44 protein-coding genes (2 of these 44 running past the window's edge) are annotated in these 57,671 nt (G+C 70.8%); 17 read left to right on the top strand and 27 right to left on the bottom strand.

The window, feature by feature from the left end; translation table 11 throughout:
• From AT699_RS21085 to AT699_RS21075, 3 genes are all read right to left on the bottom strand, one after another.
• On the bottom strand, nt 1–312 hold the beginning of the coding sequence (locus tag AT699_RS21085; protein ID WP_024069771.1) for an AAA family ATPase. The gene continues 825 nt to the left of window position 1, outside the view; the window shows 312 of its 1,137 coding nt (coding positions 1–312); it begins with the start codon at nt 310–312; the stop codon falls past the left edge of the window.
• Complete coding sequence (locus tag AT699_RS21080) at nt 309–1,178, bottom strand: RNA ligase family protein (RefSeq protein WP_024069770.1); 870 nt, start codon at nt 1,176–1,178, stop codon at nt 309–311. The genes AT699_RS21085 and AT699_RS21080 overlap by 4 nt, the downstream gene beginning before the upstream one ends.
• 426 nt (nt 1,179–1,604) lie before the next feature.
• On the bottom strand, nt 1,605–2,651 hold the full coding sequence (locus AT699_RS21075; RefSeq protein WP_024069769.1) for an alpha/beta fold hydrolase: 1,047 nt from the start codon (nt 2,649–2,651) through the stop codon (nt 1,605–1,607).
• Nucleotides 2,652–2,856: 205 nt separating this feature from the next.
• Between AT699_RS21075 and AT699_RS21070 the strand changes: the two genes are divergently transcribed.
• Nucleotides 2,857–4,044, top strand: coding sequence for a serine hydrolase domain-containing protein (locus tag AT699_RS21070; protein WP_232254274.1), 1,188 nt, complete (start codon nt 2,857–2,859; stop codon nt 4,042–4,044).
• A 39-nt stretch (nt 4,045–4,083) separates the two neighbouring features.
• Here the strand turns inward: AT699_RS21070 and AT699_RS21065 are convergent, their stop codons facing one another.
• On the bottom strand, nt 4,084–5,529 hold the full coding sequence (locus tag AT699_RS21065; protein WP_058207624.1) for an HD domain-containing phosphohydrolase: 1,446 nt from the start codon (nt 5,527–5,529) through the stop codon (nt 4,084–4,086).
• Nucleotides 5,530–5,679: 150 nt separating this feature from the next.
• Between AT699_RS21065 and AT699_RS21060 the strand changes: the two genes are divergently transcribed.
• Nucleotides 5,680–6,453: an alpha/beta fold hydrolase gene (locus AT699_RS21060; protein ID WP_024069766.1), complete on the top strand. Its 774-nt coding sequence runs from the start codon at nt 5,680–5,682 to the stop codon at nt 6,451–6,453.
• 78 nt (nt 6,454–6,531) lie between these two features.
• Here the strand turns inward: AT699_RS21060 and AT699_RS21055 are convergent, their stop codons facing one another.
• Nucleotides 6,532–7,230, bottom strand: coding sequence for a Crp/Fnr family transcriptional regulator (locus AT699_RS21055; protein WP_054448462.1), 699 nt, complete (start codon nt 7,228–7,230; stop codon nt 6,532–6,534).
• 99 nt (nt 7,231–7,329) lie between these two features.
• Here AT699_RS21055 and AT699_RS21050 point away from each other — a divergent pair, with 99 nt between their 5' ends.
• The 8 genes from AT699_RS21050 to AT699_RS31690 all read left to right on the top strand — a co-directional run bounded on the left by AT699_RS21050 (nt 7,330) and on the right by AT699_RS31690 (nt 14,512).
• Nucleotides 7,330–8,400: an ABC transporter substrate-binding protein gene (locus tag AT699_RS21050; RefSeq protein ID WP_024069764.1), complete on the top strand. Its 1,071-nt coding sequence runs from the start codon at nt 7,330–7,332 to the stop codon at nt 8,398–8,400.
• Nucleotides 8,384–9,460 (top strand): FecCD family ABC transporter permease, encoded by a 1,077-nt coding sequence (locus tag AT699_RS21045; protein WP_024069763.1) that lies wholly within the window; start codon nt 8,384–8,386, stop codon nt 9,458–9,460. Before AT699_RS21050 ends, AT699_RS21045 begins: the two co-directional genes overlap by 17 nt.
• A complete protein-coding gene (locus tag AT699_RS21040) occupies nt 9,453–10,190 on the top strand; it encodes an ABC transporter ATP-binding protein (RefSeq protein WP_024069762.1) in 738 nt (245 codons plus the stop codon). Before AT699_RS21045 ends, AT699_RS21040 begins: the two co-directional genes overlap by 8 nt.
• 6 nt (nt 10,191–10,196) lie before the next feature.
• Nucleotides 10,197–10,799: a hypothetical protein gene (locus tag AT699_RS21035; RefSeq protein ID WP_024069761.1), complete on the top strand. Its 603-nt coding sequence runs from the start codon at nt 10,197–10,199 to the stop codon at nt 10,797–10,799.
• Complete coding sequence (locus AT699_RS21030; protein WP_024069760.1) at nt 10,796–11,434, top strand: hypothetical protein; 639 nt, start codon at nt 10,796–10,798, stop codon at nt 11,432–11,434. The genes AT699_RS21035 and AT699_RS21030 overlap by 4 nt, the downstream gene beginning before the upstream one ends.
• Nucleotides 11,435–11,478: 44 nt before the next feature.
• Nucleotides 11,479–13,641, top strand: coding sequence for a TonB-dependent receptor (locus tag AT699_RS21025; RefSeq protein WP_024069759.1), 2,163 nt, complete (start codon nt 11,479–11,481; stop codon nt 13,639–13,641).
• Between the two features lie 56 nt (nt 13,642–13,697).
• The gene (locus AT699_RS21020; RefSeq protein ID WP_024069758.1) at nt 13,698–14,249 is read left to right on the top strand and encodes a hypothetical protein; all 552 of its coding nucleotides are present in this window, start codon (nt 13,698–13,700) and stop codon (nt 14,247–14,249) included.
• Between the two features lie 107 nt (nt 14,250–14,356).
• The gene (locus AT699_RS31690; protein ID WP_024069757.1) at nt 14,357–14,512 is read left to right on the top strand and encodes a hypothetical protein; all 156 of its coding nucleotides are present in this window, start codon (nt 14,357–14,359) and stop codon (nt 14,510–14,512) included.
• Between the two features lie 39 nt (nt 14,513–14,551).
• On the opposite strand, the gene AT699_RS21015 is transcribed toward AT699_RS31690, so the two are convergent.
• A complete protein-coding gene (locus tag AT699_RS21015) occupies nt 14,552–15,883 on the bottom strand; it encodes an MFS transporter (protein ID WP_024069756.1) in 1,332 nt (443 codons plus the stop codon).
• A gap of 120 nt (nt 15,884–16,003) precedes the next feature.
• Here AT699_RS21015 and pdxR point away from each other — a divergent pair, with 120 nt between their 5' ends.
• Entirely contained in the window at nt 16,004–17,506 is a 1,503-nt protein-coding gene (pdxR, locus tag AT699_RS21010) for a MocR-like pyridoxine biosynthesis transcription factor PdxR (RefSeq protein ID WP_024069755.1), read from the top strand.
• A 107-nt stretch (nt 17,507–17,613) separates the two neighbouring features.
• Here the strand turns inward: pdxR and AT699_RS21005 are convergent, their stop codons facing one another.
• The 7 genes from AT699_RS21005 to AT699_RS31685 form a co-directional block, all read right to left on the bottom strand.
• Entirely contained in the window at nt 17,614–18,942 is a 1,329-nt protein-coding gene (locus tag AT699_RS21005) for an aspartate aminotransferase family protein (RefSeq protein ID WP_024069754.1), read from the bottom strand.
• Nucleotides 18,939–20,018 carry a phosphotransferase gene (locus AT699_RS21000; protein WP_020928748.1) on the bottom strand — a complete coding sequence of 360 codons (1,080 nt, stop codon included), beginning with the start codon at nt 20,016–20,018 and terminating at the stop codon, nt 18,939–18,941. The genes AT699_RS21005 and AT699_RS21000 overlap by 4 nt, the downstream gene beginning before the upstream one ends.
• Nucleotides 20,015–21,313: an ArgE/DapE family deacylase gene (locus AT699_RS20995; RefSeq protein WP_024069753.1), complete on the bottom strand. Its 1,299-nt coding sequence runs from the start codon at nt 21,311–21,313 to the stop codon at nt 20,015–20,017. The genes AT699_RS21000 and AT699_RS20995 overlap by 4 nt, the downstream gene beginning before the upstream one ends.
• Nucleotides 21,314–21,406: 93 nt before the next feature.
• On the bottom strand, nt 21,407–21,886 hold the full coding sequence (locus AT699_RS20990) for a hypothetical protein (protein WP_024069752.1): 480 nt from the start codon (nt 21,884–21,886) through the stop codon (nt 21,407–21,409).
• A 59-nt stretch (nt 21,887–21,945) separates the two neighbouring features.
• On the bottom strand, nt 21,946–23,460 hold the full coding sequence (locus AT699_RS20985; RefSeq protein ID WP_020928745.1) for a tripartite tricarboxylate transporter permease: 1,515 nt from the start codon (nt 23,458–23,460) through the stop codon (nt 21,946–21,948).
• A 3-nt stretch (nt 23,461–23,463) separates the two neighbouring features.
• Nucleotides 23,464–23,949, bottom strand: coding sequence for a tripartite tricarboxylate transporter TctB family protein (locus AT699_RS20980; RefSeq protein ID WP_020928744.1), 486 nt, complete (start codon nt 23,947–23,949; stop codon nt 23,464–23,466).
• A 193-nt stretch (nt 23,950–24,142) separates the two neighbouring features.
• Nucleotides 24,143–24,295 (bottom strand): hypothetical protein, encoded by a 153-nt coding sequence (locus AT699_RS31685; RefSeq protein WP_155257637.1) that lies wholly within the window; start codon nt 24,293–24,295, stop codon nt 24,143–24,145.
• On the opposite strand from AT699_RS31685, the gene AT699_RS20975 reads away from it, so the two are divergent.
• Entirely contained in the window at nt 24,294–25,679 is a 1,386-nt protein-coding gene (locus tag AT699_RS20975) for a sensor histidine kinase (protein WP_024069750.1), read from the top strand. The two genes, AT699_RS31685 and AT699_RS20975, sit on opposite strands and share 2 nt — an antisense overlap.
• The gene (locus tag AT699_RS20970; RefSeq protein WP_024069749.1) at nt 25,676–26,971 is read left to right on the top strand and encodes a sigma-54-dependent transcriptional regulator; all 1,296 of its coding nucleotides are present in this window, start codon (nt 25,676–25,678) and stop codon (nt 26,969–26,971) included. The genes AT699_RS20975 and AT699_RS20970 overlap by 4 nt, the downstream gene beginning before the upstream one ends.
• 27 nt (nt 26,972–26,998) lie before the next feature.
• Here the strand turns inward: AT699_RS20970 and AT699_RS20965 are convergent, their stop codons facing one another.
• Nucleotides 26,999–27,517, bottom strand: a complete 519-nt coding sequence (locus tag AT699_RS20965) for a CinA family protein (RefSeq protein ID WP_024069748.1) — start codon at nt 27,515–27,517, stop codon at nt 26,999–27,001.
• Between the two features lie 210 nt (nt 27,518–27,727).
• Here AT699_RS20965 and ku point away from each other — a divergent pair, with 210 nt between their 5' ends.
• Entirely contained in the window at nt 27,728–28,681 is a 954-nt protein-coding gene (gene ku, locus AT699_RS20960; RefSeq protein ID WP_006384468.1) for a non-homologous end joining protein Ku, read from the top strand.
• A 2-nt stretch (nt 28,682–28,683) separates the two neighbouring features.
• The gene (gene ligD / locus AT699_RS20955; RefSeq protein WP_024069746.1) at nt 28,684–31,308 is read left to right on the top strand and encodes a DNA ligase D; all 2,625 of its coding nucleotides are present in this window, start codon (nt 28,684–28,686) and stop codon (nt 31,306–31,308) included.
• 75 nt (nt 31,309–31,383) lie between these two features.
• Here ligD and AT699_RS20950 read toward each other — a convergent pair whose 3' ends face one another.
• The 13 genes from AT699_RS20950 to AT699_RS20890 form a co-directional block, all read right to left on the bottom strand.
• A complete protein-coding gene (locus tag AT699_RS20950) occupies nt 31,384–32,829 on the bottom strand; it encodes an amino acid permease (RefSeq protein WP_049055625.1) in 1,446 nt (481 codons plus the stop codon).
• Between the two features lie 181 nt (nt 32,830–33,010).
• Nucleotides 33,011–35,707, bottom strand: a complete 2,697-nt coding sequence (treY, locus tag AT699_RS20945) for a malto-oligosyltrehalose synthase (protein WP_024069744.1) — start codon at nt 35,705–35,707, stop codon at nt 33,011–33,013.
• Nucleotides 35,704–37,821, bottom strand: coding sequence for a 4-alpha-glucanotransferase (gene malQ, locus AT699_RS20940; RefSeq protein WP_024069743.1), 2,118 nt, complete (start codon nt 37,819–37,821; stop codon nt 35,704–35,706). The genes treY and malQ overlap by 4 nt, the downstream gene beginning before the upstream one ends.
• Nucleotides 37,818–39,611: a malto-oligosyltrehalose trehalohydrolase gene (treZ, locus tag AT699_RS20935; RefSeq protein WP_024069742.1), complete on the bottom strand. Its 1,794-nt coding sequence runs from the start codon at nt 39,609–39,611 to the stop codon at nt 37,818–37,820. The genes malQ and treZ overlap by 4 nt, the downstream gene beginning before the upstream one ends.
• Nucleotides 39,608–41,719: a glycogen debranching protein GlgX gene (glgX, locus tag AT699_RS20930; RefSeq protein ID WP_053499551.1), complete on the bottom strand. Its 2,112-nt coding sequence runs from the start codon at nt 41,717–41,719 to the stop codon at nt 39,608–39,610. The genes treZ and glgX overlap by 4 nt, the downstream gene beginning before the upstream one ends.
• Before the next feature lie 2 nt (nt 41,720–41,721).
• Nucleotides 41,722–43,938 (bottom strand): 1,4-alpha-glucan branching protein GlgB, encoded by a 2,217-nt coding sequence (gene glgB, locus AT699_RS20925; RefSeq protein ID WP_024069740.1) that lies wholly within the window; start codon nt 43,936–43,938, stop codon nt 41,722–41,724.
• On the bottom strand, nt 43,935–47,300 hold the full coding sequence (treS, locus tag AT699_RS20920) for a maltose alpha-D-glucosyltransferase (RefSeq protein WP_024069739.1): 3,366 nt from the start codon (nt 47,298–47,300) through the stop codon (nt 43,935–43,937). The genes glgB and treS overlap by 4 nt, the downstream gene beginning before the upstream one ends.
• Before the next feature lie 22 nt (nt 47,301–47,322).
• Nucleotides 47,323–50,520 carry an alpha-1,4-glucan--maltose-1-phosphate maltosyltransferase gene (locus tag AT699_RS20915; protein ID WP_024069738.1) on the bottom strand — a complete coding sequence of 1,066 codons (3,198 nt, stop codon included), beginning with the start codon at nt 50,518–50,520 and terminating at the stop codon, nt 47,323–47,325.
• A gap of 9 nt (nt 50,521–50,529) precedes the next feature.
• On the bottom strand, nt 50,530–52,101 hold the full coding sequence (glgA, locus tag AT699_RS20910) for a glycogen synthase GlgA (protein WP_024069737.1): 1,572 nt from the start codon (nt 52,099–52,101) through the stop codon (nt 50,530–50,532).
• 189 nt (nt 52,102–52,290) lie between these two features.
• The gene (locus tag AT699_RS20905) at nt 52,291–53,274 is read right to left on the bottom strand and encodes a lysylphosphatidylglycerol synthase domain-containing protein (RefSeq protein WP_006384476.1); all 984 of its coding nucleotides are present in this window, start codon (nt 53,272–53,274) and stop codon (nt 52,291–52,293) included.
• Complete coding sequence (gene clsB / locus AT699_RS20900) at nt 53,271–54,473, bottom strand: cardiolipin synthase ClsB (RefSeq protein WP_024069736.1); 1,203 nt, start codon at nt 54,471–54,473, stop codon at nt 53,271–53,273. The genes AT699_RS20905 and clsB overlap by 4 nt, the downstream gene beginning before the upstream one ends.
• On the bottom strand, nt 54,470–55,225 hold the full coding sequence (locus tag AT699_RS20895; RefSeq protein ID WP_006384478.1) for an endonuclease/exonuclease/phosphatase family protein: 756 nt from the start codon (nt 55,223–55,225) through the stop codon (nt 54,470–54,472). Before AT699_RS20895 ends, clsB begins: the two co-directional genes overlap by 4 nt.
• Nucleotides 55,226–55,286: 61 nt before the next feature.
• Nucleotides 55,287–56,372, bottom strand: a complete 1,086-nt coding sequence (locus tag AT699_RS20890; protein WP_006384479.1) for a calcium:cation antiporter — start codon at nt 56,370–56,372, stop codon at nt 55,287–55,289.
• A gap of 105 nt (nt 56,373–56,477) precedes the next feature.
• Here AT699_RS20890 and AT699_RS20885 point away from each other — a divergent pair, with 105 nt between their 5' ends.
• Both AT699_RS20885 and AT699_RS20880 read left to right on the top strand, forming a co-directional pair.
• Entirely contained in the window at nt 56,478–56,948 is a 471-nt protein-coding gene (locus AT699_RS20885) for a low affinity iron permease family protein (RefSeq protein ID WP_024069735.1), read from the top strand.
• Nucleotides 56,945–57,671, top strand: partial view of a flavodoxin family protein gene (locus AT699_RS20880; RefSeq protein ID WP_024069734.1) — the 5' portion only. 356 nt of this gene lie beyond the right edge of the window; 727 of the gene's 1,083 nt are visible here — the first part of the coding sequence; its start codon is at nt 56,945–56,947; its stop codon lies off the right edge, out of view. Before AT699_RS20885 ends, AT699_RS20880 begins: the two co-directional genes overlap by 4 nt.

Raw genomic sequence — 57,671 nt, 5'->3', positions numbered from 1 at the left:
ATGGCCGGGTTGCGAAATTGCGCCGCTGGCCGAGTCGATCACCGTGGTGGCGTGTTTGGCGACGTCGTGCAGCAGCGCCGCCAGGAACACGATCTCCTGGTCGGCGCGGCTGGCGGCCTGGTAATCGGGCAGCGCCAGCAGCGCTTCGACCACCATGCGCGTGTGGGTCCAGACGTCGCCTTCGCCGTGGTAGCGCGGGTCCTGCGGCGTGGCCTTGGCCAGCTCCAGCGCCGGAAAGGCCGCCAGACAGGCGGCGAAGTCCGGCGCCTGGCCGGCGGCGGGCGCCAGGGCCCGCAATTGTTCGTAGTTCATGATGCCTCCTTGTCGCCGCGCAGCGTGTCCCAATCCACCCGCGGACGCGGGGCGTACAGGTCGACGCCGGGCGCGAGCTGGTTGGGGACGTAGGGCTGCTCGGAATGGTGCTTGTCGGCGGCCAGGATGGCCTGGACGAAGTCGGCGCGCACCCATTTGTATCGGCCCAGCGTCCTGCCGTCGGCCTCCACCTTGATGTACAGGCCTTCCGACAGGTCCGACTTGTCGCATTGCCGCCAGGCCAGCGCCAGGTCCAGGCCCTCGCGCCGCACGGTGGCCTCGAACGCGTCGCGCCACCGCGCCGTCTTGGCCAGCGACGGCCGCAGCAGGGCCTTCAGGTCGGCCAGGCGCGCGGGCGCCAGGCCGTCGTACAGGACAGGCACCGACAGCACCGGGCCGCCGGCCAGCAGTTCGCGCCGCGCCTCGGTGGACAGGAAGGCGCCGGTGCGGCGGTCGAGCACGTCGAACTCGAAGAAGTGGTGCGGCAGCGCGTCGTAGAACACGGAGTGCTTTTTCGACAGCGTTTCGCCGTACATCACGTAGCGGTCTTCCAGCCGTTGCAGCAGCCAGCCGGCGTGGGCCTGGGCCCAGGCCTTGATGAAGTTGAATTGGCGTTCGCGTCCGCCGCCCACCAGGTAGTGGCCGCGCGATTGCAGCAGCAGGTCGCCCGCGGGGCTGAAACTGATGCCGGTGTTGGCGCCATCGAGTTTCTCCTCCACCACCAGGCGCAGGCCGCGCAGGTCGCGGTAAGGCACGTGGTCGTGGCCGTGGTCGCCTTCCTGCAGCCGCGAGCCTTCCAGGTGCGGGGTGCGGGGGTAGCGGAACAGTTCAAGGGATTGCGCACAGGCGCGGAAATCCGGCGTCATGGGTCTTCTCCAGGAAAAGTGGGGAAGCCGACGACACGGTCTTGCGGGGAAGGGAAGCGAGGGGGGGGATGTGTTGCGCGTTCCGGAACCGCGCCTGCCGCGGGTCGCGCTCAAGACCGGGAAGGTCGAGCCGCGTGAATGGACAGGCTGACCGCGATTACCGGAAGGTAGTCGTCGGCGTTTAGGCGAATTGACGAATGGCAGACACGTTGGCACCCGGGAAAAAAGGGGTTGTTGAAAGGCAAGGGCGCATCCTAAGGCAACGGGGATGACGCTGTCAACGCCGTGTCCGCCGGTTGTTGTCCGGCGGACACGCGGCGCTGCGGCCAGCTTCGCGCCGGCATGGCGTGGCGCCGGGCGCCATCGCCGTATCGCGGTGCTATCACTTTGCTATCACGTTTATATCACAATCGTGTTTTCCTGACGTCACAGCCGCGTCACCTGCAGCACCGCGTCGGCAAAGGCCCGTGGCGCTTCCTGCGGCAGGTTGTGGCCGATGCCGCCGGTCACGTCGACGTGACGGTACTTGCCGCTGAACTGGCCGGCGTAGGCGGCGGGCGCGGGGTGCGGCGCGCCGTTGGCGTCGCTTTCCAGCGTGATGGTGGGCACCGCGATCTTCGGCGCCACCGCCAGGCGCCGCTCCAGGTCGTCGTAGCGCGCTTCGCCATCAGCCAGCCCGAGGCGCCAGCGGTAGTTGTGGATGACGATGGCGACGTGGTCGGGGTTGGCGAAGGCGCGGGCGCTGCGCGCGTAGGTGGCGTCGTCGAAGCGCCATTGCGGCGAGGCCAGTTGCCAGATCAGCTTGTTGAAGGCGTCGACGTTGGCGGCGTAGCCGGCCGCGCCGCGCTCGGTGGCGAAGTAGAACTGGTACCACCACTGGAATTCGGCCTGCGGCGGCAGCGGCTTGCGGTTGCCTTCCTGGCTGCCGATCAGGTAGCCGCTGACCGACACCAGCGCCTGGCAGCGTTCGGGCCAGAGCGCGGCCATGATGTTGGCGGTGCGCGCGCCCCAGTCGAAGCCGGCGATGACGGCCTTGCCGATCTTCAGCGCGTCCATCAAGGCGATGATGTCGACCGCCACCACCGCCTGCTCGCCGTTGCGCGCGGTATCGGCCGACAGGAAGCGGGTCGAGCCGTAGCCGCGCAGGTACGGCACGACGACGCGGTAGCCGGCGGCGGTCAGGCGCGGCACGACGTCGATGAAGCTGTGGATGTCGTAGGGCCAGCCGTGCAGCAGGATGGCGACCGGGCCGTTGGCCGGGCCGGCGTCGACGTAGCCGATGTCCAGGTCGCCGGCGCGGATCTGGCGGATGCCGGCAAAGGGAGCGGCGCTGGGAGGGGGCGTGCTTGGGGCGGCGGGGGTGACCTGCGCCATGGCGCGGGCATTCAGGCCCAGGCTCAGCAGGCTGGCGCCGACCAGGGCCGAGGTGGTGCCGAGCAGGCGGCGGCGTTGGGTGTCGATGGGATCGGGCATGGCGGGGGACTCCGGTCAAGGTGAGTGAAAGGGCGTGGAGCCGTTGTAGCCAGGCGCGCGGGGTCTGAGGTGTCGCAATGTACGGAGCGGGCGGGTTGATACATTGGGACTTGAATCTCCCGGCCGTTGCGGCCGGCGCCATGCGCGGGCGGCGATTGCGCGGCGCCTGTTGTGCAATCGGCGCGGACTTGGCATGATCCGCGCCATGGCAACGGACCCGACCTCCCGCATGACGCCCGCGCGCGCCCGCCGCCCGGGCCGGACCGCTTGGCGGCTGGCCCTGGGGCTGGCCGCGATGACGGCCGCCGCCTATGCGGCGACCGCGGTAATGGAGATCCCGCCGCCGCACACGTTGTGGCGGCTGGAGGCGTCGGCGCCGTCGCGCCGCGGTGATCTGCTGCCGGTGCGGGTGGTGCCGGCCTCGGCCACGCCGTCCGCGCTGGCGGCCAGCGCCTGGCTGCCGCCCGCCACGGTGCCGTGGAAAGGCGCCGGGATGCCGTTCGACCAGTTCCTGCGCGGCACCGCCACCAATGCCCTGGTGGTGCTGCGCGACGGCCGGCTGGTGTACGAGTGGTACCGGCCCGGCGTGAGCGCGACGGACCCGCAGTCGTCATGGTCGATGGCCAAGTCGGTGGTGTCGCTGCTGGTGGGCCAGGCGATCGCGCGCGGCGAACTGTGCGAGGACGACCGCCTGGTCGCGCTGCTGCCCGAGCTGGCCGGCGCCGGCGACTACGACCGCATCACCGTGGGACAGCTGCTGGACATGGCCTCGGGCATCGACGTGTCGGAGAACTACCGCGCCTACTGGCCCTTCACCGGCACCGCGCGCATGTACCTGACGCTCGACCTGGCCGGCTTTGTGCGCGCGCATCGGCGCATGCATTTCACGCCGGGCAGCGCGGGCGACTACCGCAGCATCGACACCCAGCTGCTGGGCATGGCGCTGGCGCGGGTGACCGGCCGCCCGCTTGCCGACCTGCTCGCCGAGCGGCTGTGGCATCCGATGGGCGCTGAGTCCGCCGCCACCTGGAACCTGGACCGGCCCGGCGGCATCGAGAAGGCATTCTGCTGCCTGAACGCCACCGCGCGCGACTTCGCCCGCATCGGCCAGCAGGTGCTGCTGGCGGCGCAGGGGCAGGGCGTGGTGCCCGCCGCCTGGCTGGCGCGCATCGCGCGGCCGGCGCCGCATGCGGTGGATGGCTGGGGCTATGCCGCGCAATGGTGGCAGCGCGATCCGGCGGGCGGTCCCGACTTCGCGGCGGTCGGGATCCACGGCCAATACCTGTATGTCCATCCGGGCAGGCGGGTGGTGATCGTCAAGCTCAGCGATTACGGCGAGAACCAGGACGAGCGCGAAACCTACGACGCATTGCGCGCGCTGGCGCAGCGCTGAGCGCTGCCCGCGTCCGTCATCGCGGCGCCTGGCGGCGCCCTACAGCAGCCCCGAGGTCAGCGCCTTGAGCGTGGCCGCCGCGCGGGTGGAGCAGTCGAGTTTGCGGAACACGCTTTCGAGGTGGGTGCGCACGGTGCTGGGGCTGATGTCCAGGGCGCGCGCGGCCTCCTTGTTGCTGGCGCCCAGGCTGACCTGCCGCAACACTTCCAGTTCACGCTGCGACAGCGGCGAGGCCGCGCGGCGCGGGGCTGCCGGTTCGCCGCCGGCCGCGGCGATCGCGGCTTCGGCGACATCGGCGTCGTAGCGGCCGGCGGCGGCCTCGTCGCGCAGCGCGCGGGCCGCGTCCCGCAGGGAAAGGGCGCGGCGCCAGGGGCGGTCCTCGAGCAGCGCCTGCAGTGTCACGGCGGTGGCCAGCACGCGTTGCGGGCGGTCGAGCGCGGCGCCCGCCGCGCCCCGGAAATAGCCGCTGCCGTCGAGCCGCTCGTAGGCATACGAGGCCAGTTCGGCCGCCGCGCTCAAACCCTTGATCTGGCGAGCGGCGCGGGCGGTCCAGTAGGGCATCAGGCGCACCTGTTCCCATTGGTCTGGCGTCAGCTTGCCGGCGGTGTTCCACAAGCGGTTCGGCAGCGCCGCGCGGCCAATGCCGTGGACCAGCGCGGCCGCCTGCAGCCGCGCCTGCGTCGCGGCGTCCAGGTCGAGGCGCGCGGCGGTCGCCACGGCCAGCGCCGCGACCCGGCGTGAATAGCCCGCCAGCCACGGCAGCTTGAGTTCGGCCACGTCGGCCAGCAGGGTCAGCGCGGCGGGCGCGGCGGCCTGGCCGCCAGCGAGATTCCAGGCGGCGCCATCGGGCGGATCGGCGTCCATCCGGTCGAGCCAGGCCGGACCATGGCGAATGGCCAACGCCGCGAACTCGGCCGGATACTTGGCGCCGGCCTGCTGGCGCAGGAAGTCCAGCGCGCTGTCGCGGCCATGGGCACGGCTGAGGATTTCCAGGTCGCTGGCGGCGTTGACCACATAGGCCAGCGGCGAGACGGCCGCGCCGTCCAGCGCCAGCGGCATGCCCTTGCCGTCGTGGCGCTCGAAGGCGTGGCGCAGCCCGGTCACGACCGCCTGCGGCATGCCCAGGCTGACGGCCACGTCGCCGGAAATCTCGCAATGGATCAGCGCCAGTGGCACGATCAGCGACTGCGTGCGCGCGTCCAGCGGCGGCAGCGTCTGCGCCATCATGGCCTCGCGCGAGGCGACGTCGTCGCCCAGCAGTTCGGCGAAACCGCCGGCGTTGGCGGTGCAGCCGGACCAGCGCAGCAGCGCCACCGCGCGGGCGTGGTCCTGGCCGGCCGCATCCAGGCCGTGCGCCGCGGCCAGCAGGCCCGCCAGGCAGGCGGTGCGGCGCGAATGGTCGGTGGCGCGGCCCATGCTGAGGTCGCCGATGAAGGCCATGGCCAGCACGGCGTCGGTCAGTTCAATGGCGCTATCGGCGATCATGGGGACGGGCGGGGCGATGAAGGGGGCGGCGGGCAGGGCGGGGAGACGGCGCATCGGTCAATCATCCGATACCGCGCCATCGGCGGGAAAACGACACTGGCATCCAGCAAGCGCCACGTCGGCGTTTGATCCCGAAAAAAAGGAATCGTCATGAAGCGCCATATTATCGCAGCCTCCCTCCTGGCCGCCGGCCTGTTCGCCGCGCCCCTCTCGCAATCGTTCGCCGCCGAGCCGGCCGCCGGGCGGCCGTCCGTGGTGATCGTGCACGGCGCCTTCGCCGACGGCTCGGACTGGGCCAAGGTGGTCGCCCTGCTGCAGGCCAAGGGCGTGCAGGTGCAGGCGGTGCAGAACCCGCTGGAGTCGCTGGCCGGCGACGTGGCCGCCGCCAACCGCGCCATCGACAACCAGCCCGGCAAGGTGGTGCTGGTCGGCCACTCGTGGGGCGGCACGGTGATCACCGAGGCCGGCAATCATCCCAAGGTCGCCAGCCTGGTCTACGTGGCCGCCTTCGCGCCCGATGCCGGCCAGTCGGTGGCGACGCTGACCGAAGGCACGCCCAAGGCGCCGGGTTCGGACAGCATCGGCGCCGACAGCCATGGCTGGCTGAGCCTGTCGGCCGCCGGCCTGGCGCGCGATTTCGCCCAGGACGTGCCGGCCGCGCAGGCCCGGGTGATGGCCGCCACGCAGGGCCCGATCAAGGCCAGCGCCTTTGGCGAGGCGGTGTCGACCGCCGCGTGGAAGACCAGGCCGTCGTGGTTCGTCGTCAGCAACCACGACCGCATGATCCTGCCGGCGCTGCAGCGCCAGATGGCGCAGCGCATCGGCGCCAAGGTCACGGAACTGCAGGCCAGCCACGTGCCGCAGCAATCGCAGCCGGAAGCGGTGGCGCGGGTGATCCTGGATGCGGTGGCGAGTGTGAAGTGAGGGGGCCGTGACCGCCCGGTGACGTGACATCGGGCTGTCACGCATGAACGCCGCGCGTCCGTCGGGACGCGCGGCGTTTCAGCATCCGGAGGCCAGTTGTTCGAGCGGCGCGAGCCGCAGCACGTAGAGCGTGCCGCGGCGGCTGGCGATGATGCCTTCGCGGCGCCACTTGGAGAAGATGCGGCTGAGGGTCTCGGCCCGCATGCCGAGCTTGACGGCGATCTGCGAGTGGCTCAGGGGCAGGACCAGTGGCTGGCCGGCCTGCGGCCTGCCGGCGCGCAGCACGTATTCGGCCAGCCGTTCCTCGGCCGAGCTGGAGGTCAGCCAGTCGATCTGGTCGGTGTGGTGGCGCACCAGGTTGGCGGCGTGCGTCATGACGCGGCAGGCGAAGCGGGCGTCGTCCAGGCACAGCTGCCGGAAGGCGTCGGCCTGCAGCAAGCAGCCGTTGCCGTCGGTGCGGGCGCGCACGCTGTGCAGGTGGCGCGGCGAGGTCTCGAACAGCGTCAGCGCCGACAGCCAGCCGCCCGGCCCGACGTGGCCAAAGACCTTGTCGCCGCCGTCGGCGGTGTAGCGCAGGCCCTGTACCGACCCTTCGCAGACCAGCAGGCAGGAGGTCGCGGCCTGGCCTTCCGAGAACAACGTGTCGCCGGCCTCGAACCGCAGCCAGCGGCTGTGCGTTGCCAAGGCATCCAACGCGCTGTCCCCGACGCCGTCGAACCAGGGATGGCGGCGCAGGGCGGCCGTCAGGAGGGACTTTGACGAATTGACAATAGTCATTTGAGGGAGCGGCCCCGCCGCTTAGAATTAAATAAGATTGATTCTTATTTGTAATGGTACCACCGCGCCAGCCGGCGCCGTCCGTCCCCCTCATTTCCCATGGCTATCCGATTCCTGCGCAGTGCCGCGTTCGCGGCGCTGGTCCTGTTGCCGCCCGCCGTCCTGGCGGCCCCTACCGCCTTCACCGACATGCTGGGCAACCCGGTGCCGCTAGCGGCGCCCGCGCGCCGCGTGGTCACGCTGCCGATGCCCGCGGGTTCGCTGCTGATCTCGCTGGACGGCGGCGCGCAGCACCTGGCCGGCATGCATCCCAACGCCCATGAACTGATGAAGGACGGCCTGCTGGCGCGCATGTTCCCGGCCCTCGCCGCCATCCGGACGGACATCACGCGCTCGGGCTTCGCGCCCAACGTCGAGACGCTGCTGCAGATCCAGCCGGACCTGGTGTGGCAGTGGGGGCACATGGGCGACGACCTGATCGCGCCGCTGCGCAACGCCGGCCTGCCCGTGGCGGCGCTGCTGTATGGCGACGAGGCGCGCAGCCGCGAATGGATCCGGTTGATGGGCCGGTCGCTGGGGCAGGAGGCGCGCGCCGCCGCGCAACTGGCGTGGCGCGACCAGGTGCGGGCGGACATCGCCAGGGTGACCGACGGCCTGCGGCCCGACCAGCGTCCGGGCGTGCTGTACCTGGCGCGCTACGCGCCGCAGTTGCGCGCCTCGGGCGCGGGCACCAGCTTCGACGATGACATCCGCCTGGCCGGCGGCCGCAATGTGGCGGCGGCGATCGGCAGCGGGCAGACGATCAACATCGAACAGCTCATGGCGTGGGCGCCGGACGTGATCCTGCTGAACAACTTCGAGCCCGGGCTGACGCCGGCCATGCTGTATCAGGACCCGCTGTTCGCCGACATTCCGGCGGTGCGCAACCATCGCGTCTACAAGATCCCGGCCGGCGGCTACCTGTGGGATCCGCCCAGCCAGGAATCGCCGCTGTACTGGCAGTGGCTGAGCCAGCTGCTGCACCCGGACCGCTTCGACTGGCCGCTGCGCGAGCACATCGCGCAGGCGTACACGCAGCTGTATGGCCACACGCCCGATGCAGCGGATATCGACACCGTGCTGCACGCGCGGCAGAACCAGGGAGCCGCCGGCTATGACCGCCTGCGCTGAATCCGTGCCGCTCGAGGCGGGCGTGGCGCGTCGCCGCCTGGCCTGGCCGTGGCTGTTGATGGCGCTGGCGTTGCCGGCGTCGATGCTGGCGGCGCTGTGCGTGGGCCGCTACCCGCTGCCGCTGGCGCATGTGTCCAGCGTGCTGGCGGGGCTGGCGCTGCCCGACGGCCTGGCCGACTGGCTGCCGGCCGTCAGCGGCGCCGAACAGCGCGTGGTGTTGCAGGTGCGGCTGCCGCGGGTGCTGCTGTCGGTGCTGGCCGGTTCCAGCCTGGCGCTGTGCGGCGCGGCGCTGCAGGGCGCGTTCCGCAATCCGCTGGTGGGGCCGCAGATCCTCGGCATCTCGTCCGGCGCGGCGTTCGGCGGCTGCGCCGCGATCCTGCTGTTCTCGTCGCTGTGGGCGACGCTGGGACTGGCCTTCGCCGGCGGCCTGCTGGCGGTGGCCATCGTCTATCTGCTGGGACGCACGCAGGGCCGCGCCACCATCCTGATGCTGGTGCTGGCGGGTGTGGTCACCAGCGCCTTCTTTTCCGCGCTGATCTCGCTGGCCACGTACTTCGCGGACCCCAACGACAGCCTGCCGGCGATCGTGTTCTGGCTGATGGGCAGCTTCGCCACGGCCTCGTACGTCAAGCTGGCCGCGGCCGCGCTGCCGATCGCGGCGGGCATGGGCCTGCTGTATGCGCTGCGGTTCCGCATCAACGTGCTGTCGCTGGGCGATGAGCAGGCCAGCGCCATGGGCATCGCGGTCGAGCCGCTGCGCTGGCTGCTGCTGGGCTGCGCCACGCTGGTGGTGTCGGCCAGCGTGGCGGTGTCCGGCACCGTCGGCTGGGTCGGGCTGGTGGTGCCGCACATCGCGCGCATGCTGGTCGGCCCGGATCACCGCGCGCTGCTGCCGGCCAGCGCGCTGATCGGCGGCACCTACATGGTGTGGGTCGATACGGTGGCGCGCAGCGCCACCAGCGCCGAGATTCCGCTGGGCGTGATCACCGCGCTGATCGGCGCGCCGCTGTTCGCCTGGCTGCTGCGCCGCACGCAGGGCGGGGGAGCGCACCATGCTTGAACTCGATCGCCTGGCGGTGCAGGCGGGCGGCCGCCGCCTGCTGTCGGACCTGTCGCTGCGCGTGCGCGGCGGCGAGATCCTGGCGGTGCTGGGGCCCAACGGCCGCGGCAAGACCTCGCTGCTCAAGACCCTGCTGGGCCTGCGGGCGCCGGCCGCCGGCGCGGTGCGCCTGCAAGGCCACGCCGCCTACGTGCCGCAGCGCACCGACGCGCTGTTCGCCTACGACGCGCTGGCGATGGTGACGATGGGCCGCGCCCGCCATCTGCGCTGGTATGCGTCGCCCGGCCCGCGCGACCGCGAGATCGCCCGCGACTGCCTGCGGGCGGTGGGGCTGGAGTCGTTGGCCGGGCGGCCGTTCCAGGCCTTGAGCGGCGGCCAGCAGCAACTGGTGTGCATCGCGCGGGCCATGGCCAGCGCCAGTTCCATCATCGTGCTCGACGAACCGGGCGCGGCGCTGGACCTGCGCAACCAGGACATCATCTTGTCGCTCCTGCGCCGGCTGGCGCGCGAGCAAGGCCTGGCGGTGGTGTTCTCGACCCACCAGCCGCAGCACGCGCAGCACATCGCCGACCAGACCCTGCTGATGCACGACGACGCCTGCGAGGTCGGCCCGACTCCCTTGATGTGCACCGACGAGCGCCTGAGCCGCCTGTACCGCATGCCGGTGCGGGTGGCGTCGCTGGCGGGCGAGGCCGGCGAGGTGCGCGGCGTGATTCCTCTTTTCCGTTGATCCCTGATGACCTCCATCGTCTACCTGAACCACTGGAGCGGCAATGGCCCCGCCGCGCTCACCGGCGGCGAGCGGCCGCGCGCCGTGGCCGAACCGCTGTATGGCTTGGCGCGGCTCGACCTGGCGCGCGTGCGCGCCTTGCTGGTGCCCGCCAACGTCGACCAGCGCTATCTGCTCGGGCAGCGCGACCGGCTTGAAGCCTGGCTGCTGGCCGGCGGCGCCATGGTGTTCAACGGCCACGTCGCCTATCCGTTCCTGCGCTGGCTGCGGCCCTTCGCGCCGGGGGCGGCGCGCGGCCTGGACGGCCTGCGGGTGCATCGCGCCGCTGCGCATCCGGTGTTCGAGGGCGTCGATCCCGAACACCTGACCTTCCGGCGCGGCGTGGCCGGCTTCTACGCGCGAGGCGGCAACCCGCCGCCCGACGGCGCGCGGGTGCTGAACACCCTGGGCCCGGACGCCCTGCCGGTGGACTGGGTGCTGGCGCTGCCCGGCGGCGGCCGCCTGCTGACGCACAGCGGCAACGATCTGTGGATGTATGCGGGCAGCGTCGACAGCGCCGGGCGCATCGTGCCGCAGCTGTTCGACTGGCTGTGGGGAGACGCCGCATGACCGCCGCCATGACCTCGCGCACCCCCGTGATCGCGGCGCTGGACGCCGGCACGTATTACCACCACCGCACCTTCCACACGCCGGAACTGACGCCGTATCTCGACCGTTTCATTTACCTGCCCGAACTGGACGACGCCGCGCTGGCCGACTGCGACGCCCTGATCGTGTCGTGCCGGACCCACCCGGACCTGCTCGTGCCGCACCGCGCGCGCTTCGCCCGCTTCCTGGCCTCGGGCAGGACGCTGGTGGCGATGGGCGAGACCGGCTCGCACCGCTGGCTGGATGGCGTGCATTGGACCGATTGCGAAGTGAACTTCTGGTGGTGGAAGACCCCGGGCGCCGATTCGGGCCTGCGCCTGGCGCAACCCGCGCACCCGCTGTTCTCGCACCTGACGCTGGCCGACGCCACCTGGCACCAGCACGGCACCTTCACGCCGCCGCCGGGCGCGGTCTCGCTGATCGACAAGGCCGGCGCGGGCTCGGTGCTGTACGAGGACCGCCACAGCACGGCGGGGCGGCTGATCGTGACCTCGCTGGATCCGATGTACCACCACGGTAGCTATTTCATGCCCGCCGCGTCCCGTTTCCTGCGGGGCTTCCTGCCCTGGCTGAAAGCTTCCACTCCCGCCGCCTGAGGCGGCGCCGTCCGACCCCTTGGTCTTTTCTATCGCGTCCACGTATGTCACGTCCTTCCTCTCTCTCGCCCCTCGTCCGCGCCAGCCTGCTGACCGCCGCGGCCATTGGCGCGCCGGCGGCCGCCGCCGACGCGCCGCAACTTCCCGCCATCCAGGTCAGCGCCGAGCGTCCGGCCGATGACGGACGCCTGCGGCCCCTGGGCGCCACGCCCGCTCCCGCCACCATCGACCACGCGGTGACGCAGCCGGTCACGGTGGTCGAGCGCCAGGACATCGAGCGCCTCAACACCGACAGCACCCTCGACCTGCTGGGCCGCGTGCCCAACGCCACCGTCAGCCGCAGCGGCGGCATCGCCGGCACCATCTTCCTGCGCGGGCTGAACACCAACGACATGCGGGTGCCGATGTTCATCGACGGCGACCGCTTCCGCGGCCGCAACACGCTGCAGTTCATGCTGATCAGCCCGACCGAGATCGAACAGGTCGAGGTGGTGCGCGGCCCGGATTCGTCGCGCTTCGGCAGCGATGGCCTGGGCGGCCTGATCAACTTCGTCACCAAGCGCGGCCATGGCAACCTGGAGCAGCCGTTCAGCCTGAACGGCGGCGAAGCCTCGGTCACGTACCGCAGCAACGGCCACGGCGTGCAGAGCAACGTGGCGGTGGAAGGCGCGGGCGATGGCTTCGACCTGCGCGTCTACGCCACCGGCCGCCGCGCCAGCAACTACGACAGCGCCACGGGCGAGGTGCCCAACAGCGACTTTCGCGGCGCGGGCGGCGGCATCGTGCTGGGCTACATGCCCGACGCCCGCCAGCGCATCGAGGCCAGCGCGCGCGTGGCCTACGTCAAGGACGGCGCCGCCGGCACCGTGCCGCCGTATCCCGCCGCCAGCAGCCGGCGCGACCCCAACCGCGTCAAGCAGGCCCGGCTGGCCTATAGCGGCGAATTCGACGGCGCCATCAGCGCGCTCAAGGCCAGCGTCTACGTCAACGAGTTCGATACCTGGATGTCGGCGCGCAACCAGACCAACCCGGCGCGCCAGGTCGAGACCCGCAGCCATGTGATCGGCCCGGTGGTCTATGGCGGCAGCGTGGCCGCGACGGTGCCGTGGGCGCAGACCACCACCACCTTCGGCCTGGACTTCATGCACGAGCGCCGCCCCGGCTCGGAAAGCCGCAGCGACATCACCGTCTACCGGCCCAACGGCACCTCGACCACCACCAGCACGCCCTACGCCAAGACCGGCCCCAACCAGTACCAGACCAACGTCGGCGCCTTCCTGACGACGGAATGGAAGCCCGCGCCCAAGTGGACCGTGACCGCCGGCGGCCGCTTCGACTGGTTCCGTTCCGACGTGGGCCTGGATGCGCTGCCGTCGCCCAACCTGCTGCCGGCCTTCCGCGCCGCGCAGGACAGCAAGCAGACCGCCACCACTGGCAGCCTGGGCCTGTCGTATCGCGCCACCGACGTGGTCGAACTGCTGGGCAGCGTCGGCACCTCGTTCCGCATGCCGTGGACGTCCGAGATGTTCAGCGCCGGCTACACCGGCACCAGTTACACCATTCCCAATCCCGAGCTGAAGCCCGAGCGCGGCACCACCGTCGAGGGCGGCACGCGCCTGCACTTCGATAGCGCCACGGTCGGCCTGACCGCGTTCCGCAGCGACTACCGCGACTTCCTGGAGAACGCCACCACGACCTACCTGGGCCTGCCCGCGACCCAGCGCCGCAACGTCGGCAAGGTACGCATCCAGGGGGTGGAGACCGATTGGCGCTGGCAGCTGACGCGCACCGTCAACCTGTACGGCAACGCCAGCTACCTGCACGCCACCAATCGCAACACCGACCGGCCGCTGGCTTCCATCGCGCCGCTCAGCGGCATCGTGGGCCTGCAGTATGTGGGCGCCAACGAGGCCTACGCGCTGAGCGGCGAAGTGCAGTGGGCCAAGGGCCAGAGTCGCTATGACGCCCGCACCGAATATCCGGCGGCCGGCTACGGCGTGGTCAACCTGTACGCGCAATTGCAGCTGGACCGCCTGGGCCTGCCGCAACTGGGCAATACCCAGGTGGTGCTGGGCGTGAACAACCTGTTCGATCGCGCATATCGCACGGCCGCGACCTCGTCCAACGTGGCCTACGCCATGACCGACCTGAACCCGTTGCTGGAGCCGGGTCGCAGCTTCAGCCTGACGCTGCGCACGCGCTTCTGACAGCCATCGCGCCGGCCGGCCGCACGTCGTGGCCGGCCATCTTTTTGGAGACTTTCATGACGATCCCGACCATTCCCGCCGGCAGCGAACTGCGCGTGCAAGGCGAGCACGGCCCCATTCTGATTCCGTTCGAGGCCGTCATGGCCTACCACGGCCACGGTGCGCTCGCCATGCTGGCGCTGATCTTCCAGGGCCTGCGCGGCGCGCTGGCGCGGCTGGAGACCGATGGCGTGCCGGTGCCGCGCGGCGAACTGAGCGTGGTCAGCGGCCATCCCGGGCCGGGTGTGAGGGACGCCTTCGAGTTCGCCACGCGCGCCGTCACCCGCGGCTGTTACCGGATCGACCTGTCGCTGCCCGAGGCGCGCTATAGCCAGGCCGCGGACAAGTCGTACAGCTTCTGGCTGACGCGCGGCGAGCGGCGGGTGCAGGCGGTGCTGCGCGAGGGCGTGCTGCCGCCGGCGTTCTTCGCGCTGCTGGGCAACCCGGCGCCCGAGGCGCGGCGCGAACATGCGCGGCTGCGGGCGCGTATCGCGGAAACGGTGCTGGGGCAGGCGCCGGAGGCGTTGTTCGTGTTCCGCCAGCCCGACCAGGCCGTGGCGGCTCCTTGACGCGGATCCGGCCATTTATTTATTCAGGGAACTGAAAGGATTGGCTCCGGTCCATAGCCAACGGACCAGCCGCCGGCCGGTCCGCCTGATATATCAAGGAAGACCTCATGTTCGGGATCGGAATCGCCCTGGCCATTCTTGGCGCCGTGTGCCTGCACGCGGCGCACGGCACGTATCGCGCCGGTTGTGAGCGCCGCGACAGCTATGCCCTGGCGGGGCTGGGCATCGTCGCGGGAAGCGGCGGCGCGGTGTTGCTGATATAGCCGCGAGGGCGGCGTCCGCCCCGCAGGCCCGCGCCGCCGTTACAACGCCCGGCTGTGCTGTCCCGCGCCCACGGCGCCGCCGCGCTGGCGGGCCGCCTCCCGTTCCGGCGTCGGCAGGTAGATCGCGCACAGCAGGTTGGCGCCGGCGATGAGGGCGAACATCAGCGCCATCGGCTGCCAGGTCAGGCCGAAGGTGTGCGCCACCCACAGCCCCACCAGCGGCGTGGTGCCGCCGAAGATCGCGCCGCACAGCTGGAAGCTGAGCGAGATGCCGGTGTAGCGCATCTCCACGGGGAAGGCCAGCGGCAGGTAGGGCGCTAGCACCGCGTAGTAGGCGCCGATCAGGAAGATGGCGGTGAGGATGCCGATGGCGATGTTCTGGATGTCGCCGGTCAGGATCAGCATCATCATCGGCACCGCCCACAGCGTCGACAGCGCGGTGACCCAGATCAGGAAGCGGCGCTCGCCGACGCGGGTGGCGATGTAGGAGGCGATCGGGAAGCTGATCAGCTCGACCACGCCGGCCCAGGTCACCACGTCCAGGATCTGGCTGCGCGTGATCTTCAGGTAGGTGGTGGTGTAGGTGATCATCAGCGTGGTCACGAAGTAGAACCCCGAGATGCCCAGCAGGCACAGGCCGATGCCCAGCAGCAGCGCGCGCTTGCGTTCGCGCAGCACCATGCTGATGGGGGCGGTGCTTTCCCTTTTCTTTTCCTTCAGGCGCGCTTCCAGTTCGGGGCTTTCGTTGACGCCGCGGCGGATGACGAAGGCCACCAGCACCAGCACGCCGCTGATGATGAAGGGCAGGCGCCAGCCCCAGGCCAGGAAGTCTTCCTTCGGCAGGTCGGACACCAGGCGGAACACGCCGGTCGCCAGGATCAGGCCGATGGGGCTGCCGTACTGCGGCGCCGAGGCCAGGAAGGTGCGCCACTTGGGCGGCGCGTGTTCGGCCGCGATCAGCACCGCGCCGCCCCATTCGCCGCCCACCGCGATGCCCTGCACCAGCCGCAGCGCGACCAGCAGCACCACGGCGGTCAGGCCGATCGAATGGTATGACGGCAGCAGGCCGATCAGCGTGGTGGCCACGCCCATCAGCAGCAGCGTGATGACCAGGCTCTGCTTGCGGCCGACGCGGTCGCCCAGATGGCCGAACAGCACCGCGCCCACCGGCCGCGCGAAAAAGCCGATGGCGAAGGTGCCGAGCGAGGCCAGCGTGCCCATGAAGGGATCGTTGGTGGCGAAGAACACGTCGCCGAACACCAGGGCGGCGGCCGTGGCGTAGCAGTAGAAGTCGTACCACTCGATCATGGTGCCGAAGAAAGCGGCGGCCGCCGCCCTGACCGGCTGTCTGCGGCCATTCTGGTCTTGCATGGAATTCCCCTTGTTTGTCGCGGCTTTCCACGGTGGCGCCGCATTGGATACGGCGTTGACGATAGCAACTACTGGCTATATCTTGTATAGCCACAATCCAATCAGAGATAGGTCCACTTCATGAAGGAAGTCCTGCTCGCCGACCTGCTATCCGGCGCGCTCTCGCGCGAATCGCCCGACCCTTTGCAAAAGCAGATCTACGACATCGTGCGGCGCGGCGTGCTGGACCACACGCTGGTGGCGGGGCAGCGCCTGCCGTCCTCGCGCGTGCTGGCGCAGGAGTTGGGCATCTCGCGCATCACGGTCACGCTGGCGTACGAACGCCTGATCGCCGAGAACTACCTGAGCGCGCGCGGCGGCAGCGGCACCTTCGTCGAGAAGACCGTGGACCGGCCGCTGCTGCCGCCGGCCTCGCCCGAGCATGTGCAGCGCCACGTGCCGGGCCTGTCGACGCGCGGCGAGGGCATTGCCGGTGGCGCGGCGGGGCTGGGCCAGCACACCGGGGCATTCGTGCCGGGCGTGGCCGACGCCAGCCTGTTTCCGTTCCACCTGTGGCGCCGGCTGGTGTCGCGCCATCTGGGCAAGTCGAACCTGGCGCTGTCGGGCTATGCCAAGGACGGCGCGGGCTTTCTGCCGCTGCGCGAGGCCATCGCCAGCTATCTGCGGCTGGCGCGGGCCGTGGTGTGCGAGCCGGAGCAGGTCATCGTCACGGCGGGCACGCACCAGTCGGTGGACCTGTGCGCGCGCATGCTGGCGGGGGCGGGCGACGCCGCGCTGGTGGAAAGCCCGTGCCACTGGGCCTTTCCGCCGGTGCTGGGGGCGGCGGGCGTGCGCGCCCATGCCGCCGTGCTCGATGACCAGGGCCTGGACCTGGTGGCCAGCAAGCTGCCGCGCCGCGCGCGGCTGTTGATTACGAGTCCGTCGCATCAGTACCCCACCGGCGTGGTGATGCCGCTGGCGCGGCGCCTGGAACTGTTGCAGGCGGCGCGGGCGCGCGGGCTGTGGGTGCTGGAGGACGACTACGACAGCGAGTTCCGCTACGACGGCGCGCCGATTCCGTCGTTGCAGGGGCTGGATGCCGACGGCCGCGTGATCTACCTGGGCACCTTCAGCAAGACCATGTTCGCCGGCCTGCGCATGAGTTACATGGTGGTGCCGCCACAGGTGGCCGAGCCGTTCTCGCGCGCCTGCGCCAGCATCTACCGGCCGGGCCAGCTGCACTTGCAGGCGGCGCTGGCGGACTTCATGGCGGACGGCCATTTCTCGCACAACATCAAGCGCATGCGCACCGAGTATGCCGGCCGCCAGATCGTACTGCGGGAGGCGATGGCGGCTCGTGTCGGCGACCAGGTGCAATTGTCGCAAGCGCGGGCCGGGCTGCATGTCTATGCGCGGCTCGACCGCAAGGTGTCGGTGCCGCGTCTGGCCGAGGCGGCCCGCGACGAAGGCATCGTGCTGGGGCAGCCGCACTACCTGCCCGATGCCGCGCGCGCGGCGACGCCGGCGGTGGTGCTGGGGTATGGCGGCGTGCCGTGCGAGCGCATCGACGATGGCGTGGCCCGCTTTGCGCGGGCGCTGGGGCGGGCCGGCGAGAACCGGCCCGCGCGCCGGGCGCGGCGTTGAGCCTTGCCGTTGAATGACGGCGGCGGACCAAGGCGGCCAGGGACGGCGGCCGGCGCCCCGCATCGGCGGGACATCGCGGGGGCGGTCACGGGGCGCCGCGTCGTCCGCTACAGTTCCGCCAGCGTCTGGTCCGCCGCCGCCAGCAGCAGGTCGGCATGCTCGCGGGCGAACGGCAGCTGCGGCCGCAGCTTGAGCACGTTGCCGTGCAGGCCGGTGGCGCTGAGCAGCACGCGGCGCTGGCGCATCAGGTTGACGAAGCGGTGCGTTTCTTCCTTGGCCGGCGTCTTCGCGGCGCGGTCGCGCACCAGTTCGACGCCGATGAACAGGCCATCGCCGCGCACGTCGCCGATCAGCGCGTGGCGCTCGGCCAGCGCGCGGAAACCGTCGCGCAGGTACTGGCCGGTGCGCGCGGCGTTGGCCTGCAGGCCTTCTTCCTCGATGACCGAGAGCGTGGCCTGGGCCGCGGCGCAGGCCACCGGATTGCCGCCGAAGGTATTGAAGTAGCGCGCCTCGCGGCCGAAGCGTTCCAGGATGTCGGGGCGCGAGACCATGGCGGCGATGGGGTGGCCGTTGCCCATCGGCTTGCCCATGGTGACGATGTCGGGCACCAGGCCGTGGCGCTGGAAGCCCCACATGCACGAGCCGGTGCGGGCGAAGCCGGCCTGCACTTCGTCGGCGATGAACAGGCCGCCGGCGTCGCGGATGGCCTGCGCCGCCGGCGCCAGGAAGCCGGCCGGATCGCTGTAGACGCCGTCGCTGGACAGGATCGTGTCCACCAGCAGCGCGGCCGGCTTGATGCCGTGGCGCCGCATGTCGTCGATGGCGGCCCGCACCTGCTGGCCGAACCATTGCCCGAGGGTGGCCGGATCGTGGCGGTAGCTGTCGGGCGCGGCCACGGCGCGGGTGTCCACGCCCAGCGGCACGGCCTGGCCGAGCGACGGCGACACAGCGGCCACCGCGGCGGTGACGCCGTGGTACGCCAGTTGCGTGACGATGACGCCGGTGCCGCCGGTATGGCTGCGCGCCACGCGCAGCGCCAGGTCGTTGGCCTCGCTGCCGGTGCAGGTGAAGATGACCTGCGACAGCGGCTGCGGGAACGTCGCCAGCAGGCGCTCGGCGTAGTCCAGCACGCCGTCGTGCAGATAGCGGGTGTGGGTGTTCAGCACCGCCGCCTGTTCGGCGATGGCGCGCACCACGCGCGGATGGCTGTGGCCCACCGAGGCTACGTTGTTGTAGGCGTCCAGGTAGCGATCGCCGTCGGCGCCGTAGAGCCACACGCCTTCGCCGCGCACGATGTGCAGCGGCTGGTCGTAGAACAGGCGGTAGGCCGGCCCCAGCACGCGCTGGCGGCGGGCGATCAGCTCGCGCTCGGCCGGCGGCAGCGCGTCGGCCGCGGCGGGGTCGAAGGCGTTGAGCATGGCTTGGTCTCGGCTCATACAAGAGTCTCCATCGGGGTCTGGCTGGCGGCCAGCAGGATGTCGCTGGCCTGCTGCCGGGGCAGGGCGTCCAGGCGCGCCAGGCCGGTCCAGGCCAGGCCGTTGTTGCGCAGGATGTACTGGCGGTTCTCGGGGTGCTGCTGCGCGCGCCAGCCGGTGATGGCCACCGTGATCAACAGGCGCGTGGCGATCAGGTCGGGCAGCAGCGCGATCTCGGTTTCGGTCAGCGGCAATGTCTGGTGATAGCTGGCCAGGCATTGGCGCAGCGCCAGCGACAGGGGGTTGGGGGCGTCGTCCAGCAGGTAGGCGCCGGCCACGGCCAGGTCCTGCGCCAGCGGCGCGCGCACCATGTCGCCAAAGTCCAGCAGCGCGGCGACCTGGTCGGGCCGATCGCGCGCCACCATGACGTTGTAGGGGTTGAGGTCGTTGTGGATGACCTGGCGCCGCAGCGCGCCCAGGCGGGGCCGCAGGTCGGTGACGAAGCGCTCGAGCTGGCGTTCGGCCAGCCGGCGGCGGTCCGCCTGCGGGATCTTGGGCAGCAGGTCGGCCAGTTGATCGGCCCGTTGCAGGTCCCACATCAGTTCGTGGCCGGCCATGGCATGGTCGAAGTCCGCCAGCGCCAGGTCAAACTGGGCCAGCGCGCGGCCCAGCGCCCGGTGCTGCGCCGGCGTGCGCGCCACCTGGTGCAGCGGCACGCCATCGACGAAGGTCATCAGGCGGATGGCGCGGCGGGCGCCGCTGGCGTCGTCGTGCCAATGCACGTAGTCGCCCGCCAGGCGGGGCAGCAGGTGCGGCACCGGCGGCTGGCCGCCGGCGCGCATCAGCCGCAATTGCGCCTGGGTGTGGAAGTCGGTGACCGCGGGGTCTTCGGCCGGATGCGTGGCCTTGAGCACGTAGGCGCGGCCGTCGGCGCCGCGCAGCAGGAAATTCTGGTCGCGCTCGCTGGACAGGATGCTGGCGCGGACCGCCAGGCCGTAGTGGTCGCGCGCCAGATCCTCGGCCTGCGACAGGGACAACTTGGGCGGCTCGGCCGCGAACAGCGCCTGGTCGGCGCTGGAGAGGTTGCTGCGGTTCATGCGTGGCGCTCTTCCAGTCCGCACCATTGGGCGATGAATAGCGCAATGGTCTGGGTGACCTTGCGTACCGATTCCAGGTTGACCGCTTCGTCGTAGCCGTGCGGCATGCGGCATTCCGGGCCGTAGACGATGGCCGGGGTGTCGGCGTACAGGCCGTAGAAGCGGGCGTCGGTGGCGGCCGACGTGGCGTATTCGCGCAGCGGTTCGCCGAACACCTGTTCGTGCGCGGCGCGCAGCGCGGCCTCGGCCTCGTCGGCGTTCCGCAGTTCGTAGCCCTCGGCCATGAAGCCGTGGTAGACCACCTTGGGCGGATGCGTGGCCAGGAACGGATCGCGCGCCGCGGCCTGGGCCACGAAGTCCTCGATCTCGGCGCGCGCGGCCTCCAGGCTCTGGCCCGGATAGACCGCCACGCGCATGTCGAAGGTGCACCAGGCCGGCACGCTGGACGGCCAGTCGCCGCCGGCGATCTTGCCGAGGTTGAAGCGGATGGGATGGGGATGTTCGCAGAAGTGGCGGTGGTCGCGCTTGTTGGCGTTCCAGCGCGTTTCCAGTTCGTCCAGCGCCTGGATCAGGAAGATCGCCTTCTGGATGGCGTTGGCGCCGGCGCCGGTGAAGGCGGCCGAGGCGTGCTGGGGGTCGCCTTCGACCTGCACCTGGAACCACATCGGCCCGACCTGGGCGCGCATCAGCATGGGCAGCAGCGGTTCCGGGATGAAGGCGGCGTCGGCGCGGTAGCCGCGCGCCAGGCAGGCCAGGGCGCCGTTGCCGGTGCATTCTTCTTCCACCACCGACTGCAGGAACACGTCGCCGGCCGGCGCCAGGCCGATCGCGGCGAGCGCGTCCATGGCCGACAGGCAGGCGACCAGGCCGGACTTCATGTCGCCCGCGCCGCGGCCGTGCATCCAGCCGTCGACGATGGCGGGGTCGTACGGGTCGCGGCTCCATTGCGCCAGCGGGCCGACCGGCACCACGTCGATGTGGCCATTGAGGATCAGCGAGCGGCCTTTCAGGCTGCGGGCGCGGTGCGCGCCGACCACGTTGTAGGCGTTGTCATAGGAAACCGCCACCGGCGAAAAGCCGGGCAGGTGGCGGATGGCGTCGACGTCGATGCGCCAGCGGTCCACCGCGTAGCCGCGTTCGGCGTAGCGCGCCGCCATGAAGTCCTGCGCGGTGGCTTCCTCGCCGCGCTGCGAGGGCAGGCGCACCAGTTGCGCCGTCAGTTCGGTCTGGGCCGCGAAGCCCGCGTCCACGGCTTGGAGGATGCGCTGGCGCAGCGCCGGGGTCAGTTCTGGCATGGATGTGCTCGGGGTTGACTGTGTACCCGGCCATCCTAGGCAAAATTGGATCGGTGAAAAATAGCCAATCCGGGTTATTTGATATGGCCACTTTCAGGCGCGGGCGACTTCCACCCACAGGCGCGCCATGACGACGTGGCGCACCAGCTCATACAGGTGCGCCGGCGCCGTGGCGGGCACGATGACGCGGCGGATCAGCGCCTGCAGGTCGACGCGCAGGCAGCGCCGGGGCGGCGCGGGCGGGCGCTGGCGCAGCGTCGCCACCAGCCGCACCAGTCCGGTCGAAGGCATGTCGATGCAGAGGTCGGCGTCGGCCGGCGGCAGCACGGCGTCCTGGAGCGCCGCCAGGGTCGAGCAGATGTAGACGGCGGACGGATCGAGCCCGGGACCGGCGGCGCGGCGCCATTCCTGGGTGCCGATCAGCGCCGCGTTGGCGCCGGGCGCGGGCGCTTCGAATCGCAGGCAGCTGAATTCCAGCAACTCCATGAGTTCGACGAACGACAGCGCGCGCGCAACGGCCAGCGCGTCGTCGCCGGGCGTGCACGCCCCGTGTTCCTGTTGCAATGCGCTCATGGCGTCCCTCCGGTATTGCGGCGGGGCCGCCGCCGGCGGCCCCGGTTCGGTTGGGGCCGTCAGGCCCGGGCCTGCGCGATCGCCTGCACCTTGCGGCGATTGCGCACGGTCGAGTAGACCAGCCACAGCGCCAGCGCGAAGATCGCGTAGATGAAACCCGCGCTGATCGGGCGGTCGATGAAGATGCCCATCTGCCCGCGCGACAGTAGCAGGGCGCGGCGGAAGTTCTCCTCGACCATCGGCCCCAGCACGAAGCCGAGCAGCAGCGGCGCGGGCGAGAAGCGCAGCTTCAGGAACAGGTAGCCGACCATGCCCAGCACCAGCACCATGCCGACGTCGAACAGGCTGTTCTGGGTGCTGTACACGCCCACGCAGACGAAGAACAGCGCCGACGGGAACAGGTACTTGTAGGGCACCTTGAGCAGCTTGGCCCACATGCCGATCAGCGGCAGGTTCATGATCACCAGCATCACGTTGCCGATCCAGAAGCTGGCGATCAGGCCCCAGAACAGGTCGGCGTGCTCGGTCACCATCTGCGGTCCCGGCTGGATGCCGTGGATGATCAGGGCGCCCAGCATCAGCGCCATGACGGAGTCGCCCGGGATGCCCAGGCTCATGGTCGGGATGAAGCTGGTCTGCGCCGCCGAGTTGTTGGCCGCCTCGGGGCCGGCGATGCCCTCGATCGCGCCGTTGCCGAAGCGCGCGGGCGTCTTGGAGACGCGTTTTTCCACGGCGTAGGACATGAACGACGCGATGGTCGCGCCGGTGCCGGGCAGGATGCCCAGGACCGCGCCGATGGCGCTGCCGCGCGCGATCGGCATGGCCGACTGGCGGATGTCGCCGGGCTCGGGCCGCACCGACATGCGGGCCGCGCTGCCGACCGTGCTGGCCTTGCCGATGCGGTTGACGTTGGCGAAGAAGTCCGCCAGCCCGAACAGGCCCATCGCCAGCGCCACCAACTGCACGCCATCGCTCAGTTCGAGGATACCGAAGGCATAGCGGATGGTGCCGGTGTTGACGTCGGTGCCGATCACGCCGATCAGCAGGCCCAGGAACACCATGGCCACGCCCTTGATGGCCGAGCCCTTGGCCAGCGTGGCGCCGGCGAACAGGCCCAGCATCATCATCGAGAAGTACTCGGCCGGCCCGAACTGGAAGGCCACTTCCACCAGGATGGGCGAGAACAGGATCATGACGATGATGCCGACGCTGGCGCCGACAAAGGACGCCAGCACCAGCATGAACAGCGCCGAGCCGGACTTGCCGCGGCGCGCCAGCGGGTTGCCGTCCAGGCAGGTGACGGCATGGGACGGCGTGCCGGGCAGGTTCAGCAGGATGCAGGTGATGCCGCCGCCATACTGGGCGCCGTAGTAGATGCCCGCCAGCATCATCAGCGCCGCCACCGGCGTCATGGCGTAGGTCAGCGGCAGCAGGATGGAGATCGCGGCCAGCACGCCCATGCCGGGCAGCACGCCGATCATGTTGCCCATGAAGACGCCGAACAGCGACCACAGCAGGTTGTCCCACTGGAAGGCGACGCTGAAGCCGTGCAGAACGTTGTCGAGGATATCCATGGTTCAACCCCAGCGCAGCATCGGGAACTGCAATTGCAGCGCCCAGGAAAAGACAATGGCGCCGAACAGCGTCATCGCGGCGGCCAGGATGGCAGCGCTTTTGTATGTGTTGGAGGTGTCCCCCAGGGCCGACACGAACACCAGCGCGAAGGTGGCTGGCAGGAAGCCCAGGTACTGGCCGATCACGATGAACAGCGCGATGCCGGCCGCGATGCAGGCCATGCCGCGCAGGCGCTCGCGCCGGGTGGGCTGCGGCAGCTGTTCTTCGAGCTGTTCTTCCTGGATTTCGTCGGGGTCGGGGCTGAGCGGGATGAGGATGCCCAGCGCCACGAGGAAGGCGCCCACCAGCATCGGGAAGTAGCCCGGCCCCATGCGGGCCAGTTCGCCGATGTTGTAGGAGGTGGCCTGGAAGATCGTCAGCGCGCCGCAGAGGGCGATGAAGGCGCCTCCCCACAGATCGCGTTTTCTAGAGAATATGGTGCTGCCCATGGCGTGCTCCCCGTTATTGTTGATGACAGCCTGCCGGCCTTGCCTGTTGCGGCCGGAAGGAGCGGGGGACTTTAAGGAGGACGGCTTGCATTCTGCTTTCGTCCGGCAGCCGCTGTATTGCGGGATAACCATGAGTCCGGCGCGCGCGGCGCGGCGGGTGTCTGGAAAGGTGAACGATCGCAGACGCCGATGTTCACAAAGCTGAACATCTGGTCGCGGAATCCGGCGAAATAACCAGGGCGGCACGCTTTTTGCCGCGCATCGGCGCGCTTGCGAAATCTTGCACATTGGTGGGCCCTTGTGGCCACGGCATAATCTCGTTTTGCCGTCCGACGCCGTCGATCATGTTTCGCTTGCCGCTCACCGCGCGTATCCCGCTGGCGGTTTCCCTGTTGTTCCTGGCCATCTCCGCCACGTTGATATCGCTGGCGCTGCATGGTCTGTCGCGTCAGTTCGACACGCAGATTTCCAACCTGGGACAGGTCTACCTGGATGGCCTGTCCGCCGCCATCCTGCCGGCCGTGCGTGCCGGCGATGGCGAGCAGATGACGGAGGTGTTGAACCGCGCGCTGGATACGCACCTGGGCGTGGTCGACCGGACGCTTGCGGTGGTGGCCGCCGATGGCCGCATGCTGGCGCACGTGGCGCGCTATCCCGAAGTCGAACCGGTGCCGCTGGCCCTGCTGCGCGAGACCCCTGGCAGCCGGGTCAGCCTGCGCTCGGAAGGCGTCTGGACCTGGCGGCTGCTGGACAGCGCGCGCCCCGAACTGGGGACCGTGGTCGCCAACCTGGACGTGAGCGATTTCCTGTCGCAGCGGCGCGGACTCGCGCTCGAGCTGGGGCTGGTCGGGTTGGCCATCGGCGTGCTGGGGGCGGCGCTGTGCTACGGCATGGCGCGGCGCCTGCAGCGCCCCATCATCTCGTTGACCCAGGCTTTGCGGGCGGCGCGCGCGGACCGGCCCCGCACGATGGACGTGCGCACCCGCGACCCGGAGTTGCGCGAACTGCTGGCGGCCTACAACTGGATGGCCGAGAGCGTGCGCGAGCGCGAGGCCCTGGCGCGGCGGCACGCCCACATCGAGCGCGAAGCGGTGCTGGGCCGCATGTCGGCAGCGCTGGCGCACGAAGTGCGCAACCCGCTGGGCGGATTGCGCACCGCCGTGCAGACCCTGCGGCAGTTCGGCGAGCGCGCCGAGGTGCGGCAGGAATCGCTGGGATTCATCGATCGCGGCGTGGAAGCGCTGCAGGCGGTGGTGGACGCCAGCCTGCGCACCTTCCGGCCGGGCGACGCGCGCTTGCGGCAGGCCGATGTGGAAGACGTGCGCCTGCTGGTGGCGGCACAGGCCGGCCGGGCCGGCGTCGAGGTGTCGCTGGCCTGCGCCGGGATGGGGCCGGACACGCTGCCCTTGCCGGCGGGGCCGGTGCGGCAGGTGTTGCTGAACCTGGTGCTCAACGCCGTGCAGGCCGCGCCACCCGGGAGTCCGGTGCGGATCGTGGCGCGCGCGCATGCGGGCGCCCTGGCCTTGCACGTGGCCGACCGCGGCGCGGGCCTGCCGCCGCAGGCGCGCGCCGCGTTGGCCGGCGAGCCCTCGGGCGGCGACGGCATGGGGCTGGGCATCGTCGCCGGCCTGGTGGCGGGCCTGGGCGGGCGGGCGCGGGTGTGCAGCCGCGGCCAGGACACGCGCATTTCCGTGCGCATTCCTTTACCACGCGAAGGGCAAACGCTGTGAACGATACGCAGGTGTTGTTGATCGAGGATGACCCGGTGCTGGGCGGCGCGCTGCTGCAGCGCTTGCGGTTGGAGGGCATGCGGGCGCAATGGGTGCAGAGCTGCGCGCAGGCGGTGGAATGGTTCCGCCGCTCGCGCCAGCGGCCGGCTTTCGTGCTGGCCGACATCCGCCTGCCGGACGGCTCGGGCGAGGATCTCTACCGGCGCCTGATCCCGTACCTGGCGCATGCCACCGTGGTGTTCGCCACGGCCTATGGCGACATCGCCCAGGCGGTGCGGCTGGTGGCGGCGGGCGCCAACGACTACCTGACCAAGCCCTACGATACCGATGCGCTGGTGGCGCGCATGCGTGCCGTCATCGCGGCGCACCCCGATGGCGCGGCGGTGGACGTGCGCGATAATCCCTTCCTGCCCGACGACCCCGAAAGCCCGCTGGCCCACGCGCTCGAGCGCCTGGCGGCCAGCGCCCTGCCGTTGTTGCTGGAAGGCGAGACCGGCGCGGGCAAGGACCGCGCCGCGCGCTATGCGCATGCGCGCTCGGCGTTCGCGGCGGGGCCGTTCGTGGCCGTCAATTGCGCCTCGGTGCCCGAGGAACTGGCCGAAAGCCTGCTGTTCGGCCACGCCAAGGGCGCCTTCAGCGGCGCGGGCGCGGCCCGCGACGGCTTTTTCCAGCAGGCCGCCGAGGGCACCCTGTATCTGGATGAAGTGGCCGAGCTTGCCCCCAGGGCCCAGTCCGCGTTGCTGCGCGTGCTGGAAAACGGCGAATACCGGCCGCTGGGCGACGCGGCCAGCCGGCGGATGGGTTGCCGCATCATGGCCAGCGCCAGCATCGACCTGGAACAGGCGGTGGCCGGGCGCGGCTTTCGCGCCGACCTCTATTACCGGTTGGCGGTGGCGCGGCTGGCGCTGCCGCCGCTGCGGGCCCGGCCAGGGGCGATCGCGCCGCTGGCGCGCGCCTTGCTCGATGAACAGGCGCAAGCGGGCGCCATGACGCTGTCGGCCGACGCGCTGCATGCGCTGGACACGCACGATTGGCCCGGCAACGTCCGGGAATTGCGCAACCGCATCGCCCGCGCGGTGGTCATGGCGGACGGCGCCATGCTGTCGGCCAGCGACCTGTTCCCCGAGCGTCGCCTGGCGCCGGCGGCGGACCTGGCGGCGTTGCGGGGCGACGCCGAGCTGCGCGCGATCCAGCGGACCATCGCCGAAACCGGCGGGCACCTGGGCGAGGCGGCGAAAAAGCTGGGCATTTCGCGCACGACCCTGTGGAAGAAACTGCGCGCGGCGCGTTGACCGCCGGCCGTGGCGCCGGGCCAGCCGTCATGCGCCGCGGCCTTTCGGCCGGGCCGCATGATGCCGCAGGAAGTGCTCGACGATGCCTTGCAGCGCGAATTCGGCGCTGGCCTGGCGGATCTGGTTGCGGCTGCCGCTGAACTGGCGTGTCGCGGTGTAGACGATGGGGCTGGCGTCGGCCGGCCCCGTCTTGAAGACCCAGGCGTAGCACTGCGTGCCGGCGGGAATGCGGTCGTCGGTGGCATCGGTGACGCCGGTGTTGGCCACCGCGACGTTGGCGGGGCTCTTGCGGGCCGCGCCCAGCGCCATGTCGCGCGCCACGGCTTCGCTGGTGAGGTTGTGGCGCGCCAGCGTCGATTGCGGCACGCCCAGGCAGCGCCGCTTGGCCGCCACCGAGTACACCACGAAGGCGCAGTCGAGCAGGCCGCCCGCGCCGGGAATGTCGGCCAGGGTGGCCGCGATCAGCCCGGCGGTGCAGGACTCGGCCGTGACCAGGGTCAATTGGTGTTCGTGCATGAACAGGGCGACGCGCTCGATGGTGTTCATCCGCAGGCTTCCACAGGGGATGCCGGCGGGCGCAGCAATTGGCGTGCCGGCGAGGCCGGCCGGGCCAATGCCGCGCGGGCACGCCAATTGCTGCGAAGCTGGCTTATGCTGGTGCCTGGGGCGTGCGCGGCAGCCACGATCCCTGGCATGCAGGCGGTCAACCGATACAGTGGACGGGGCGGCAATGACGCCCCGCGGGAGAGCGGCATCATGGCGACGCGAACCATCTGGAAAGGGGCGATTTCATTCGGGCTGGTGCATATCCCGGTGGGGCTGCACACGGCGACGACTGAATCGGGCGTGGATTTCGACTGGCTCGACAAGCGTTCGATGGACCCGGTCGGCTACAAGCGCATCAACAAGCGCACCGGCAAGGAAATCGACAAGGACAATATCGTCAAGGGCGTGGAGTACGAGGACGGCCAGTACGTCATCATTTCCCCGGACGAGATCGCCGAGGCCTACCCGCGCACCACGCAGACCATCGAGATCCAGCAGTTCGTGGATGCCGGCGAGGTGTCGTTCGTGTACCTGGAGCGGCCCTATTACGTGGCGCCGATCAACAAGGGCCAGAAGGTGTATGCCTTGCTGCGCGACACGCTGGCCAAGGCCGGCAAGATCGGCATCGCCAAGGTGGTGATCCAGACCAAGCAGCACCTGGCCGCGCTCATTCCGTCGGGCGATGCGCTGGTGCTGAACCTGATGCGCTGGGGCGACGAGGTCAAGTCCACCGAGGACCTGGACCTGCCCAAGGCGGGCGCCAAGGCCTCAGCGCCCAGCGCCAGCGAGCTGAAGATGGCGCGCATGCTGGTGGACGACATGTCGGGCCAGTGGGATCCGGAACAGTACAAGGACGAATTCAAGGCCGCGGTCATGGACCTGGTGGCCCGCAAGGTCAAGGCCGGCAAGACCGAGACGGTGATCGAGCCGCAGGAGGAAACGCCCGCCTATGCCGATAATGTCATCGACCTGACCGAACTGCTGCAACGCAGCCTGAAGGGACGCTCGTCCGGGAAGGCCGCGAACGGGGCGGGGAATGGAACGGGCAATGCGACGGCCAAGGGCAAGGCCGCGGCGAAGAAGACCGCGAAGAAGGCAGCCGCCCGGCCGGCGAAGAAGAAAGCGGCCGGCGCCAAGGCGGCCAAGACCCGCAAGGCGGCGTGACCATGGCCGATACCCTGGCGAAATACCGCGCCAAGCGCAATTTCAATGTGACGTCGGAGCCGGCCGAAGGCGGCCAGGCCAACGAGGCGGCGCGCGCCTTCGTGATCCAGAAGCACTGGGCCAGCCGCCTGCACTACGACTTCCGGCTGGAACTGGATGGCGCCATGAAGAGCTGGGCCGTGCCCAAGGGGCCCAGCTACGACCCGTCGGTCAAGCGCATGGCCGTGCAGGTGGAGGACCACCCGATCGCCTACAACCGTTTCGAGGGCGAGATCCCCAAGGGCCAGTACGGCGCCGGCAAGGTGATCATCTGGGACCGGGGCACCTGGGCGCCGGTGGGCGATCCGGCCGACGGCTACCGGCGCGGCCATCTCAAGTTCGACCTGCATGGCGTCAAGATGCGCGGACGCTGGGCGCTGATCCGCATGAAGGGCCGCGAGTCGGAAAAGCAGCCGCCCTGGCTGCTGGTCAAGGACCGCGACGAACACGCCCGCGCCGAAAGCGAATTCAGCGTGGTGGACGAGCAGCCCGACAGCGTGGCCACGCCGCCGCGGACGGGCGCGCGGGCCGTGCCCGCCGCGGCGCCCGGGGCGCGGCCGGATGCGGCCGCATCGCCGTCAGCATCGCCGTCATCGTCCGCGCCGCCGTCGTCGGACGCCGGGGCAGCGGGCCTGCCGGGCGAGGCGGCGCCCTTGCCGGAGCTGCTCAAGCCGCAATTGGCCACGCTGGTGGAAGGCGTGCCGCGCCAGGCCGGCGATGACTGGATCTACGAGATGAAGTTCGACGGCTACCGTCTGCTGGCGCGGCTGCGGGACGGCCAGGTGCGCCTGTACACGCGCAACGGCCACGACTGGGGGCCGAAGCTGCCGCACCTGGCGCGGGCGCTGCAGCGCCTGCCGCTGCCCGACGCCTGGATCGACGGCGAGATCGTGATGCTGGCCGACAACGGCGCGCCCAGCTTCCAGGCGCTGCAGAATGCCTTCGACGGCGAACGCACCGACGGCATCCTGTTCTACGCGTTCGACCTGCCCTACGTCACCGGCCGCGACCTGCGCCAGGAGCCGCTGCGCGTGCGCCGCGCGGTGCTGGCGCGGGTGATGGAGGCCGCCGGCGGCGATCCGCTGCGCTTTAGCGAAGCCTTCGACGCGGCGCCGGCGGACCTGGTGGCCTCGGCCTGCAAGATGGGGCTGGAGGGCATCATCGCCAAGCGCCTGTCCGCGCCCTACGTATCGCGCCGCAGCGACAGCTGGGTCAAGCTCAAGTGCGCCCGCCGGCAGGAATTCGTCATTGCCGGCTATACCGATCCCAAGGGCGCGCGGGTGGGGCTGGGCGCGCTGCTGCTGGCGTACCACGACGAGGACGGCGGGCTGGTCTACGCCGGCAAGGTCGGCACCGGCTTTGACGACATGGGCCTGGCGGCGCTGCAACGCCGCCTGAGCGCCCTGGAAACGGAGCGGCCCGCCGTCAAGGCGGCCGGCATTGGCCGCGGCGTCCATTGGGTGCGTCCCGAGCTGGTGGCGGAAGTGTCGTTCGGCGAATGGACCGCTTCGGGGCATGTGCGCCACCCCGTGTTCCGCGGCTTGCGCACCGACAAACCGGCGCGCGCGATCACCAGGGAGGCGGCGATGGGGGCCGATACGATGCAGTCCGACAATGCGGCCGGCAAGACCGGCAACGCCAAGACAGGCAAAGCCAAGCCCGGCAACGCCAGGACTGGCAAAGCCAAGGCGGGCAAGGCCAAGCCAGGCGCCGGCAAGCTGACCCACCCGGAACGCATCATCGATCCGTCCACGGGGCTGACCAAGCTGGACCTGGCGCGTTACGACGGGCTGGTGGCGCCGCTGCTGCTGCGGCACCTGAAGGACCGGCCCGTTTCCTTTCTGCGCGCCCCGTCCGGCCTGAAGGGCGAGTTCTTTTTCCAGAAGCACCTGGAGGCGCCGATGCCGGGCGTGCGGCCGCTGCCGCAGGAACTGGACCCGGATCATCCGCCCTTGATGGAGGTCCCGACGCCGCAGGCGATCATGTCGGCGGCGCAGATGAACGTGGTCGAGTTCCACACCTGGAACGCGGTGAAAAGCGCGATCGACAAGCCCGACCGCATGCTGTTCGACCTGGACCCGGGCGAGGGCGTGGCCTGGCCGTCGATGCAGCAGGCGGCGCGGCTGGTCCACGTGATGCTGCGCGAAATCGGTTTGCGCAGCTGGCTCAAGACCAGCGGCGGCAAGGGCCTGCACGTGGTGGTGCCGCTGCGTCGGCAATACGACTGGGACACCGTCAAGGCGTTCTCGCAGGCCATCGTGCAACACCTGGCGCGCACGCTGCCGCAGGTGTTCGTGGCCAAGAGCGGGCCGAAGAACCGCGTCGGCAGGATCTTCGCCGACTACCTGCGCAACGGCTTCGGCGCCACGACGGTGGCAGCCTGGTCGGCGCGCGCGCGGCCGGGCATGGGCGTGTCGGTGCCGCTGGCCTGGGACGAGCTGGACGAGGTCCGGGCCAGCGACCAGTGGACCATCGCCAACATCCACACGCGCCTGGATGTCGGCGACGCGCCCTGGGACGACTACACGCCGCAGGCGCTGGGCGCAGCCATGAAGGCGATGGACTTCAAGCCGGATTCGGGCGGGTAGGGCGCCTCGGCGCCCCGATCCAGCCATTGACCGACGCCGGGGCCGGTCAATGGGCCGGGGCTTGGGGCTGGCGGCCTACTCGGCTCCCGCCGGCGCCAGTTCCGCTTCGGCCCGGGCGCGCGTACCGATGCCGAACACCTGCGCGACGATGCCCATGGCGACGATGACGCCGGCCAGGATCGAGGTGTAGACCACTTCGTTGCGGTAGGTGCCTTCGATCACCATGGTGACGAGCGCTGCGACAATGCAGACGATCACCGCGTACGTCAGCCACGGAAACAGCCACATCCTGAATTCCAGCCGCACGCCGCGCGCCTGCAGGCGCTGGCGCATGCGCAGCTGCGAGAAGGCGATGGCCAGGTAGACGAACAGCGCGATGGTGCCCGTGGCCTGCATCAGGACGTCATAGACGTCCATCTTCGAGGTGGCCATCATCCAGACCGCGGCGAAGGCGAACAGGCTGGAGATGAGCACGCCCACATACGGCGTGCCGGTCTTGCGCCCGGTGATCTGCATGACGCGATGGGCGTCGCCGCGCCGGGCGAGCGAATAGAGCATGCGCGAGGCGGTGTACAGCGCCGAATTGAAGCAGCTGCATACCGAGGTCAGCACGATGAAGTTGACGATAAGTTGCGCGTGCGGGATGCCCAGCGCGTCGAGCGCGACGTTGTAGGTGCCCTGGGTCGGCTCCGTGAGGCCCGGCGCGTTGTACGGCACCAGGCAGACCACGATGAAGATCGACCCCACGTAGAACAGGCAGATGCGCCACACCACCGAGCGCGTGGTCTTGATGATCTCGCGGCCCGGGTCGGCCGATTCGGCGGCGGCCACGGTGACGATCTCGGCGCCGATGAAGGCGAACATCACGCCCAGCAGGGCCACCACCACGGACTTCGGGCCGTTGGGCATGAAGCCCTGGCTGGTCAGGTGGCTCCATCCCTTGGCGTCGCCCCACGGCCACAGGTGCGCCAGCGCCAGGCTGCCCATGACCAGGAACAGCACGATGGCCACCACCTTGACGAGCGCGAACCAGAATTCGAATTCGCCGTAGTTGCGCACGTTCAGGAAGTTGACGACCAGCAGCGACACGGTCACCAGGAGCGCATAGCCCCAGGCCGGCACCAGCGGGAACCAGCCGTGCAGGATCTGCCCGGCGACGTAGGCCTCCCAGCCCATCAGCAGGGCCCAGAAGTACCAGTAGAGCCAGCCGATGGTGAAGCCCGCCCAGCGCCCGATGGCGCGATCGGCGTAGGTCGAGAACGAGCCGGTGTCCGGCTGCGCCACCGCCATCTCGCCCAGCATGCGCATGGCCAGGATGACCAGTATGCCGCCGCCGACATAGGCCAGGATGACGGCGGGGCCGGCCAGGGCGATCTGCTTGCCGGAGCCGACGAACAGCGCCGCGCCGATCACGCCGGCGATGGACATCATTGTGAGGTGGCGGGATTTCAGGCCGCCCTTGAGTTCGGTATTTGGGGTGTTTGCCAACTGTCTTCTCCTCTCCGGATGCGCGGGGGCCATGGCGCGTCCGCCATCGGAATGGAAAAGAGGCATGTCCCCTGCCGGTTTATCGCTTTTGGGCGCACTGCTTCGGGCGTATCGCGCCAGGCACTGCGCCTACGAGCATACGCCCGGCGGGGCCGTCGTTGCCATTCATGCCATGTCCTGTTGCAAGTGCGAGCATCTGTTGCTTGGATAGGGGTTACTTTGCAATCACGCATAACGCGACGGGGCTATCGCGCAGCAGGTCGGCCAGGTCCCAGGCCGTATCGGCATGCCGCGACGACAGCAGCTCCAGCAGCGGGCGCGGCATATCGTCCGGCGGCAGCAGGCGGGTGCCGGACCAATGGGCGCTGGCCGTCGCGGCGTCGGCCCGCGCATAGCCGGCGATCGCCGTGGCGCACAGGCGCGGCACGACGACCAGCATGGCCTGATCCTCATGGCGCCGCAGGAAGGCCAGCACATGTTGCGCGCGCGGTCCCTGCGCGGCAACGGCTTGCAGCGTGCCGTCGCGCAATAGCGCGGGATGGCGCGCGCGCAGGGCCAGCGCGCGCTGGATCAGCGCCTGCTTGACCGCGCCGCTGCGCCATGCGGCGGCGCCGGTGTCGATGGCGGCGTCGCCGCGTGGCGCGGCGGCCAGCAGGGCCGCGCGCCCGGCGTAGTCGACCGGCCGGCGATTGTCGGGATCGACCAGGCTGAAATCCCACAGGTCGGCGCCCTGGTACAGGTCGGGCACGCCGGGCAGGGTATTGCGCAGCAGGGTCTGGGCCAGGCTGTTGATCAGCCCGGCGGGCGCCAGCCGCAGCGCATAGGCGGCGATCTCGCGCAACAGCGCCTGGCCGTCGGTGGTCGTCGACAGGGCGTCGAGCGCTTGCGCGGCGGCGTCTTCATAGGGGGCGTCGGGCGCGGTCCAGCGCGTGTGCAACTTGGCCTCGCGCAGGGCCTTCACCTGCCACTGCGCCACGCGCGCCAGGTAGGCGCCGACCGCGTCGGGACGGGCGGCGATATCATCGGGCGCAAGGTCGAGCGGCCAGGCGCCGACCAGCGTCTGCAGCAACAGATAGCGGTCGGCGCGCGTGGGCATGCCGTCGCGGGCGGGCAGGCGTTCGATCCAGTCGCGGGCGGTGGCGATCCAGTCCTGCGGGATTTCGCTCAGCGCCGCCAGGCGGCAGCGGCTGTCTTCGCCGCGTTTGTGGTCGTGGGTGGCGGTGGCCAGCATGGCGTCGGGATGGCGGGCGGCCCGGGCGGCGCCGGCGTCGAGAAAGGCTTCGGGTTGCAGCGCGAAGCGCGCGGGACTGGCGCCAACCTCGTTGCGCGAGAGCAGCGGACCGTAGCGATAGAACAGCGTGTCTTCCAGCGCCTTGGCGGCCAGCGGCGGTGTCAGCTGCTGGAAGTGGCGCAGGGCGCGGGCGCGCGCGTTGCGCACGGCGTTGGCCGCGTTCTCGTCCTGGGGCTGGCCGGGCGCGCCGTCCAGCCATTGGTCCAGCAGGCGCAGCAGGCGGTCGTCGGGGTTGCCGGGGGCGGCCCCCAGCGCGCTGCCGGCGGCGGCCAGCGCCGCGCGCCAATGGCTCGCGTCGGCGCCGCCGCGCCCGCCGTCCTCCGCGTAGCTGCGGTACGCGGGAAACGCCGCCAGCAAGGCCGTCACGGCGCGATCGATCGCCGGCGCGGCCCAGTCGCGGGTGCGCAGGTCCAGGCGCGCCACGCGCGTCAGCGCGCGTACCAGCACCAGCCGTTCGGCGGCGAAGTGGCGCGCCAGCATGAGTTCGCGGGCGCCGCGCAGCTGCGCCGACGGCGTCCGGGTGTCGCCGCTCAGGGCCTGCCAGAATTGCGCCAGCGGTTCACGCGCGGCGGGCGCGTGCAGCAGCGCGCCGACCTGGTCCATGAAGTCATAGCCGGTGGTGCCGTCGGCGGCCCAGCGCGGGTCGATGCGCTCGTCATCGGCCAGGATCTTTTCCACGACCAGATAGGGTTCGGTGGCCAGGCCAGCCCGCGCGCGCGCCGGCGCCGCCTGGGCCAGCGCCGCGCGCAACCGGCGCAGGTAGGCGCCCGGCGCGGCCAGGCCGTCGATGTGGTCGATACGCAGCCCGTCGAGCAGGCCTTCGCGGTACAGGCGCAGGGGCAGGGCGTGCACGGCGTCGAATACGACGTCGTCCTCGACCCGCACGCCAACCAGCTCGTGGATTTCGAAGAAGCGCCGCCAGTTGATCTGGTCGGGCGCGGTGCGCCACCAGGCCAGGCGGTAATGCTGGCGTTCCAGCAACTGGTGCAGGCGGCGCCGGCCGGGCATCGTGTCCGGCGCATGCGCGGCGCACGTGCGCGCGGGGCTTTGCACCGGCAAGGGCGCTTCGGCCAGGGGATAGCGCTGGCCGCCCACCACGATGGTGTAACCCTGGGCGCGGTCGTGCGCCAGGACGATGGCGCCGGCATCCAGGCATTCGCCGTACGGATCGGGCAGCACCGGCAGCAATACCTTGCCGCGCAGGGCGGGGTCGGGGGCGCGCCAGTCGATGTCGAAGCAGCGCGAATGCGGGCTGCGTTCGCCGTAGCGCAGCACGTCGGCCCACCAGGGGTTGGAGACGTCGGCGGCCATGTGGTTGGGCACGATGTCGGCGATCAATCCCATGCCGTGGGCGCGGGCCTCGTCCGCCAGGCGCCGAAGGGCGGCCTCGCCGCCCAGTTCCGGGCTGACCTGGCCATGGTCGATGACATCGTAGCCGTGGGTGGAGCCGGCGCGCGCGCGCGTGATGGGCGACAGGTACAGGTGGCTGATGCCCAGGTCGGCCAGGTAGGCGACCTGGGCGCGCGCGTCGTCCAGGGTGTAGCCGGCATGCAGCTGCAGGCGGGCGGTGGCGCGCGGGCGCAATGGCGCGCGCGTGGCGGACGGGTTGGCGCCGTTCATGGCTTGCGCCCTCGCAGGGACCGTAGCGGCGCCAGCCGTTCGCGCGCGGCGGGCGCGTCCAGGCAATCGGCGGCGGCCAGCGGCTGGCGCTGGCGCCAGTTGGGATGGCGGCTGTCGGCGCCCGGCAGATTGGGCTGGTCGACCATGCCGGTGGCGTCTTCCAGCGGCACCAGGGCCAAGGGACACGGCGCCGCCGCCACATAGGCCAGCAGCGTAGCCGCGGGAACCTGGTCCGGCGCGGGTTCGGGCGGCTGGTGGGCATGCGCGCGCACGGCCTGCCACAAGCTTTCGCGATCGGCGGCGCGCGCGGCGCGCAGGTCGGCCGCGCTTTCCTGCGGGCCCAGAAGATCCAGGCTGGCGCGCCAGTCGATGTCGCGGCCGCGCCACCAGCCTGCCAGCGTGGGCAGGTCATGGGTCGTGGTCATGGCCGCGGCCTGCGCGGGCCAGGCGCCCGGCGCCGTGAACGCGGCGGGCGAGGGCGCGGCGGACGCTTCGCGCATGAACCACAGCACGTCCATGCCCAGCAGGCCGTGTTCGCGCAGCGCGTCGTCGAAGCCCTCGGGCACGGTGCCCAGGTTCTCGCCGATCATCAGCGCCCGGTGGCGCCAGGCCTCCAGCGCCGTCAGGCGCAGCAGCGTGCGCAGCGGATAGCGCAGATAGGCGCCGTCGGCCGCCGCCGCCCCGTCCGGAATCAGCCACAGGCGCGCCATGCCCAGGATATGGTCGATGCGCAGCCCGCCCGCCTGCGCCAGGCCGGCGCGCAGCAGGGCAATGAAGGCGGCGTAGCCCGATTCGCGCAGCGCCTGGGGCGACAGGGCGGTCAGGCCCCAGGCCTGGCCCAAGGGGTTGTGAATATCGGGCGGGGCGCCCACGCCGGCGCGCCGCATCAGGTCGGCCTGGTGGCTCCAGGCGTGGCTGCCGGCGGGGCTGGCGCCGATCGCCAGGTCCGCGATCAAGCCGATGCGCATGCCGGCGCCACGGGCTGCCTGCTGCGTCTGCGACAGGCTGACGGCGGCCAGCCATTGCGTGAATTGATGAAAGTCCAGTTCACCCGCCTGCGCCTGGGCGAAGCCGCGGGTCTCGTTCGAGCGCGGGTCGCGCAGCCCGTCGGGCCAGGCGGTCCAGTTGCGCGGCGCGCCGGGCAGTTGCGCAAGGTTCTCGTGCAGCGCCTCGAACAGCGCGTGGTCGCGCAGGTCCTGGCCGCCGGCGCGGCAGAATGCCTGCAGCGCCTGGCGCTGGTCCGCGGTGGCCGTCTGCTGGAAACCGCGGTGCAACTCGCGCAATAGCCGCTGGCGCGCCCGCGCGGCCTGGGGCCAATCGATCAGGTCGCGTTGTTCCAGCGCGTGCAGCGCCTGTTGCGCCGCCGGCCCCATGCGCGCAAGCGCCGCGCGCACGGCCTCGGCGCCGAGCACGGCGGCGGGATCGGCGTACAGCGTATTCAGGAACAGCCGGCTGGAGGGCGAGTAGGGGCTGTATTGGCCGGGGTCGGCGGCAAACATGGCGTGCACCGGACTCATGGCCAGCGCGTCGGCGCCTGCCGCGCCGGCGCTGATGGCCAGGTCGCGCAGGGCGCCGAAGTCGCCGAAGCCATGGGTCGCCTGGACGGGATCGGCGGCCTGCCGCCGCAGGCTGTAGACCTGCGCGGCCAGGCCCCATGCGCGCGGCTCGGGTTCGTCCAGCAACAGGGAGGGCGGCGGCGCGCTGGCCGGCGCCACCGCCAGGGTGGTGACGCCGCCCGGCAGCGCCAGCGTGTAGTAGCCGGGCACCGTGGGCAGGATGAGTTCTGGCATGCCGGCCGCGTCCGTGGTGGTGTGGCCGGCCAGGGCGCGGGCATGCGCGGCGCTGATTTCGTAGGCGCCGGCGCAGGCGGGCGGCAGCCGCAGCCTGCCCCCGGCTACCGCGACCATCATCGCGGGCAGCCGGGCCTGGCTGCGGGCCGCGGCCAGCCGCGCGTGGCTGTCGCGGATATCGGCCTCGCTGTCGGCGGGCAGGTCCATCGCGCGCAGCAGGGCGCGCAAGGTGTCAGGCGCGACCGCGCGCGGCTGCTGGCGCGCGTCGGTCCAATGCTCGGCCAGGCCGGCGGCCATGGCCAGCGCCGAGAGCGCGACGCTCATGCGGCGTCCTCCAGCAGGTACACCGCGCTGTCGCCGCACACGCTGCCCGTGGCCAGCGCGGCACAGGCGCCGGGCAATGATTCGAACAGCAGGTCGGCAAACCCCCCGCTGGGCGCCAACGATTGCGGCAGGGGTTCGGGCGCTGCGCCCAGGTTGGCGTACAGCGTCAGCACCGCGCCATCGCCCAGGCGCCAGCGCGCGTGCACGCCGCGTTCGCCCAGCGCCAGCGCGCCCAGGCTGGCGGCGCCGCGCAGGCGCGGCGCCAGCGCGCGCTGGCGCAAATGCAGCAGCGCGCGATAGTAGGTGAGCCAGGTCTTGGCGTCATCGTTCTGTTCCGCCGTCCAGGGCTGGCTGCGCGCGTAGGTGGCGGGATCATCGGGATCGGGCAGCGTGGCGGCGTCGGTGCCGCTGAATTCGGCGAAGGACGAGAACTCGCGCCGCCGGCCCTCGCGCACCGCTTGCGCCAGGGCCGGATCCGTGTGGCTGGTGAAATACAGGAACGGCGATTCGCTGCCGATTTCCTCGCCCATGAAGATCAGCGGGATCTGGGGCGACAGCAATTGCAGCGCCACCGCCGCGCGCAGCCGGTCGGCCGACGGCACCAGCCGGGTCAGGCGGTCGCCGTGGGCGCGGTTGCCGGTCTGGTCGTGGTTCTGCAGGAACAGGACGAAGGCCGTGGGCGGCAGATGGGCGCTGGGTTCGCCGCGCGGCCGGCCGCCGCGGTGGGCGCTGGGCTGGCCTTGATAGAGCCAGCCCTGTTCCAGGCAGCGCGCCAGCGCCTCGGATGGCTGCGCCGCATAGTCGGCGTAGTAGCCTTGGGACTCGCCGGTCAGCAGGTGATGCAGGACATGGTGCGCGTCGTCGTTCCATTGCGCGTCGTAGCCCGCCTGCAGCAGCGACGCGCGATTATCGTCGTTCTCCAGCACCAGGTGGACGTGGCGTCCGGGCAACTGGCCGCGCACGTGCTGCGCCAGTTCCTCCAGCCAGCCATGGCCGGCGATGGCGTGCACCGCGTCCAGCCGCAGGCCGTCGAAACGGTACTCGCCGAGCCAGTGCAGGGCATTCTCGGCGAAATAGCGGCGCACCGCCGCCTGGCGAAAATCGATGGCCGCGCCCCAGGGGGTTTGGATATCGTCGCGAAAGAATGGCGCGGCGTAGCTGGCCAGGAAATTGCCATCCGGGCCGAAGTGGTTGTAGACCACGTCCAGCATGACGCCCATGCCCAGGCCATGGGCGCTGTCGATCAGCGCCTTCAGGTCGTCGGGAGAGCCGTAGGCGGTGTCGGGCGCATAGGGCAGGACGCCGTCGTAGCCCCAGTTGCGGGGTCCGGGGAAGTCCGCCAGCGGCATCAGTTCGAGCAGGGTGACGCCCAGTTCGGCCAGCGCCGGCAGGCGCTGGCGCAGGCCGGCGTAGCCGCCCGCCAGCCCGGCGTGGACTTCGTACAGCACGGTCTCTTCCCATGGCCGCCCGCGCCAGCCCGGATGCCGCCAGGGGTAGGCGTCGGCGCCGGTGACGATGCTGGCGCCGTGCACGTCGTCCTGCTGCAGGCGCGAGGCGGGATCCGGCACCAGGGTGCCGTCGCCGAGGCGATAGCGGTAGCGCGTGCCGGCGCCGCAATCGACGTCCACCTGGGCGTAGCCTTGCGCGTCGGGGTGCAGCGCGATGGGCGCGCGTCCCTCGATCACCAGCGCCAGCCCGGGCGCGGCCGTCGGCGCCCACAGGCGAAAGCGGGTGCGGCCGTCGGGCAAGGGCAGGGCGCCGAAGGAGAAAGGTTCGGGCCAGGCGCTCATGATGCTTGTCCGGGGACGGGCGCGGCGGCCAGCAGCAGCAGGCTTTGGGCCTGCACCGTGACTTCGGCGCCATGGACCGGCGCGGCCGCGGCCGGCGCGGACGAGTCCAGTTCGCGTATCCAGGCCAGCGTCGGCGACGGCAGGGTGAACGGCTGCGCTTCGCTGCCCGGATTGAGCAGCAGCAGCGTGACGTCGGCGCTGCCGTCCTCGCGCAGGGCGGCGCGCCGCAGGGCCATGGCCTTGGCGCCGGCGTCCTCCCAGGATGCCGGTTCGATGGGGTGGCCGTCGGGGTTGAACCAGTCGATGGCGGCCACGCCCGGACATATCTCGCGCGCGGCATCGCCGTAGCGGGCCGCGCGCAGCGCCGGGTGGCCGCGCCGCAGCGCCAGCGCGCGCGCCACCATCTGGCTCAAGGCGCGGCCTTCATCGCTTTGCGCCTGCGTCCAGTCCAGCCAGGACAGCGGGTTGTCCTGGCAGTAGGCGTTGTTGTTGCCCTCCTGGCTGTTGCCGAATTCGTCGCCGGCCAGCAGCATCGGGGTGCCATCGGACAGGCACAGCGTCGCCAGCAGCGCGCGCTGCACGCGGGCGCGGCGCTCCAGCACCGCTTCATCGGTGCTCGGGCCTTCCTCGCCCCAGTTGCTGCTGTAGTTCTCGGGATGGCCGTCGTCGCCGTTTTCGCCGTTGGCCTCGTTGTGCCGGCCGTCGTAGCTGACCACGTCGCGCACGGTGAAGCCGTCGTGCGAGGCCACGAAATTGACGCTGGCCCAGGGGCGACGGTGGCGGCGGTCGAATACGTCGCGCGAACCGGTCAGCCGGGCCGCCATGTCGCCGCGCTGGCCGTCGTCCCCGCGCCAGTAGCGCCGCACCGTATCGCGGTAGCGATCGTTCCATTCGGCGAAGCCGGGCGGATGGTTGCCCAGCTGATAGCCGTCCGGGCCGATGTCCCACGGCTCGGAAATGAGCTTGGCATGCGCCAGCTCCGGGTCCTGCAGCAGGGCGTCGAAGAAGCCCGAGCCGGGATCGAAGCCGGTGCCTTCCCGCCCCAGGGTGACGCCCAGGTCGAAGCGAAAGCCGTCCACGCCGTAGGAACGCACCCAGTAGCGCAGCGAGTCGGTCACCATCTGCAGCACCCGGGGGTGCGACAGGTTGACCGTATTGCCGCAGCCGGTGTCGTTGATGTAGTGGCGTTCCTCGCCCGGAACCAGGCGGTAGTAGCTGGCATTGTCCAGGCCGCGCCAGGACAGCGTGGGGCCCAGCTCGTTGCCTTCGCAGGTATGGTTGTAGACCACGTCCAGGATGACCTCCAGGCCGGCCGCGTGCAGCCGCCGGATGGCCTGGCGCAGGTCGTTGGGCCCGTGCTGCAGATAGGAGGGTTCGGGCGCGAAGAACGACAGCGTGTTGTAGCCCCAATAGTTGCGCAGTCCGCGTTCGAGCAGGAAGCGGTCCTGCAGGAACGCGTGCACCGGCAGCAGTTCGACGGCGGTGACGCCCAGGCGTTGCAGGTGTTCGATGAAGCGCGGGTCGGCCAGCGCGGCGCTGGTGCCGCGCAGCGGCTGGCGCAGGTCCTCGCGCTGCATCGAGGCGCCGCGCAGGTGGACTTCGTAGATGACGCTGTCGCTCCAGCCGGTGCGCGGGGGCTTGCTGTTGCCCCAGTTGAAGGGCAGGTCCTCGGCGACCACCGCCTTGGGCATGGCGGGCGCGCTGTCGCGGCGGTCCATCGTCAGGTCGGCGCGGGCGTGGTTCAGGCGGTAGCCGAACAGCGCGTCGCTCCAGTTCACGGGGCCGGTCAGCTGGCGCGCGTACGGGTCCAGCAGCAGCTTGTGCGGATTGAAGCGATGGCCGTTGCGCGGGTCGTACGGGCCGTGGGCCCGCAAACCGTAGACCAGCCCGGGCTGGGCGTCGGGCAGGTAGCCGTGCCAGATCTCGTCGGTGCACTCCGGCAGGTCGAAGCGGCGCAGTTCCTTGCGGCCGCGGCTGTCGAACACGCACACTTCGATGCGCGTGGCGTTGGCCGAGAAAACGGCGAAGTTCACGCCCAGGCCATCGCTGACGGCGCCGAGCGGATAGGGCTGGCCGGCGGTCATGCGGGTCAACAGAGAGGGATCCATGGTCATTCGTCTCGATGCAGGAAGTAAAGGGTGGATAGCGGCGGCAGCGTCAGCAGCAGCGACTGGGCATGGCCATGCGCCGGTTCGGCGCGCGCCTGCGCCCGGCCAAGATTGCCGGCGCCGGTGCCGCCGTAGCTGCCGGCGTCGGTGTTCAGGATCTCGTCCCAGCGCCCGCCCAGCGGCACGCCGACGCGGTAGGCGGCGCGCGCCACCGGCGTGAAGTTGCTGACCGCCAGCACCTGCGCGGCGCCGTCCGTGCGCAGAAAGGCGACCACGCTGTTATCGGCGTCATCCAGCACGACCCAGGCAAAGCCGGCGGGATCGGCGTCACGGGCATGCAGCGCGGGCTGGGAGCGGTACAGGCGATTGAGGTCGCCGACCAGTCGTTGCATGCCCTTGCGGGCCGGATCGTCCAGCAGGTTCCAGTCGAGCGGAGCGTCATGGTTCCATTCGGCGGCCTGCGCGATCTCGCCGCCCATGAACAGCAGTTTCTTGCCGGGGTGGGCCCACATGTAGCCCAGGTAGGCGCGCAAATTGGCGAAGCGGGCGGTGACGTCGCCCGGCATCTTGTTCAGCAGCGATCCCTTGCCGTGCACCACTTCATCGTGCGAGAGCGGCAGGACGTAGCGCTCGGCATAGGCATAGACCATGCTGAAGGTCAGCTCGCCGTGGTGGTACTTGCGGTGCACCGGGTCTTCGGCGAGGTAGCGCAGCGTGTCGTGCATCCAGCCCATGTTCCACTTGTAATGGAAGCCCAGGCCGCCGTCCGCCACCGGCGCGGTGACCCCGGGCCAGGCGGTGGATTCCTCGGCGATCATCATGGCGTCGGGCACCTCGTCGCGCACGGCCTGGTTGAGGCCGCGCAGAAAGTCGACGGCCTCCAGGTTCTCGCGGCCGCCGTGGCGGTTCGGAATCCATTCGCCGGGACGGCGGCTGTAGTCGCGGTACAGCATCGACGCCACCGCGTCCACCCGCAGGCCGTCGACGTGGAAACGCCGCAGCCAGTGCAGCGCGCTGGCGATCATGAAGCCACGGACCTCGGTCCGGCCCAGGTTGTAGACCAATGTGTGCCAGTCAGGGTGGTAGCCTTCGCGCGGGTCGTCGTACTCGTAGAGCGCGGTGCCGTCAAAGCGGGCCAATCCATGCGCGTCATCGGGGAAGTGGGCCGGCACCCAGTCCAGGATCACGCCGATGCCGGCCGCGTGGCAGCGGTCGACGAAGTGCGCGAATGCCGCCGGCGGGCCGAAGCGCGCGCTGGGCGCGAACAACCCCAGCGGCTGATAGCCCCAGGATCCGCCGAACGGGTGTTCCATGATGGGCATCAGCTCAATGTGCGAAAAACCCATCGAGGCGGCATAGGCGGGCAGCTTGTCGGCCAGTTGCCGCCACGGGCAGCCGCCGTCCGGTGCCAGCCAGGAGCCCGCGTGGACTTCATAGATGGCGATGGGAGCGCCGGGCGCATGGCGTTCGCCGCGCGCCCGCATCCAGTCGTCGTCGGTCCAGGGATAGGGGGCGGCCGCATCCACGATCGAGGCGGTGGCCGGCGGCGGTTCGGCGCGGCGGGCGTGCGGGTCGGCCTTGAAGCGGACCGCGCCGGTGGCGTCGGTGATTGCGAATTTGTAGCGCGCGCCGGCCGCGACGCCCGGCACGAACAGTTCCCAGACGCCGGCCTCGTGGCGCAGGCGCATGCCGTGGCGCCGCGGATCCCAGCTGTTGAAGTCGCCCACCAGCGCCACGCGCCGCGCGTTCGGCGCCCAGACCGCGCAGCGCACCCCGTCCACGCCGTCAACGCTGGCGGGCCGCACGCCGAGCCACGCCAGCGCGGCCCGCCAGTCGCCGTCGCGCAGGCCCTGCAGCGCCTCGGCAGGCAGCAGAGGCCCGAACGCGTACGCGTCGGCGACGCGCTGGCGCGCGTCCGGCCATTCGATGTCCAGTTGGTAGGAATGCCCGGCGCCGGCCCGGGCCAGCCCGGCCGGACCGCTGAACAGGCCATCGCCCTCGTCCGCCAGCAGGAAGCGGGCGCCATCGGGGGCGACCACGGTCACCGAGCGCGCGCCGGGCAGCAGCGCGCGCACACCGCCGCCATGCGGCCCGAGCACGGCGAACGGGTCGTCATGGGCGCCGGCCAGCAGCGCGGCGCGCTGCGCCGCGTCCAGGGCGGCCGGCGCGGGATGCGGGGAGGCGGCGCTGGCGCGCGGGTCGTGGTTGCGGCGGCTCATGGCGTCGGGTCCTCGGCGTCGATCGCCGCGTTCTGCACCAGCGCATGCGCCAGGCCGGACAGCGCGCACAGCGGAATGGAGATCCAGTCGGGGCGGTGGCCGGCCTCGTAGCCGATCTCGTAGGCGGCCTTTTCCAGTTGGGCCAGTTGCAGCAGGGTGCGCCAGGCCGGCGACGGCGCGGTTCCGGCTTCCTCGTAGCCCTGCAGGAAGGCCTCGGTGGCGCGGGCGCGAAAGCGCGCCAGCAACGCATCGCGCAACTGCGCCGGCGAATTCGCGGTGGCGGCGTTTTCCATCGGCGCCGCGTTGGCGTCGGTGGGGGCGCCGCCCAGCGGATCGTGGCGCGCCACGGCGGCGGCCGCGTAGTCGAACGACCGCAGCATGCCGGCCACGTCCTTGGCGGGCGAGGCCAGTTGCCGGCGCAGGGACAGCGGCTGGTCGGGTTCGCCCTCGAAGTCGATCAGGTAGGCATCGGTCTGCGCCACCAGCACCTGGCCCAGATGCAGATCGCCATGGACGCGGATCAGCGGGCTGCCGGCGAGGGCTTGCGCCATGCGCTCGATCCGCGCCACCAGGCGGCCGTGGTGGTCGAACAGCCATTGGGCGCAGGCCCGCGAAGGTTCCTCCAGGCTGTCGACACAGGCGCGCAGCGCCTGGGCGGCCTGATCGAGCTGGCCCACGACGCGCGCGGCGAGGGCATCGGCCTCTTCCTGCGACGCGATGGCCGGGGCGAACGCCGGATCGTCGCTGGGCCGCGCCAGCACCTGGTGCAATTGCGCCAGGCGCCGGCCGATGGTGGCGGCCTGGGTGGCATAGCCTTCCAGGCTGGCTTCGAATTCCTCGGGGCTGTCGCCGCCCAGCAGCGCGGTGGCGAGCGTGCGCTTCAGGTAGTCCAGCGTCCAGTTCCAGGCGTCGCCTTCGTTGGCGATGTAGGCGTACAGCACCGCCAGCGTGCAGGGCACGCCATCGCCGTCCACGCGTTGTATTTCGCCCAGCAGCGCGGGGATGTTGGCATAGCCCGCGCGGGTCAGGTGACGGCTCATCTCGACTTCCGCCGACAGCCCCGGCGGGGCATTGCGCAGCAGTTTCAGGATGGCCTTGCCGCCGATCACCACCGAACTGTTGGACTGCTCGCCGCTGATCCATTGCAGCGCCGGTTCGGCGTCCAGCGCCAGTCCCGTCATGCCGGGTTCGGGCAGGCTGCGGATCACGCCGGGCCGCTCGCCCGGCTTGCCGCCTTGCCGGCCATCCCATTCGCGGCCGTGGCGCAGGGCGTCGACCACCCCCAGCACGAAGCCGGGCTGCAGGAAGGCATCGGCCAGGATGCCGACTTCAGGGCCGCGCCGCACGCGCGCGATCGGGTACTGCACTTGCGCGGCCTCGTCCCAGACCAGCGCGAACGGGATCTGCACCCGCCGCGCGACCGCGGCGTCGGCGGGCTCGGCTTCGGCCCAGTAGTATTCGGTAGTGCCGGCGCCGAAGGATTCGGCCCGGCCGGCGCCGAAGGGCGTGGCGTAGGCCAGCGACGCCCGGGCGGGCGGCGTGGCGCCGGGGAACCAGCGCTGGCGCGCCAGGTATTCCGGCAGCACTTCGGTTTCCAGGGTCTGGCGCGAGCCATCCGTGAGGACGGCGTTGGCATGGCCGCGCAACACCAGCGTGACCAGCTCCGGCATGCGTTCCGGCGCGCTCGCGTGCCAGCCGGGCGGCGCCGCCTCGGCGCTCAGGTCCATCCAGTAAAAGCCGTAGGGCGGCAGCGTCAGCAGGTAGGGCAGCTCGCCGATCGCGGGAAACGGCGTGCCGCCCAGCATCTCCACCGGCACGCGGCCGTTGAAGGCCTGCAGCGGCAGTTCGACCGGCTGGGCGGCGTTGGACAGGTTGGCCACGCACAGGATGGTGGTGTCGCGCCATTGCCGCAGGTAGGCCAGGATCTTGCGGTTGCCGGCCTGGATGAAGCGCAGCGTGCCGCGGCCGAAGGCGTGGGTCTGGCGGCGCTGCGCCAGCATGCGGCGCGTCCAGTTCAGCAGCGAGTGCGGGTCGCGCTGCTGGGCCTCGACGTTGACGGCCTCATAGCCATACAGCGGCCCCATCAGCACCGGCAGCGGCAGCCGTTCGGGGTCGGCGCGCGAGAAGCCGCCGTTGCGGTCGGGCGACCATTGCATCGGCGTGCGCACGCCGTCGCGGTCGCCCAGGTGCACGTTGTCGCCCATGCCCAGTTCGTCGCCGTAGTACAGCACCGGCGTGCCGGGCATCGACAAGAGCAGGCTGTTCATCAGTTCGACCCGGCGCCGGTCGCGTTCCAGCAGCGGCGCCAGGCGGCGGCGGATGCCCAGGTTGATGCGGGCGCGCGGATCGGCCGCGTAGACGCTCCAGAGGTAGTCGCGTTCGCGGCTGGTGACCATCTCCAGTGTCAGTTCGTCGTGGTTGCGCAGGAAGATGGCCCACTGGCAGGTGGCGGGGATGTCGGGCGTCTGGCGGATGATGTCGGTGATCGGAAAGCGATCTTCCTGCGCGATCGCCATGTACATGCGCGGCATCAGCGGGAAGTGGAACGACATGTGGCATTCGTCGCCATTGCCGAAATACTCCTGCGCGTCCTCGGGCCACTGGTTGGCCTCGGCCAGCAGCAGGCGGCCCGGATACTCGCTATCGATCACGGCGCGGATGCGCTTGAGCACCTGGTGGGTTTCGGGCAGGTTCTCGTTGTTGGTGCCCTCGCGTTCGACCAGGTAGGGCACGGCGTCCAGCCGCAGGCCGTCCACGCCCATGTCCAGCCAGTGGCGCATCACCGCCAGCACTTCCTTGAGCACCTGCGGATTGTCGTAGTTCAGGTCGGGCTGGTGCGAGTAGAAGCGGTGCCAGAAGTAGGCGTTGGCCACCGGGTCCCAGGTCCAGTTGGACTTCTCGGTGTCGCAGAAGATCACGCGGGTGCCGGCATAGGCCTTGTCGTTGTCCGACCACACGTAGAAATTGCGCGCCGCCGAGCCGGGCCGCGAGGTGCGCGCCCGCTGGAACCACGGATGCTGGTCGGAGGTATGGTTGACCACCAGCTCGGTGATGACGCGCAGGCCGCGCGCGTGGGCCGCGCGGATGAGCTTGCGCACGTCGGCGACGGTGCCGTAGTCCGGGTGCACGCCGCGGTAGTCGGCGATGTCGTAGCCGTCGTCGCGTCGCGGCGAGGGGTAGAAGGGCAGCAGCCAGATCGTATCGACGCCCAGGTTGGCGATGTAGTCGAGCTTGGAAATCAGCCCGGGCAGATCGCCCACGCCGTCGTCGTTGGAATCGAAGAACGACTTCACGTGCAGTTGGTAGACCACCGCGTCCTTGTACCAAAGGCCGTCGTCCTGGGGGTGGGGTTGGCTGATCATGGGCATGGGCTCCCTGGCGGCGTCAGCCATGACGCGACAGCCGCCAGATGCGATAGGGTTGGTCGGGGGACAACGCCACCTCGTGCTCGCCGCGCCAGGTTTCGCGCTGGCCGGCCAGCAGGTCCTCGGCCACCAGGCCGTCCGGCCAGGGCGGCGCGAACAGCGCGTAGGGCGGCTCGACCCGGGCCGTCTGGGGATGGAACGGATCCAGGCTGATGGCCGCCAGCACCACGTTGCCGTTGCCCGGCGTGGCCTTGGCGAAGGCGATGACGCGGTCGTTGCCGCTTGCCGCCAGCGTCAGGCCGCGGTGGCTCTGCAGGGCGGGGTTGGCCTGGCGCAATTGGTTCAGGCGGGCGATGTCGGCGCGGATGTTGCCGGGCTGGCGCCAGTCGCGCTGGCGCAGCTCGTATTTTTCCGAATCCAGGTATTCCTCCTTGCCCGGCACCGGCGCGGCCTCGCACAGTTCGAAGCCGCTGTAGACGCCCCACAGGCCCGAGCCCAGCGCCGCCAAGGCCGCGCGGATCAGGAAGCCGGGACGGCCGCTGGTCTGCAGGAAGACCGGATTGATGTCCGGCGTGTTGACGAAGAAGTGCGGGCGGAAGAAATCCGCGGCTGGCGCATGCGAGATCTCTTGCAGGTAGGCTTCGAGCTCGGCCTTGTCGTTGCGCCAGGTGAAGTAGGTGTACGACTGCGTGAATCCCACCTTGGCCAGCCGGTACATCATCTTGGGCCGGGTGAAGGCTTCGGACAGGAACAGCACGTCCGGATGGCGCGCATGGACTTCGGCGATCAGCCACTGCCAGAAGGGCAAGGGCTTGGTATGCGGGTTGTCGACGCGGAAGATGCGCACGCCGTGTCCCACCCAGAACAGCACGATGTCGCGCAGCGCGCGCCACAGGCCGAGCTTGCGGGCGCGCTTGGGCGCGGGGCCGTAGAACGCCACGTTGACGATGTCCTGGTACTTCTTCGGCGGATTCTCGGCATAGCGCAGCGATCCGTCGGGCCGCCACGAGAACCAGTCGGGATGCTGGCTCAGCCAGGGATGGTCGGGCGAGCACTGGATGGCGAAGTCCAGGGCCATTTCAAGGCCATGCCGCTCGGCCGCCCTGACCAGCCGCAGGAAGTCCGCCAGGGTGCCCAGGCGCGGTTCGATGGCGTCGTGGCCGCCGGCCGGCGAGCCGATGGCGTAAGGGCTGCCGACATCGTCCGGTCTGGCGCTCAGGCTGTTGTTGCGCCCTTTGCGGTTGGCCTGGCCGATGGGATGGATCGGCGGCAGGTAGAGCACGTCGAAGCCCATTTCGCGGATGTCGGGCAGGCGCGCGATGACGTCATCGAACGTGCCATGCCGGCCGGGCTCGGCCGCCTGCGAACGGGGAAACAGCTCATACCAGGCGGCGTGCACGGCCTGCGGCCGGTCGACCCAGACCGGGTAGATGGCGGACAGCGACTCGAACGGGCGGCTGTCCAGCGTCCGCATGGCCTGGGCCAGGGCGGGGCTGAGCAGCATCTCGATCTGGTCCGCATCGGGTTCGGCCTGGGCATCGCGCGCCGCGCAAAGCTTGAGCGCGCGCTTGATGAGGCCGGCGCCGGCGCCGGGCGGGGCGTCCTGCCCGCCGCGCTGGTCGGCCTCGCGCAGCAGTTGCAGGCCTTCCTCGCGCTCCAGCCGCAGGCTGGCGCCGGCGGCATGCTTGACCTCCAGCTCGTGCCGGTAGCTTTCCCAGGCGTCGTACCAGGCCGCGACCTGGAAGGCGTGGGGCCCGATCCGCCCTGGCCGGAAGGCGGCGTCCCAGCGGTCGTTGGTGGCCAGGGACATCGGCACGCTGTGCCAGGCGGGTTCGTCGTCGGCGCGCCAGCGCAGCTCGGCCGCCAGCCGGTCATGCCCGTCCATGAAGATGTCGGCCTGCACCCGGACCAGTTCGTGCACGCGACATTTGACGGCATGCGCGCCGGCGTCCACCGAGGGCGCGACCTGTTCGATGGCCACGCGCGCTTGCGCGCCGGCGTCATTGCGCAGCATGGCCGCGTTGCGCGGCGCGGCGCATACGGGCAGCGCCGCCGACACGTCGTAGCGGGCGCAGGCCGCGGGCGCCAGCGTGTCATCGGCCGGGGCGTCGTCGCGGGGCTTGATCGCGCCCGCGGGCAGCAGGCCGGCGGCCAGGTCCCAGTCGACGCGCGCGGCGCCCGTGTCGTCGGGATTGAGCGCCAGCAGCACGGCGCCCTGGTCGCCGGTCGCGCGCAGCAGCAAGGTGGCGCCGCCGTCGCGGCCGACGACGATGCGCGGCGGGCCGGCGACATGCGCCTCGCGCAGCCAGGAGTTGACGCGGGCGGCGCCGGCCGCGCGGTCGAGGTCTCCGGCGAGCCAGCCGGCGGCGCAGAACGCCGCCGCCCAGCCCCGGCGGGTGTCGACGGCGGGGCGCTCGGACGTGTCCTCGTCCGGCTCCGGTTCGTCTCCCTCCAGGGCACAGGTGGGGGCGATCACGGGCGCCACCGCATGCAGGCGCTCCAGTTCCTCGGCCAGCCACGGCGCGCGGTAGTCCCACCACGGCAGCGAGCAGAAGACCGCGTCGAAACCCGCGCCGCGCAGGCGTTCCAGCGCCGCGGGCGGCAGGCCCGGGGTCCATGCCAGGCAGCGCAGGTCGCCATTGAGCTGGCGCGACGGTTCGAACAATGCCCGCCAGGCGGGCGCATCGAGCATGGGCGGCGGCTGTACCACGTAGCCGGCCACGCCGCTGCGCGTCCAGCGCAGCAGCCGCGCCGCCCAGGCCTCGATGAAACCCGCGGGCGGGCCGTCGCGCAGCTGCCGCACGTCGTGCTCGCGCCAGGGCAGGCGCGGATCGCGCGCCGGGTCATCGACCGGGTCCTGGTACCAGGCGGCGGGGGCGGTGGCGCCATGGGCCTGGCGGGCCACCCGTTGCAACTCGAGCCGCAGCAGCAGCGCCAAGCCATGGTCCGCGGCGCTGCGGGCATCGCGCGCCAGCCTCGCCGGCAGCGGTTCGGTGCGCCCGTCCGGCGCCGCCGCCAGGTCGGCATCGACCGGGGCCAGCGAGCGCGCGCCGGGCGGGCAGAGCCAGGGAACCGGCACCAGCACCGCCGTGAAACCCTCGTGGCGCAAGCCGGCCAGCAGCGGCTCACGCGCCGCGGCCTCGGCCGGCAGGCCGGCGCGCGCGTAGTAGATGCGCGGCATGTGCGGGTTGCCGGACGAGGAGGAGGGGGCTGCCATGCGCGGCTCCTACAGCGGCGCGGGGGCGCCGAGCGTCGACGCCTGGCGCACGCGCCGCAGTCGCGGCGTGGCGATCTCCGGCAGCGGTTGCGCGCCGCCGGCCAGCGGGGCGGGCGCGTCGCCCGTGAGCGAGCGAAACAGCGCCAGGTACTCCGCCACGGCGGGGCGCCAGCTGAAATCCGCGGTCATGGCGTTGCGCTGCATGGCGCGCCACAAGGTGGCGTGTTGATGCAGATGGAGCGCGCGCGAAATCGCCGCCGCCATGTCCTCGGGCGCGCTGCCGTCGAACAGCACGCCGGTGGCGCCGGCCATGGCGGTCAGCGGTTGCTGCGGTCCCGGGTCCTTGATCGTGTCGGCCATGCCGCCGACCCGCGAGCCGATCGGCAAGGTGCCATACCGCATGGCGTAAAGGGGGGTCAGGCCGAAGGGTTCGAAGCGGCTGCCGTGCAGCAGGATGTCGCCGGCCGCCTGCAGCCGGTGGGCGCCGGCTTCCTCGTAACCAATGCGCACCGCGCAGCGCCCGGGATAGCGCTGGCTCAGGTCCCGCAGCGCGGCTTCGAGGTGGCGTTCCCCCTGGCCCAGCACCGCGACCTGCAGCGCCGGATGGGCTTCCAGCGCCCGCGGCAGCGCCAGCGCCGCCACGTCGGCCATTTTCTGTCCCGTCAACCGGCTGCACATGATCAGCAGCGTGGCCTGCGGGTCTTCGCGCAGGCCGTATTCGCGCTGGGCGGCGGCCTTGCACAGGCGCTTGTTGGCCAGGTCGTCGGGGTGGTAGCGCAGCGGTCCCAGGTGCGGATCGCGCGCCGGGTTCCACAGCTGCGTGTCGATGCCGTTGGCGATCGCGCACAGGTCGGCCGCGCGCTCGCGCAGCACGCCGTCCAGTCCGCAGCCGAATTCGGGGGTCAGGATCTCGCGGGCGTAGCGATGGCTGACGGTGGTGACGCGGTCGGCATAGCGGATTCCCGCCTTCATGAAATTCAGGCGGCCCCAGGCCTGCGCGCCGTCTTCGCCCAGGAATGGCGCGGGAACTCCCAGCAGGGGCGCATCCTCGAGCGCCGCCGGCCCCTGGAAGGCGAGGTTGTGGATCGTCAGGACGCTTTTCACGTCCGTGACGCCCGTGGCGCGCAGCAATAGCGGCGTCAACGCCGCATGCCAGTCATGCGCGTGCACCAGTTCGGGGCGCGGCAGGCCGGGCAGGCCCTGGGCGATGCGCACCGCGGCATGGGCCAGGGCCGCGTAGCGCAGCGCGTTGTCGGCATATTCCTGGCCGTTGTCGTCAAGGTACAGGCCGGCGCGGTCGTACAGCGCGTCGTTTTCCAGCAGCAGGAACGACAGGCCCGACTGCGGGCAGACCCCCGCCAGCAGGCGCGCGTCGCCGCCGGGCAGGCCCGCCAGGTCGGCCACCGGGCGCGCCGGCCGCAGGCGTTGCGCAACGCCGCGATAGGCGGGCAGCAATAGTGTCGGTTGCATGTGCGCCTGGGCCAGCGCGCGCGCCATGCCGGTGATGGCGTCGCCCAGGCCCCCGGTCTTTGCCAGGGGGAACGCTTCTGCCGCCACGATGAGAATTCTTGTTGTCGCCATGCTTGCTCCGGAGTCGGCGGAGGGCCTCGGGAACCGGGGCCATGTCCGCAAGACTCGTCCCTACGCAAGTGGCATGCCCGGCGCCGCGCCGGCGAGAGCGCGCCATGGCCGTGGCCCCTGGCGCCGCCTCCGGTCGTTGCCGGTTGGCGCCAACCCCTTGCGTTACGCCTTTTGTGCCCCTTTTTGTAATCATTGGCCCGACACCGGCTGGGGGTGGCGCCTGCGCCAGCCCAGGCGGATCTCGACCGCGGCAAAGGCCAGCAGGGCCAGGCACAGGGGCGCCAGCGCGTACAGCGCGCGATAGCCGAGCGCCGCGCCCAGCACCTCGGCCGCCGGCAGCCGCGGGGACAGGGCCGCCACGAAGATCGCTTCGGTGGTGCCCAGGCCGCCCGGCACCCGGGTCACCACCGCCGCGAAGCTGGTGCACAGCAGGATGCCCAGCACCATCGGATAGGCGACTTTGCCCTGCAGCAGCACATACATGATGGCGCCCATCAGCATCCACGACAGCCCCGCCGTCACGCTTTGCAGGGCAGCCATGCGTCCCCGCGGCAGCGTCACCCGCATTCCCATCCACGTGGCCGCGCGCCGCGTGGCGCGCGCGCAGACCCACGCATAGGCAATGGCCATCGCCAGCAGCCCCACCCCCAGCAGCCGCAGCATGCCGCCGCCGATTTCCCAGCCCGCCGGCACCACGATCGCGCCGCTGGCGAACAACACGCCGGCCACCCATCCATAGCCGACCCAGTTCGACACCGCCGAGAACAACGCCACCCGCGTGGCGACGGACTTGCGGCAGCCGAGCCGGGCATACAGGCGCAGCCGCGCGCCCAGGCCGCCTACCAGCACGCCCAGGTTCAGGTTCAGCGCATAGCTCAGCATCGCCACGCCCAGCACTTTGGGCCAGGCCAGGGAATGGCCGGTGTAGCGCCGGCCCAGCAGGTCCATGGCCGCGTACGCCAGGTAGGCCGGCGCCACCAGGGCGGCGGCCAGCAGGACCGTATCGCGCGGGATCCGCCGCACGGCCTGCCAGACCTGCGGCCAGTCGACCGAGCTGCCGAAATACACCAGCAGGGCCGCCGCCACTGCCAGCACCACCCAGGGCAGCACCTTCTTGATGCGCGGCCAACGATGCCGGGCCGCGCGCATCAGGCGGGAACGGTACAGGCTCATAACGCCTCGCCTTCGCGCTGGCCGGACTCGTCGAGCGTGCGCAAGCGCGGTTTGTGCGCCGGCAGCGCGCCGGCCCAGGCGGGAAAGCGGCGCAGGAAATGGAACACCACCACGCCCACCCAGAAGCGGCGCAGGCGCCGGCGCGAGCCCGGCCGCATCCGCACCGGCCGGCAGTCCTCGGCGATGAGCCGTTCCAGGCTGGCGCGCAGGCTGGCATTGAGCGCGGCGTCGCGGGCCACCACGTTGGCCTCCAGGTTCAACGCCAGGCTGAGCGGGTCCAGGTTGCTGGATCCCACGGTGGACCAGTCCTCGTCGACGCAGGCGACCTTGGCGTGCAGGGGCCGCTTGCAGTATTCGAAGATCTCGACGCCGGCATCGATCAGATAGTCGTACAGCATGCTGGCCGCCAGCTGCGCCACCAGCATGTCGGGTTCGCCTTGCAGCAGCAGGCGCACCCGCACGCCGCGGCGGGCGGTGCTGGCCAGATCGTGCAGCAGGCGGTAGCCGGGGAAGAAATAGGCGTTGGCGATCAGCACGTCCTGGCGCGCCGCGCGCAGGCCGGCGCGGTAGTAGCGTTCGATATCGGTGGGGTGGCCCTGGTTGTCGCGCACCACCAGGCGGCCGCCGCCATCGCCCGCCGGCATGGGCTCGAGCGGGCCGCGACGCCGGCGACGCGGTCGATTGGCGCCCAGCGCGGCGCGCGCATAGTCCGCGATGTCGGCGGCCAGCGGGCCTTCCACCCGCACCGCGTAATCCTGTTTGGCTTCGGGACCGTAGTCCGGCAGGTGGTCGGCCGAAAAATTGATGCCGCCGACGAATGCGCAGGTTCCGTCCACCGCCACGATCTTGCGATGCATGCGCCGGAACAGGTTGGTCCGCACCCCCAATAGCCGCGGGCGCGGGTCGAACAGATGCACGCGGACGCCCGCGCCGGTCAGAGCCGCCAGGAATTCCTCGGACAATTCATCCGAGCCGTAGCCGTCGGCCAGGATGTCGACGCTGACCCCGCGTCCGGCGGCGGCGATCAGGGTGCGCTGCAGGTCGCGGCCGACCGCGTCGTCGAACAGGATGAAGGTTTCGATCAGCACTTCGCGGGCAGCCGCGTCGACCGCGGCGCGCACCGCGGGAAAATAGGCTTCGCCGTTCTCCAGCAGCGTGTAGCGGTTGCCGCTGCGCCAGCCCAGGGGCGGGGGCGTCATAGCGAGATCTCCGCCGCGATCGGCACATGGTCGGACAGGCGCGACCAGACGCGCGAGGCCAGCGGCACGGGGCGCCAGCCGCGCACGTTGCGCACGTAGATGCGGTCCAGGCGCAGCAGCGGCCAGCGGGCCGGAAAGGTGCGGGCCGGCCGTCCCAGGCGCGACGTGAACACCTCCTGCACCCGGCAGTCGCGCAGCAGGTGGTCCGCCTTCAGGCGCCAGTCGTTGAAATCGCCCGCGATCAGCAAGGATGCGCCGGCCGGCACGTCGCGCGCCACCAGGCGGCACAGGCTGGCGATCTGCTGTTCGCGATGGCGCGCCAGCAGCCCCAGGTGCACGCAGATCGCATGGACGGCGCCGGCCTGCCCGGGGACCTCGAGTTCGCAATGCAGCAGGCCGCGGCTCTCGTGGCCGCCGACACTGACGTCGTGGTTCTCGAAGCGCGCGATCGGATAGCGCGACAGTACGGCATTGCCATGGTGGCCCGCGGGATACACGGCGTTGCGGCCGTAGGCGAAGTCGCGCCACAGCGTGTCGGCCAGGAATTCGTACTGCGATGCCGCCGCTCCGTGGTCGCCTGGATGGCGCGCGGCCATATCCTGGTGTTCGCCCACCACCTCCTGCAGGAAGACCAGGTCGGGCGCCGCCGAGCGCAGCGCTTCGCGCAGGTCGTACAGCATGTAGCGGCGGTTGAAGCTGGTGTAGCCCTTGTGGGTGTTGACGGTCAGCACCGTCAAGGTCATGGCGGACATGGCGTCTCCAGGCGCGGGAATCTTTGCGCCGGAGCAATTCCCGTGCCTGGCGCGGCGGTTCCTACAGTCCCAGGCCCAGCAGCATCAGGAAAGTGCCAAAAAGGACGAAGTGCGTCATACCTTCGATCGCATTGGTCTGGCCGTCGTTCAGATTGATGGCGGCCACCAGCAGGGTCGCCAGCATCATCACGGTCTGCAGCGGCGTCATGGCCATATCGATGCGCTGGCCGGAGAGCAGCGCCATGGCTTCCATGGCCGGCACGGTCAGGATCACGGTGGACAGCGAGGCGCCCAGCGCGATGTTGACCACCGATTGCATGCGGTTGGCCAGCGCCGCGCGCAGGGCGGTCAGCATTTCCGGCGCGGCCGAGATGCCGGCCACGATCAGCGCCACCAGCCCGACCGGCACGTCGATGCCCGCCAGGCTGCGGTTCAGGGAGTGCGACATCAGCTCGGCCAGCGCGCCCACCGCGATGATGCCGGCGGCCATCACGGCAACCGACTGGCGCCGGCTCGGATAGCCGGACGCCGGCAGCGGGCGGCGGGTTTTCTTGTCGGGATAGCTGTAGCTGAAGAAATAACTGTGCGGGCCGGTCTGCATGCGCAGGAATACGCCGTAGAGCAACAGCATCGCCACGATGGTGAAGCCGCTGTAGGCGCGCCAGCCGGCTTGCGGGACGAACTCGGGGATGACCATCGATACCGTCACCGCGGTCAGGATCATCACGCTGTAGGTGCGGGCGGAATCGTCGTTGTAGGCCTGCTCGCCATGCTTGAAGCCGCCGAGCAGCGCGGCCACGCCCAGGATGCCGTTGATATCCAGCATCACGGCCGAATAGATGCTGTCGCGCACCAGCGTCGGCGACGCGGCCCGGGACGAGACGATGGCCAGCACGATCACTTCCACCAGCACCGCCGACAACGTCAGGATCATGCTGCCGTAGGGGTCGCCCAGCTTTTGGGCGATGCGTTCGGCGTGGCGCGCCACGCTCAGCGAAGCCGCCAGGATGGCCGTGACCAGCACGGCCGTCTCGAGCGCGCTGGCGAGCCGGCCGTGATCGCCCAGGCGGGGATCGACCGCGTATCCCGCCACGGCCACCAGGCAGGCCAGCAGCAGGTATTTCTCGGACTGCAGAATGGATTTCATCGGAATCCGGCGGACCGCAATAGCGCCAGCCTAGCATGCCCGCGTCCCTGGCGGCGGGCACGCAATTTGCTGAACACGGTTTCCGTCCCGACCGAAAGGAGCACCATGGCAGCCACCCGCGTACCGAGGCGGCGGACCCCGCCGCCCCGACCCGCCGCGGCCCGCAACGCGGCCAAGGGCAATCCGGTGTCGCGCTTCTTCGACCATTTTGCCGCCCATGTGACCCGCTGGGCGGGATCGCCGGTGGCATTCGGGCTGGCGTTGATCGCGGTGATCCTGTGGGGAATCTCGGGCCCCGCGTTCGGTTATTCCGAGACCTGGCAGCTGGTGATCAACACGGGCACGACCATCGTGACCTTCCTGATGGTGTTCCTGATCCAGCAGAGCCAGAACAAGGACAGCGAGGCGCTGCACCTGAAGCTGGACGAACTGCTGATCGCGCTCGAAGGGGCCGACGAAAGGCTGGTGGATGCCGAACGCCTGGACGAGGACAAACTGCTGGCGTTGGCGGCTGCCTGCACCGCGCGCGCCAGGACCCAGCGGCGCAAGCGCGCCCGCAGCCGGAGGCAGAGATGACAGACGACAAACCGACGGTCCGCAAGGGGCAGTACACCGGGCAGCTCGAGCGTGAAACGTTCCGCGCCCGTTTCATGCGCCGCTTCTACGATCCGGCGTTCCAGGCCGAGCAGGTGGCGCTGGCGCGGCTCGAGGCGATCGCCTGGGACGCCTACGCGCAGGGCCGCAAGGCCCCGATCACCGTCAAGGCCGGCCCCGGCCACGCCGATCCCGACTATGACCTGTCGGTGGAGTGGAAGGAAACGCGAGACCGGCTGGCGCTCGCCGAGCGCGCGCAACAGGATCCGGCCACGCCTTCCCGCGTGCTGGTGATCATCGGCGCGTCCCGCAACGACGGCACCTGTCCTGGCGAGGTGTCCAAGAGCTGGCGGCTGGCCCGCATCCTGCTCGAGGAACTGCAGGCCGCCGGCATGCGGACAGACACCCTGGACCTCAGCCGCCTGGTCTCGGAATACGAATACCGGATCCATCCCTGCAAGGGCTGCGTGTCGACGGCGATGCCGCTGTGCCACTGGCCCTGCAGCTGCTACCCCAATCATTCACTGGGGCAGGACAACGACGCCATGGGCGCGATCTACGAACAATGGGTGGCGGCCCATGGGGTGATCCTGGTGGCGCCATCCTATTGGTATCAATCGCCCAGTCCCCTGAAGCTGATGATCGACCGGCTGGTGTGCGCCGATGGCGGCAACCCCGACCCCACTCTCACGGGCGGCAAGGATC

This window comes from Achromobacter xylosoxidans, from assembly GCF_001457475.1.
Lineage (GTDB): Bacteria > Pseudomonadota > Gammaproteobacteria > Burkholderiales > Burkholderiaceae_B > Achromobacter > Achromobacter xylosoxidans.
This window is presented reverse-complemented; position numbering and strand designations above follow the sequence as displayed.

Coding starts and splice junctions, on each gene's coding strand:
- AT699_RS21080 (WP_024069770.1), bottom strand. CDS start 1,178: ATGACGCCGGATTTCCGCGCCTGTGCGCAATCCCTTGAACTGTTCCGC.
- AT699_RS21075 (WP_024069769.1), bottom strand. CDS start 2,651: ATGCCCGATCCCATCGACACCCAACGCCGCCGCCTGCTCGGCACCACC.
- AT699_RS21070 (WP_232254274.1), top strand. CDS start 2,857: ATGGCAACGGACCCGACCTCCCGCATGACGCCCGCGCGCGCCCGCCGC.
- AT699_RS21065 (WP_058207624.1), bottom strand. CDS start 5,529: ATGATCGCCGATAGCGCCATTGAACTGACCGACGCCGTGCTGGCCATG.
- AT699_RS21060 (WP_024069766.1), top strand. CDS start 5,680: ATGAAGCGCCATATTATCGCAGCCTCCCTCCTGGCCGCCGGCCTGTTC.
- AT699_RS21055 (WP_054448462.1), bottom strand. CDS start 7,230: ATGACTATTGTCAATTCGTCAAAGTCCCTCCTGACGGCCGCCCTGCGC.
- AT699_RS21050 (WP_024069764.1), top strand. CDS start 7,330: ATGGCTATCCGATTCCTGCGCAGTGCCGCGTTCGCGGCGCTGGTCCTG.
- AT699_RS21045 (WP_024069763.1), top strand. CDS start 8,384: ATGACCGCCTGCGCTGAATCCGTGCCGCTCGAGGCGGGCGTGGCGCGT.
- AT699_RS21040 (WP_024069762.1), top strand. CDS start 9,453: ATGCTTGAACTCGATCGCCTGGCGGTGCAGGCGGGCGGCCGCCGCCTG.
- AT699_RS21035 (WP_024069761.1), top strand. CDS start 10,197: ATGACCTCCATCGTCTACCTGAACCACTGGAGCGGCAATGGCCCCGCC.
- AT699_RS21030 (WP_024069760.1), top strand. CDS start 10,796: ATGACCGCCGCCATGACCTCGCGCACCCCCGTGATCGCGGCGCTGGAC.
- AT699_RS21025 (WP_024069759.1), top strand. CDS start 11,479: ATGTCACGTCCTTCCTCTCTCTCGCCCCTCGTCCGCGCCAGCCTGCTG.
- AT699_RS21020 (WP_024069758.1), top strand. CDS start 13,698: ATGACGATCCCGACCATTCCCGCCGGCAGCGAACTGCGCGTGCAAGGC.
- AT699_RS31690 (WP_024069757.1), top strand. CDS start 14,357: ATGTTCGGGATCGGAATCGCCCTGGCCATTCTTGGCGCCGTGTGCCTG.
- AT699_RS21015 (WP_024069756.1), bottom strand. CDS start 15,883: ATGCAAGACCAGAATGGCCGCAGACAGCCGGTCAGGGCGGCGGCCGCC.
- pdxR (WP_024069755.1), top strand. CDS start 16,004: ATGAAGGAAGTCCTGCTCGCCGACCTGCTATCCGGCGCGCTCTCGCGC.
- AT699_RS21005 (WP_024069754.1), bottom strand. CDS start 18,942: ATGAGCCGAGACCAAGCCATGCTCAACGCCTTCGACCCCGCCGCGGCC.
- AT699_RS21000 (WP_020928748.1), bottom strand. CDS start 20,018: ATGAACCGCAGCAACCTCTCCAGCGCCGACCAGGCGCTGTTCGCGGCC.
- AT699_RS20995 (WP_024069753.1), bottom strand. CDS start 21,313: ATGCCAGAACTGACCCCGGCGCTGCGCCAGCGCATCCTCCAAGCCGTG.
- AT699_RS20990 (WP_024069752.1), bottom strand. CDS start 21,886: ATGAGCGCATTGCAACAGGAACACGGGGCGTGCACGCCCGGCGACGAC.
- AT699_RS20985 (WP_020928745.1), bottom strand. CDS start 23,460: ATGGATATCCTCGACAACGTTCTGCACGGCTTCAGCGTCGCCTTCCAG.
- AT699_RS20980 (WP_020928744.1), bottom strand. CDS start 23,949: ATGGGCAGCACCATATTCTCTAGAAAACGCGATCTGTGGGGAGGCGCC.
- AT699_RS20975 (WP_024069750.1), top strand. CDS start 24,294: ATGTTTCGCTTGCCGCTCACCGCGCGTATCCCGCTGGCGGTTTCCCTG.
- AT699_RS31685 (WP_155257637.1), bottom strand. CDS start 24,295: ATGATCGACGGCGTCGGACGGCAAAACGAGATTATGCCGTGGCCACAA.
- AT699_RS20965 (WP_024069748.1), bottom strand. CDS start 27,517: ATGAACACCATCGAGCGCGTCGCCCTGTTCATGCACGAACACCAATTG.
- ku (WP_006384468.1), top strand. CDS start 27,728: ATGGCGACGCGAACCATCTGGAAAGGGGCGATTTCATTCGGGCTGGTG.
- ligD (WP_024069746.1), top strand. CDS start 28,684: ATGGCCGATACCCTGGCGAAATACCGCGCCAAGCGCAATTTCAATGTG.
- AT699_RS20950 (WP_049055625.1), bottom strand. CDS start 32,829: ATGGCCCCCGCGCATCCGGAGAGGAGAAGACAGTTGGCAAACACCCCA.
- treY (WP_024069744.1), bottom strand. CDS start 35,707: ATGAACGGCGCCAACCCGTCCGCCACGCGCGCGCCATTGCGCCCGCGC.
- malQ (WP_024069743.1), bottom strand. CDS start 37,821: ATGAGCGTCGCGCTCTCGGCGCTGGCCATGGCCGCCGGCCTGGCCGAG.
- treZ (WP_024069742.1), bottom strand. CDS start 39,611: ATGAGCGCCTGGCCCGAACCTTTCTCCTTCGGCGCCCTGCCCTTGCCC.
- glgX (WP_053499551.1), bottom strand. CDS start 41,719: ATGGATCCCTCTCTGTTGACCCGCATGACCGCCGGCCAGCCCTATCCG.
- glgB (WP_024069740.1), bottom strand. CDS start 43,938: ATGAGCCGCCGCAACCACGACCCGCGCGCCAGCGCCGCCTCCCCGCAT.
- treS (WP_024069739.1), bottom strand. CDS start 47,300: ATGATCAGCCAACCCCACCCCCAGGACGACGGCCTTTGGTACAAGGAC.
- AT699_RS20915 (WP_024069738.1), bottom strand. CDS start 50,520: ATGGCAGCCCCCTCCTCCTCGTCCGGCAACCCGCACATGCCGCGCATC.
- glgA (WP_024069737.1), bottom strand. CDS start 52,101: ATGGCGACAACAAGAATTCTCATCGTGGCGGCAGAAGCGTTCCCCCTG.
- AT699_RS20905 (WP_006384476.1), bottom strand. CDS start 53,274: ATGAGCCTGTACCGTTCCCGCCTGATGCGCGCGGCCCGGCATCGTTGG.
- clsB (WP_024069736.1), bottom strand. CDS start 54,473: ATGACGCCCCCGCCCCTGGGCTGGCGCAGCGGCAACCGCTACACGCTG.
- AT699_RS20895 (WP_006384478.1), bottom strand. CDS start 55,225: ATGTCCGCCATGACCTTGACGGTGCTGACCGTCAACACCCACAAGGGC.
- AT699_RS20890 (WP_006384479.1), bottom strand. CDS start 56,372: ATGAAATCCATTCTGCAGTCCGAGAAATACCTGCTGCTGGCCTGCCTG.
- AT699_RS20885 (WP_024069735.1), top strand. CDS start 56,478: ATGGCAGCCACCCGCGTACCGAGGCGGCGGACCCCGCCGCCCCGACCC.